Annotated in this window: 30 protein-coding genes and 2 pseudogenes (1 of these 32 running past the window's edge); 4 read left to right on the top strand and 28 right to left on the bottom strand. The window is 72.2% G+C overall.

Features of this window, described 5'->3' with window-relative positions:
- The 3 genes and pseudogenes from E1293_RS07230 to E1293_RS07240 all read left to right on the top strand — a co-directional run.
- Nucleotides 1-422: pseudogene (locus E1293_RS07230) on the top strand (DNA polymerase Y family protein); the annotation flags it as partial.
- A 9-nt stretch (nt 423-431) separates the two neighbouring features.
- On the top strand, nt 432-3,746 hold the full coding sequence (locus E1293_RS07235; RefSeq protein ID WP_132195145.1) for an error-prone DNA polymerase: 3,315 nt from the start codon (nt 432-434) through the stop codon (nt 3,744-3,746).
- 127 nt (nt 3,747-3,873) lie between these two features.
- Nucleotides 3,874-5,847 (top strand): protein kinase domain-containing protein, encoded by a 1,974-nt coding sequence (locus tag E1293_RS07240; RefSeq protein ID WP_132195147.1) that lies wholly within the window; start codon nt 3,874-3,876, stop codon nt 5,845-5,847.
- Between the two features lie 9 nt (nt 5,848-5,856).
- On the opposite strand, the gene E1293_RS07245 is transcribed toward E1293_RS07240, so the two are convergent.
- Complete coding sequence (locus E1293_RS07245) at nt 5,857-6,786, bottom strand: Ppx/GppA family phosphatase (protein WP_132195149.1); 930 nt, start codon at nt 6,784-6,786, stop codon at nt 5,857-5,859.
- A gap of 63 nt (nt 6,787-6,849) precedes the next feature.
- On the opposite strand from E1293_RS07245, the gene E1293_RS07250 reads away from it, so the two are divergent.
- Nucleotides 6,850-7,278 carry a PH domain-containing protein gene (locus E1293_RS07250; protein WP_132195151.1) on the top strand — a complete coding sequence of 143 codons (429 nt, stop codon included), beginning with the start codon at nt 6,850-6,852 and terminating at the stop codon, nt 7,276-7,278.
- 1 nt (nt 7,279) lies between these two features.
- Here E1293_RS07250 and E1293_RS07255 read toward each other — a convergent pair whose 3' ends face one another.
- From E1293_RS07255 to rhaS, 27 genes and pseudogenes are all read right to left on the bottom strand, one after another.
- Nucleotides 7,280-7,771 (bottom strand): PfkB family carbohydrate kinase, encoded by a 492-nt coding sequence (locus E1293_RS07255; protein ID WP_132195153.1) that lies wholly within the window; start codon nt 7,769-7,771, stop codon nt 7,280-7,282.
- A gap of 52 nt (nt 7,772-7,823) precedes the next feature.
- On the bottom strand, nt 7,824-8,033 hold the full coding sequence (locus tag E1293_RS07260) for a hypothetical protein (RefSeq protein WP_132195155.1): 210 nt from the start codon (nt 8,031-8,033) through the stop codon (nt 7,824-7,826).
- 55 nt (nt 8,034-8,088) lie between these two features.
- A complete protein-coding gene (locus E1293_RS07265) occupies nt 8,089-8,880 on the bottom strand; it encodes an aldo/keto reductase (RefSeq protein WP_132195204.1) in 792 nt (263 codons plus the stop codon).
- 114 nt (nt 8,881-8,994) lie between these two features.
- Nucleotides 8,995-9,543: a hypothetical protein gene (locus E1293_RS07270; RefSeq protein WP_132195157.1), complete on the bottom strand. Its 549-nt coding sequence runs from the start codon at nt 9,541-9,543 to the stop codon at nt 8,995-8,997.
- A gap of 241 nt (nt 9,544-9,784) precedes the next feature.
- A complete protein-coding gene (locus E1293_RS07275) occupies nt 9,785-11,005 on the bottom strand; it encodes an RNA-guided endonuclease InsQ/TnpB family protein (RefSeq protein ID WP_132195159.1) in 1,221 nt (406 codons plus the stop codon).
- Nucleotides 11,002-11,582 (bottom strand): annotated as a pseudogene (locus E1293_RS07280) (IS607 family transposase). The gene E1293_RS07275 and the pseudogene E1293_RS07280 overlap by 4 nt, the downstream one beginning before the upstream one ends.
- Before the next feature lie 45 nt (nt 11,583-11,627).
- Nucleotides 11,628-12,431, bottom strand: coding sequence for an alpha-L-rhamnosidase-related protein (locus tag E1293_RS07285; RefSeq protein ID WP_165978116.1), 804 nt, complete (start codon nt 12,429-12,431; stop codon nt 11,628-11,630).
- A complete protein-coding gene (locus tag E1293_RS07290; RefSeq protein WP_132195163.1) occupies nt 12,418-13,089 on the bottom strand; it encodes a hypothetical protein in 672 nt (223 codons plus the stop codon). Before E1293_RS07290 ends, E1293_RS07285 begins: the two co-directional genes overlap by 14 nt.
- 47 nt (nt 13,090-13,136) lie before the next feature.
- The gene (locus tag E1293_RS07295) at nt 13,137-16,070 is read right to left on the bottom strand and encodes a glycosyl hydrolase (RefSeq protein ID WP_132195166.1); all 2,934 of its coding nucleotides are present in this window, start codon (nt 16,068-16,070) and stop codon (nt 13,137-13,139) included.
- Nucleotides 16,071-19,238: a family 78 glycoside hydrolase catalytic domain gene (locus E1293_RS07300; RefSeq protein ID WP_132195168.1), complete on the bottom strand. Its 3,168-nt coding sequence runs from the start codon at nt 19,236-19,238 to the stop codon at nt 16,071-16,073.
- Nucleotides 19,235-22,444 carry a family 78 glycoside hydrolase catalytic domain gene (locus E1293_RS07305; protein ID WP_132195170.1) on the bottom strand — a complete coding sequence of 1,070 codons (3,210 nt, stop codon included), beginning with the start codon at nt 22,442-22,444 and terminating at the stop codon, nt 19,235-19,237. Before E1293_RS07305 ends, E1293_RS07300 begins: the two co-directional genes overlap by 4 nt.
- Before the next feature lie 10 nt (nt 22,445-22,454).
- Nucleotides 22,455-25,172, bottom strand: coding sequence for a family 78 glycoside hydrolase catalytic domain (locus tag E1293_RS07310; RefSeq protein WP_132195172.1), 2,718 nt, complete (start codon nt 25,170-25,172; stop codon nt 22,455-22,457).
- Between the two features lie 45 nt (nt 25,173-25,217).
- Entirely contained in the window at nt 25,218-28,937 is a 3,720-nt protein-coding gene (locus tag E1293_RS07315; RefSeq protein ID WP_132195174.1) for a glycosyl hydrolase, read from the bottom strand.
- Nucleotides 28,934-32,893 (bottom strand): family 78 glycoside hydrolase catalytic domain, encoded by a 3,960-nt coding sequence (locus tag E1293_RS07320; RefSeq protein WP_132195176.1) that lies wholly within the window; start codon nt 32,891-32,893, stop codon nt 28,934-28,936. The genes E1293_RS07315 and E1293_RS07320 overlap by 4 nt, the downstream gene beginning before the upstream one ends.
- 2 nt (nt 32,894-32,895) lie before the next feature.
- Entirely contained in the window at nt 32,896-34,953 is a 2,058-nt protein-coding gene (locus E1293_RS07325; RefSeq protein ID WP_132195178.1) for a family 43 glycosylhydrolase, read from the bottom strand.
- A gap of 15 nt (nt 34,954-34,968) precedes the next feature.
- Nucleotides 34,969-36,837 (bottom strand): hypothetical protein, encoded by a 1,869-nt coding sequence (locus E1293_RS07330; RefSeq protein ID WP_132195180.1) that lies wholly within the window; start codon nt 36,835-36,837, stop codon nt 34,969-34,971.
- Nucleotides 36,834-39,947, bottom strand: a complete 3,114-nt coding sequence (locus tag E1293_RS07335) for a glycoside hydrolase family 78 protein (protein WP_132195182.1) — start codon at nt 39,945-39,947, stop codon at nt 36,834-36,836. The genes E1293_RS07330 and E1293_RS07335 overlap by 4 nt, the downstream gene beginning before the upstream one ends.
- A 110-nt stretch (nt 39,948-40,057) precedes the next feature.
- Complete coding sequence (locus E1293_RS07340; RefSeq protein ID WP_132195184.1) at nt 40,058-41,470, bottom strand: L-fucose/L-arabinose isomerase family protein; 1,413 nt, start codon at nt 41,468-41,470, stop codon at nt 40,058-40,060.
- Nucleotides 41,471-41,488: 18 nt separating this feature from the next.
- Entirely contained in the window at nt 41,489-43,660 is a 2,172-nt protein-coding gene (locus tag E1293_RS07345; protein ID WP_132195186.1) for an alpha-L-rhamnosidase-related protein, read from the bottom strand.
- On the bottom strand, nt 43,657-45,879 hold the full coding sequence (locus tag E1293_RS07350; RefSeq protein ID WP_132195188.1) for an alpha-L-rhamnosidase C-terminal domain-containing protein: 2,223 nt from the start codon (nt 45,877-45,879) through the stop codon (nt 43,657-43,659). Before E1293_RS07350 ends, E1293_RS07345 begins: the two co-directional genes overlap by 4 nt.
- A gap of 9 nt (nt 45,880-45,888) precedes the next feature.
- A complete protein-coding gene (locus E1293_RS07355; protein ID WP_132195190.1) occupies nt 45,889-48,417 on the bottom strand; it encodes an alpha-L-rhamnosidase-related protein in 2,529 nt (842 codons plus the stop codon).
- 147 nt (nt 48,418-48,564) lie between these two features.
- Nucleotides 48,565-50,616 carry a bifunctional aldolase/short-chain dehydrogenase gene (locus E1293_RS07360; RefSeq protein ID WP_132195192.1) on the bottom strand — a complete coding sequence of 684 codons (2,052 nt, stop codon included), beginning with the start codon at nt 50,614-50,616 and terminating at the stop codon, nt 48,565-48,567.
- 11 nt (nt 50,617-50,627) lie between these two features.
- Entirely contained in the window at nt 50,628-53,855 is a 3,228-nt protein-coding gene (locus E1293_RS07365; protein WP_132195194.1) for a family 78 glycoside hydrolase catalytic domain, read from the bottom strand.
- 26 nt (nt 53,856-53,881) lie between these two features.
- On the bottom strand, nt 53,882-55,330 hold the full coding sequence (locus E1293_RS07370) for a BNR repeat-containing protein (protein WP_243716077.1): 1,449 nt from the start codon (nt 55,328-55,330) through the stop codon (nt 53,882-53,884).
- A gap of 32 nt (nt 55,331-55,362) precedes the next feature.
- Complete coding sequence (rhaI, locus tag E1293_RS07375) at nt 55,363-56,529, bottom strand: L-rhamnose isomerase (RefSeq protein WP_132195198.1); 1,167 nt, start codon at nt 56,527-56,529, stop codon at nt 55,363-55,365.
- 14 nt (nt 56,530-56,543) lie between these two features.
- On the bottom strand, nt 56,544-56,873 hold the full coding sequence (locus E1293_RS07380) for an L-rhamnose mutarotase (protein ID WP_132195200.1): 330 nt from the start codon (nt 56,871-56,873) through the stop codon (nt 56,544-56,546).
- Between the two features lie 4 nt (nt 56,874-56,877).
- Nucleotides 56,878-57,671: the 3' portion of a rhamnose ABC transporter substrate-binding protein gene (gene rhaS / locus E1293_RS07385; protein WP_132195202.1), read on the bottom strand. The gene runs 292 nt beyond the window's last position; the window shows 794 of its 1,086 coding nt (coding positions 293-1,086); its start codon lies beyond the right edge, outside the window; it ends in the stop codon at nt 56,878-56,880.

Consider the following 57,671-nt stretch of genomic DNA (forward strand, 5'->3'; position numbering starts at 1 on the left):
AGGGGATCACGCGGCCGGGGCGGGTGGGCGGGCGCGGGCCGGGCGAGCAGGTCGTCCGGGTGCCGGTCGGCGACCTACCGCCCGCCGGTCCGCCCGAGGGGCCGTGGCCGGGACGGGTGTCCGGGCCCGCCCCCGCGGCCGTGCCCGTGGCGCCGCCCCGGGCCGAGCTGGTCGACGCGTCCGGCGCGGCGGTGGTGGTGTCGGCGCGGTGCGAGGTGTCCGCGCCGCCCGCGAGGCTCGCGGTGCACGGGCGTCCGGCCGCCGTGACCGGCTGGACGGGCCCCTGGCCGGCGGACGAGCGCTGGTGGGACCCCGAGGCCGCCCGCCGCCGCGCCCGCTTCCAGGTCACCACCGACGACGGCGCCGCCTACCTGCTCGCCGTCGAGGGCGGCCGCTGGCACATCGAGGCCGTCTATGACTAGGGAGCGCTGATGGGCTGGCACAACCCGCCGATCTCGTGGCGCGAGTTCGAGGAGAAGCTGTCATGGCGTCCCGACGGGCCCTTGCCGGGGGGTGTGGGGGGTCGCCGCCCACCGGAGACCGAGCGGGCGGCCGAGGAGCCGCCGGAGGTGCCCGCCCTCCCGCGGCGCGCCGAGGCGGAGGTGCCGTGGGCGGAGCTGCACGCCCACTCGTCGTTCAGTTTCCTGGACGGGGCCAGCCATCCCGACTCGCTCGTCGCGGAGGCGGCGCGGCTCGGCGTGGAGACGATGGCGATCACCGACCACGACGGCATGTACGGCGCGGTGCAGTTCGCGCAGGCCGCGGGCGAGGCCGGCATCGGGACGGTGTTCGGCGCGGAGCTGAGCCTCGGCCTGCCGGGCCCGCAGACCGGCGAGCCGGACCCGGCCGGGCGGCACCTCCTCGTGCTCGCGCGGGGCGCCCCCGGATACGCGCGGCTCTGCTCGGCGATCACCTCGGCGCAGCTCGCGGGCGGGCAGAAGGGCCGTCCCGTGTACGACCTGGAGTCCCTCGCCGGCGCGCACGACGGCCACTGGGCCGTGCTCACCGGCTGCCGGAAGGGCCCGGTCCCGGCGGCACTGGAGGCGGGCGGCCCGGAGGCGGCGGACGGGGAGCTGCGCGACCTCATCGGCATGTTCGGCCGGGAGAACGTGTTCGTCGAACTGATCGACCACGACCAGCCCGACGACGACCTCCGCAACGATGCCCTCTTCGAGCTGGCGCACCGGGCCGGGGTGGACGTGGTGGCGTCCAACAACGTGCACTTCGCGGCGCCCGGGGCGGACGCGCGGCTGGCGCAGGCGATGGCCGCCGTCCGGGCCCGGCGCGGACTGGACGACATGGTCGGCTGGCTCCCGGCGGGCGGCACCGCGCACGTCCGCGGCGGCGCGGAGATGGCGAAGCGGCTGGCGCGGTTCCCCGGCGTCCAGGAGCGGACGGTCGCGTTGGGCAAGGAGTGCCTGTTCGACTTCGACGTGGTCGCGCCGCGGCTGCCCGACTGGCCCGTCCCGGACGGGCACACCGAGGCGAGCTGGCTGCGGCACCTGGTGAGGGAGGGCGCGCTCAAGCGGTACGGGCCGCCGGAGCAGGAGCGGATCACCGGCGCGTACGCGCAGATCGCCAAGGAACTGGACGTCATCGAGCAGCTCCGCTTCCCCGGCTACTTCCTGATCGTGCACGACATCGTGGAGTTCTGCCGGCGCGAGGGGATCCTGTGCCAGGGGCGCGGCTCGGCGGCCAACTCGGCGGTCTGCTACGCGCTCGGCATCACCGGCGTCGACGCCGTCCGGCACGGGCTGCTGTTCGAGCGGTTCCTGTCGCCCGGACGCGACGGCCCGCCCGACATCGACCTGGACATCGAGCACCGCCGCCGCGAGGAGGCCATCCAGTACGTCTACGGCAAGTACGGGCGGGAGTGCACGGCGCAGGTCGCGAACGTCATCAGCTACCGGCCGCGGATGGCCGTCCGGGACGCGGCCCGCGCGCTCGGTTTCTCCCCCGGCCAGCAGGACGCCTGGTCGAAGGGCATCGACCCGCGCGACCCGGTCGGGCCGGAGACCGGCATCCCGGCGCCGGTGCTGGAGCTGGCGGACCGGATGCAGAAGCTCCCCCGGCACCTCGGCATCCACTCCGGCGGCATGATCATCGCCGACCGGCCGGTCGGCGAGATCTGCCCGATCGAGTGGGCGGCGATGGCGGACCGCAGCGTCCTGCAGTGGGACAAGGACGACTGCGCGGCGGCCGGCCTGGTCAAGTTCGACCTGCTCGGCCTCGGGATGCTGGCGGCGCTGCACGACTGCTTCGACCTGGTGGACGAGCACCACGGGCGGCGCTACGACCTGCAGTCGATTCCTCCCGAGGACCCGGAGGTGTACGACATGCTGTCCGACGCCGACACGGTCGGGGTGTTCCAGGTCGAGTCGCGGGCGCAGATGGCGACGCTGCCGCGCCTCCGGCCGCGCGAGTTCTACGACCTGGTGGTCGAGGTCGCGCTGATCCGGCCGGGGCCGATCCAGGGCGGGTCCGTCCACCCGTACCTGCGCCGGCGCAAGGGGCTGGAGCCCGCCGTCTGCCCGCATCCGCTGATGGAGCCGGCGCTGTCGCGGACGCTCGGCGTGCCGCTGTTCCAGGAGCAGATGATGCAGCTCGCCGTGGACTGCGCGGGCTTCACCCCGGCGGAGTCCGACCAGCTCAGGCAGGCGATGGGCGCCAAGCGCGCGCCCGAGCGCGTGGAGCGGCTGAAGCGGCGGCTGCTGGACGGGATGGCCGAGCGCGGCATCCCGCCCGACATCGCGGAGAGCGTGTACGAGAAGATCCTGGGCTTCACCGGGTTCGGGTTCCCCGAGTCGCACGCGCAGAGCTTCGCCCACCTCGTGTATGCGAGCGCCTGGCTGAAGCGTCATCACCCTTCCGCGTTCACGGCCGCCCTGGTGCGGAACCAGCCGATGGGGTTCTACAGTCCGCAGAGCCTTCTGGGCGATGCCAAGCATCACGGTGTCGTGGTCAGGGGTGTGGACATCAACGCCAGCGGCGTCCATCCGACGCTGGAGGAGCCCATCGAGGTCGACTCCGACCATCCGCACGCGCCTGCCGCGCCTCAGCCGGCGATCCGGCTGGGGTTCTCCGGCATCCGGAACCTGGGCGACGACACGGCGGAGGCCATCGCGGCAGGACGTCCCTACACGAGCATGGAAGACCTCGCCCGGCGCGTGCCGCTGTCCGGCGGCGCCCTGGAGGCGCTCGCCACGGCGGGCGCGTTCGACCGGTTCGGCCTTGCGCGGCGTGAGGCCCTGTGGGCGGCGGGTGCGCTGGCTGGGTCCGGCCCAGGGCAGCTTGAGGGCGTCACACCGGGCGCGTCCGCTCCGGCGCTGCCGGCGATGACGCCGATCGAGGAGACGCTCGCCGACCTGTGGGCGACGGGCGTCTCGCACACCCATCCGGTCGCGCACGTCCGGGAGGCGCTGGACGAGCTGGGCGCCCTGTCGTCGGTGGGCCTCGCCGCGACGCCGGGCGAGACCAACGTGGTCGTCGCCGGGCTCGTCACCCACCGGCAGCGCCCGCCGACCGCCGGCGGGATCGTCTTCATGACGCTGGAGGACGAGACCGGGATCATCAACGTGACGTGCCCGCCGCAGGTGTTCCAGCGGCACCGCGCCCTCGCCGTCGACTCGCAGGCGCTGCTGGTCAGCGGGCGTCTGGAGCGCGTCGACGGGGTCATGAGCGTCCGCGCCACCCGCCTCCGCCGCCTCCCCGTCCCCGGCCGTGTCAAGGCGCGGAACTTCCACTGATCCGGGATCGGGCGGCGGACGCTAGAACCTTGGCGGCTCCTCTGTCATCGTAAGGAAGCGTTGGGGCCTCGTGCCGCCATGGGGCGGTCGCCAAGACGCGGCTCCATGGGGGCGGAAGGTGATCTCCATGGACGCGACCTCCCTGCGTGAGCTGCGCCCGGGCGATCCCACCCGGATCGGCCGGTACGAGATCGAGGCCAAGATCGGCGAGGGCGGGATGGGCGCCGTCTACCTCGGCCGCGACCCGGCCGGACGCGCCGTCGCGGTGAAGGTGGTGCGCCCCGAGCTGGCCGGCGACCGGACGTTCCTCGCCCGCTTCCACGACGAGGCCGCCAACGCCCAGCGGGTCGCGTCGTTCTGCACCGCGCAGGTCCTCGAACACGGCGAGGACCTCGGCCTGGCCTACCTGGTCACCGAGTACATCGACGGACCGTCGCTGCTGGACCACGTCAGCGCGAACGGCGCCCTCTCGCCGGGGATGCTGCACGGCGTCGCGGTCGGCGTCGCCGCCGCGCTCGTCGCCATCCACAGCTCCGGGCTGGTGCACCGCGACCTGAAGCCGAGCAACGTGCTGCTGTCCATCTCCGGCCCCCGCGTGATCGACTTCGGGATCGCCCGCGCGCTGGACATGGCCTCGTCCCACACCCGGACGGGCCAGGTCGTCGGCACGCCCGGCTGGATCGCGCCCGAGCAGATCACGACGCAGCAGGTCACCCCGGCCGTGGACGTGTTCGCCTGGGGCTGCCTGGTGGCCTACGCCGCGAGCGGCCGCAACCCGTTCGGGCAGGGGTCGTTCCAGCTCATGGCGGCGCGCGCCGTGCACGCCGACCCCGAGACCGGCGACCTGCCGGCGCCGCTTACCGGGCTCGTCCAGGCGGCGCTGCGCAAGGACCCCGCGCAGCGGCCGAGCGCCCGCGACCTGCTGCTCGCCCTCGTCGGGGGCGCCGGGGAGGCCGCCGTGACGACCGAACTGGGCGAGGCGTGGACGTCCCCGCCGGACGGCGACCCGCAGGTCACCTCCCGGGACGTCGCCGCACCTGAGCCGGGCAGTGCGCCCGAGCCGCAGACCGTGCCCGCCTACGAGCACCGCACCGACCCGCCCGCCGAGCGCGAGTACGCGCCCGTCCCTCCGCCTGCGCCGCGCCGGTCGGACCGCCCGTCCCGGCGGACCACGCTGATCGCGTCGACCGCGGCGGCGGTGCTGGCCGCGAGCGCCGTGGCGGGCGCCGTCTACTACTACAACCGGCCGTCCGGCAACGCGCGGAACACCGGGGCGGAGAGCGCCGCGTTCCCGTCCGCGGCCATGTTCGTCCGCGTCGACACGGCGCCGGGGTGGCCGAAGGACTGCCACGCCGACATCGGCGTCTACAAGCCCGGCGAGGCGTCCGCGAAGACGCTCCTGGGCGGGTCGCAGTGCGATATCCTGCCCGAGCGGTCGCCGGACGGGACGCTGGTCGCGTTCACCCGGACGAGTGACCAGGGCACCGACGCATGGGTGATGAACGCCGACGGCGGGGGCGCGCGGAAGATCATCGGGATCGCGCCCGGCAGCCGGGTGACCTGGTCGCCGGACGGCACGCGCCTGGCGTGCATGGGCGTGCGGGACGGCGTCCGGCAGATCTACGTGGTCGGCCTCAAGGACCGTTCGTCCACCCCGATCACCACCGACGGCTCGTTCAAGGACGACCCGATGTGGTCGTCCAAGGGGCGGCTCGCCTTCTGGAGCAGGCGGGACGGCGGCGAGCAGATCTACACCATGGACCCGGACCGGCCCGGCGGCGCGTGGACGCGGCTGACGACGGACGGCGTCCGCTCCGTCGACCCGGAGTGGTCGCCCGACGGCACCAAGATCGCGTTCACCCGGGGCCCGGACTCCACCAGCACGATCTGGACGATGAACGCCGACGGGTCCGGCCCGCGCGCGGTGACCACGGGCACCGCGGACGACATGGACCCGGCCTGGTCGCCCGACGGCCGCTGGATCGCCTACGCGCGGGGGCCGGTCGCCAAGCCCGTGCTCCACGCCGTCCGCGCCGACGGCAAGGACGACCGCGTCGTCACCCCGAAGGGCGGCACGCTGGGCCACCCGAACTGGTCGTGACCCGCGCGCTCAGCCCGTGATCATGTCGAGGCGGCGGAGGATGACGCCCTCGCGCAGCGCCCACGGGCAGATCTCCAGCTCCGGTAGCTCGAACAGGTCCATCGCCGCGTCAGCGACGATCGCGCCGGCGAGCAGCTGCGGGGCGCGCGCGTCGGACACGCCGGGCAGCTCGGCGCGCTCGGCGGCGGTCATCTTCGCCAGCTTCTCGGTCCACTCGGTGACGGACGCGGCGGTGAGGTCGCGGCGCTGGTACGGTCCATCGGCCGACGGGGCGGCACCGCCGATCCGGGCGAGCTGCCGGAACGTCTTGGACGTGGCGACGGCGTGGTCGGGCGGCCCGTAGCGGGCGACGTCGCCGACCTTGCGCGCGATCTCCGCCCGGACGTGCCGGCGCAGCTCGCGGATCTCGTCCGGGGGCGGCGGGTCGGCGGTGAACCGGTCGCGGGTGAGCCGGACCGAGCCGAGCGGCAGCGAGAACGTCGCGTCCGGCTCCTCGTCGATGCCGGACGCGACCTCCAGCGAGCCGCCGCCGATGTCGACGACCAGGAGCCGCCCCGACGACCAGCCGAACCACCGCCGGACGGCGAGGAACGTCAGCCGGGCCTCCTCCTCGCCGTGCATCACCCGGATGTCGATCCCCTTGTCGTCGCGGATCCGGGTGAGGACGTCGTCGCCGTTGGCGGCCTCGCGGACGGCGGAGGTGGCGAACGCGACCAGGTCCTCGACGCCCTTGTCCTCGGCGATCTGCAGCGCCTCGTCGACGAAGTCGCGCAGCAGCGCCTCCCCCTCCGCGGAGAGGCGGTCGCCCTCCTCCAGGTGGGCGGCGAGCCGCAGGTCCGCCTTGTGGGAGAAAGCGGGGAGGGGCCGCGCCCCCTGGTGGGCGTCGACCACCAGCAGGTGCACCGTGTTCGAGCCCACGTCCAGCACGCCGAGTCGCATGCTGCCGACGGTATCGGAGCGTCCCCGGCCCGGGCAGCCCCGGCTGCGGCTATGGTCTCGGGCATGGACGCGGGTTCGCAGCGGCGGTGGCGTGTACCGCCAGGTCACGTGGCGGTGAAGTGCGCCGGGGCGGCGGCGGTCACGGCGCTCATCGTGCTGTACTCCCACGACCCCCAGTTCCTCTTCCTGGCGGGCGCGGCGGCGCTCGGGCTGAACGTGCTGGCACTGCGCGACCTGGTCGCCCCGGTCCGGCTCGCCGCCGACGGCGACGGCATCACCGTCGTGTCGGGCTACGCCGGGCACCGCGGCATCCGGTGGGGCGAGGTGACGGGCATCCGGGTCGACGAGCGGCGCCGGCTCCTGCTGCACACCCGGATGCTGGAGATCGAGACGGTCGGCGACCTGCACCTGTTCAGCGCGTTCGACCTCGGCGAGGACGTCCACGACGTCGCCGACGAGCTGTACCGGCTGCGCGCCCGCACGACCCGCTGAGCTATCCGGGCAGCTCGTCCGGCGTGGGGAACGAGCTCTGCGCGCCCGGCCTGCGGACGGCGGGCAGCGGCACCTCCAGCTGGAACGACACCACGGACGCACCGCTGATCATCGTTCGGGCACGCTCGACGTCGTCCGGGCCGAGCCGGGCGTTGGCGCCGGGCGACACGATGATGCTGTTGTCGCCGTCCGGGCCGACCGTGATCAGCGCGACGCCGGTCGGCGCCTCCGGAGTCGTCACCAGATGGGCGAGGTCGACGCCGTCGGCGGCGAGGGCGTCGCGCAGCAGCCCGCCGTGCCCGTCGTCGCCGACCCGCCCGACGATCCCGGCCCGGCCGCCGAGCCGCGCCGCCGCGACCGCCTGGTTCGCGCCCTTCCCGCCCGGATGGGTGGCGAGGTCGGACCCGAGGACGGTCTCCCCCGGCCCGGGCCGCCGCTCGACGCCCACCACCAGGTCCGCGTTGACCGATCCGACCACGACGACATCATGCATGCGCTGTCCCACCCATCACCGACTACAGGCGCGGGGCCGGTCCGCGCAACCGCTACTCCGCGCGGAGCTCCGCGAGATCGACCACCTCGGCGAGGTCCTCGACGGACGGGAAGTAGCCCCGCCCGACGAGTCTCCCCTTCCGCGTCACCAGGAACGCGCTCGGCCCCCGCACACCGGCGAGCCCGGCCCACACCCGGTGCGTCCCCGTCAGCCGCACCGCGGTCACGCGCAGCCCGCCCGGCCCCGTCCAGCTCTCCCCCATGCACGGGACGTTACGCTCCGTGACAATCCAAGCTCAGAGCCGGGGGCGGGCTTCGCTAGGCCGTCTCGAAGGTGGCCGGATCGGGGCCGACGCGAAGGCCCTTGTCCAGCTCGCCGATGCTCTTCATGTCGTCGGGCGTCAGCTCGAAGCCGAACACGTCGATGTTCTCGGCGATCCGGGACGGCGTCACCGACTTCGGGATCACCACGTTCCCGATCTGCAGGTGCCAGCGGAGCGCGACCTGCGCCGGGGTGCGGCCGTGCGCCTGCGCGATGCGGGCGAGCGCCGGATCGTCCAGGAGGCCGTGGCCCTGCCCGAGCGGCGCCCACGCCTCGGTGCGGACGCCGTGGTCGCGGTGCAGCGCGCGCAGGCCGTCCTGCTGGAAGTACGGGTGCAGCTCGATCTGGTTGACCGCCGGGACGACGTCGGCCTCGTCGATGACCCGGTGCAGCGTCTCGACGGTGAAGTTGGAGACGCCGATCGACCGGACCCGCCCGTCCTGCCTCAGCTTCTCCAGCGCCCGCCAGGTCTCCAGGTAGGTGCCGCGGCCCGGCATCGGCCAGTGGATCAGGTACAGGTCCAGGCGGTCGAGGCCGAGGCGGGACAGGCTCGCGTCGCAGGCGCGCAGCGCGTTGTCGTACCCCTGCTCGCTGTTCCACAGCTTGCTGGTGACGAACACCTCGTCCCGCGCGAGCCCGGACGCCCGCAGCGCACGCCCGACGCCCTCCTCGTTCTGGTAGGCGCTGGCCGTGTCGATGCTGCGGTAGCCGCTCTCCAGTGCCGCCGCCACCGCGCGCTCGGCCTCGTCGTCCCCGACCTGGAACACCCCGAAGCCGAGCTGCGGCATCGCATGCCCGTCGATCAGGTCAACGTTCGGTACGGTCACTGTGTCCGTCCCCCCTCAATGGTGTGCCGTGCGCGATCGTGCCCACGAAACCGCCCCCCGAACATGCGCCCGCGGCTAGGAGGGCGGCCGGGTGACGCGCGCCGTGAAGGCCACAGTGTCCGGCCCGTGGGTCACGGTGACGCGCCAGCAGCCGAAGTCCGGGAACTCGACCACCGTCGGCCAGAACCCGTAGGGCGTACCGTCATCCGAGGTCGCCGTGGCGTAGTTGTCCTCTTCGGGGGACGTGCTCGCGGTCCCGGTCCCGTTGAGGCGTGCGGCCTTGACGTGCGGCGGACCGCCGTGTTCGCTCAGCCGCCCGCCGTACAGGGTGAACGTGCCCCACTTCACCACGGCACGCCCGTGCTGGATCGAGGCGTTAGGGCCCTGGCGGGCGAACCAGGCGTCCACCCACAGGTCACCGGATCCATAGACGCCCTCGTCGGACACCGGCTTCAGTGCGGATGGGAGCCGGTCCCCTGCGACCGGCCTCGTCTCAGCACATCCCGTCCGGCCGGGGCCGGGGCTCGGGGGCGGAGTGGCCGTCGAGGCGCCGTCCGGTTCCGAGGAGCAACTTGCAGCGGCGGCCAGCGCGGCCGTCACGACCGCCAGTGTCGTTCCCCTCATGGCAACCGATCCCCTCAGCGCGATGTGGTTCACCCAGCACTGTAGGGGCCCCCGTGGGCGCGCCGCTTCGACCCGTACTTGGCGCGGGCCAGCCTGCGCAGAGGTGGTTCAGCATGTAGCCGTTCGGAGAATCTCAGTGATCCTCGTTCCTGATTCGCTGGCGTCTGCCCCGGCAGGCCGGGGTCTTACGTCGCCTCCACAGGCGTTTAGCGTCTCCGGGGAACTGCCCGGCGACAGGCTGTCAGGCGGCCCGCCCGGCCTGCTGCATGGCGGTCAGGAGGTTGCGCGCAGCATTGGTATCGCGGTCGTGGATCGTCCCGCAGCCGCATTGCCAGGCGCGGTCGGCCAGGGTGAGCGCCGCATTGACCGTCCCGCAGTTCCCGCACAGCCGGGACGAGGGGAACCACCGGTCGGCGGCCCACACCTGAGCCCCGTACCAGTCGGCCTTGTAGCCCAACTGGCGGTAGAACTCGCCGAACCCGAGATCGGAGATCGCGCGGGACAGACGCCGGTTGCGGGTCATGCCGGCGATGTTCAAAGTCTCCACCGCGATCGCTCGTTTGGTTCTCGCGAGCGTCGTGGTGGTCTTGTGCAGGAAGTCGGCACGCTGGTGTGCGACGTCCAGGTGGAGCTTGGCGACCCGGCGGAAGGCACTGGCCCGGTTCGCCGACCCTACGGCCTTGCGGGACAGGGACTGGTTGGCACGGCGAAGCCTGCGGAGCGCAGCCTTCAGCGGCTTGGGGGCGTGGAGTTCGGTGACGGTGCCGTCGTCGTCCACGATCGTCGCGAACGTCTTCACTCCGACGTCGATCCCGCATGCCGGAGCGTCCTGCGGGACCTCCCGCGCCTGGTTGACCTCGGTGCGGTCGGTCTCGATCTGGAACGACACCCACCAGCGGCCCGCCGTCTGTTTCACTGTCGCGCCGACCACCCGTGCGGTCCCGGCGGCGATGCGGCCGGTGAGCCAGGTCATGTCTTCGCGGGTGCCGACCTTCCCGACCCCGGGCAGGTGCACCGCACGGGGGTGGGCGGGCCGCGCACGGTCGGCGTCGTAGCGGAACCGGGACCCGTGCTTGCGTTTCCGCCAGTCCGGGAATCCGACGCGGGCGCCTTTGCGGGCGCCGGAGCGGGAGTCGAAAAAGCTGGTGAACCCGGCCGCGCGGACCCGGCACGCCTCCTTGGGAACCCGAGACGACAGCCCCTCCGCAGTGAACCACGGGTACCGGTCGCGGTGCTGGACGCGCCACAGACGCTCCAGCGCGGGGGCCGTCCACGGCACCGGCGTCTGGTCCGCGATCGAAACGCCGTAGGACCGTTCGGCTTCCCGCTGGGCGAGGGCGGCCTTGACCTTCTCCAGGCAAAAGTTCTCCACCACCCGCGACAGCCCCGCATGCTGCCCCAGCCTGGCGGCCTGCGCCGGAGTCGGAGCGAGTTCGATCCGGTAGCCCTGCCGGGTGGTCACGCCGCCCCCGCCGCGTCCAGGGCCGCCGTGGCGCGTCGCTTGGCCGAGCGTCGCCCGTACAAGCGCGCGCAGAACGAGGTGAGAACCTCGGTCATGTCCCGCACCATGTCGTCCTCGACCTCGCTGTCGTCGATCTCGGTGTCGTCGATCACCACGATCCGGCGGCCGGACGCCGCGAGCGCGGCCGACAAGTGCTCCAGCCCGAACCGGCTGAGGCGATCGCGGCGCTCGACCACGATCACCCCGGCCGCCGGGTCGGCCAGAAGCCGGGCCAGCTTCGGGCGCCTGCCGTTCAGCGCGGACCCGACCTCGGTCACCACCTCGGCGACGGCAAGGCCCATCCCGGTCGCCGCGGCCACGACCCGGCCCGCCTGCCGTGCAGGTCGGCTTCCTGGTCGGCCGAGAACACCCGGCAGTACGCGGCCGTGCGGGGCTCCTCGACCGGGGCGGGTTCCAGGACCAGGTACCGGCCGGTGGCGGTCTTCACCACCGGGACCGGCATCTGCTCGTCCCTCGCCCATTTCCAGGCGGTCTGGTAGTGCACCCCGTTCCGCCGCACCCACTCCGAAAGCTTCACCCGCTGACCATCCCAGACGGAAACTGAGAAACACTGATGATTCAGCTAACAACTAAGAACCCTTGGTCGCGGCGGATGATGTCCACGCCCGCCTGGTCGGCGGTCCGGCCGCCGGCGGCGACGTGGGCGTTGACCTCCATCGAACCGGAGAAGACCCCAGGGTTGCCCTTGTTCTCGGGCGCGGTGGAGGTGACCTCGCTCCAGTTGCCCTTGAGGGACACGCTGATGCGGCGGGCCCGCTCCTGGCCAGCGAGGCCGTACCAGGCGGCGAGGGAGTTGCCGGCCTGCGGGTGGATCGTCGAGTCCGGGTAGAACTTGTACACGCGCCGTCTCGTCCCAGAAGTTGGCGTTGACGGCCTTGCGGAGGGCCTCGGCCCGTTCGGCGTACGTGGCGGCGAGTGCGGCGTCGCCTTGCGCCTTCGCCAGCCGCGAGCCGGTGTCGAGGACGCGCCACAGTACGTTCGCGATGAGGTTCTCGCCCTTGGCCAGTATCCGGACGGAGTCGAACGTGTTGGTGATCGACACCAGGCCCTTGCCGTCCACCTTCCCGGCGATGAGGCCGACACCCTTCTTGTACCGGTCCCAGACACCCGACAGCCAGCGGGTGTCGCCGGTATAGCGGTAGTAGTCCCAGGTCGCGGCGAGGTTCCACAGGTGATAGGTGTCGGAGCCGTACTTGTTCAGCTGGGGGCCGGAGCAGGGCAGCTCGCCGGTGTCGCGCTGGTGGTCGTACACGGTGGTGAGCGCGTTGCGGGCGGACTCGGTGTCGTCGAACGCGGCGTAGGCGCTCGGAATCTCGATGCCGAGGTCGCCGGGCCAGACCGTCCGGTCGCGCTTAGCGCCGTCCACGAGGATCATGTCGCCGGCGCCGACGTCGCCGGTGTTGTCCCACAGCGCCGCCGGCGCCTCCCAGACCCGCCCGGTCTTCGGGGAGACGGTGTTGAGCTGGATCGTGTAGGCCCGCGTACCAGATGCGATTCAGCAGGTCGTCGCTCGAATAGAAGTAGTTGGCGTACTTGGACGGGTCCTTCATCTGGGGCGCGGCGGTGTAATGCAGGGACACCTGCTCCGCGGGCGTGGTGTAGGACGTGCGCCCGTCGACGTCGACGGAGAGCGCGCCGTCCTGGCTGGGCGGTCCGCCGGTGGAAGCGTCGCTCCTGATGTCCACGTAGGTGGACGATCCGGCGAACGCGGCGCCGACCTTCTGCGGGCCGTCGGACCCGGCGAAGTGCAGCGTAGCGAGCCCGCTGACCTCCTTGCCGAAGTCGAGCGTGATGGACGCCCCGGCGCCGTCGAGACGCGTCTTGCGGCCCCCGAGCAAGGCGTTGGCGTCGGTCACCGCCCCTTCTGTCTTGTAAACAGAAGCGGGATGGAGCGTCCGGGATGACGGGGACAGGTTGTAGCGCTCCCAGGGCGCAGGGTGGCGGCCCGGCTTCGCCTGGGCGGCGCCGAGCGGTGCGTCCTGGGCCTCGACCAAGGCGGACAGGCTCAGCGCGATGGCAGCCACGCCGTGCCTTCTGACCACTCTGCGATACATGGATTCCTCGCGAGGGTTCAATGGGTGCGGACGGGCGCCTCGCCGTAGGGGACGAGGCGGACGGGGCCGATCAGGCCGTAGTTCTGGCGGGACGCGTTGCCGTAGACGTCCGGGTCGCAGACGCGGAGCCGGTTGTTCAGCGTCGTGGCGACCTCGACCTCGATGGTGTTGCGGCCGCGCCGCAGGTGGGGGCCGATGTCCACGGTCGGAACGACCACGCTGACCGGGAGGCGGTGGCCGTTGACGGTGACGCGGCAGGTGTCGAGGACCTCGCCGAGCTCCAGCAGGGCGCCTGCGCCGCCCGTCCAGTGCACGGTGGTGGTATAGGTGCCGATGCCGGAGACGTCCGCGAGTTCGGGGATGTCCGGCCACGCCTTCAGGCCGTCGAGTCGCAGGTCGTGGCGTTTCGTGCCGTCCGGTGTCATGTCCTCGACGCGGAGCCGCCAGGACGTGAGGGTCTGCGCGGCCGGGACGGCGCCGATCGTGGTCGTGACGGTGCGGCCGCCGGGCAGGGTGGTGGTGTACCTGCCTGCGGCGGTCGCGCGGGCGATCAGGCGCTGCCGGTCGACGCGGAGCTGCGCCTCCGAGGCGGTGGCGGACGGCGCACGGCCGCCGCGCGCCAGCATGATCACGGTCGCCTCGGACGGCTGGAGCGCCACCCGGAGCGTGATCGTGTCGCCGTCCGCGCGGTGGACGGCGATCCGCTCGGTCTCGCCCGTCCACAGGTCGAGCCGGTACGGGACGGCCCGCCGGTCGGAGCGGGTCAATGTGACCTCGTGGTCGATCGCGGCGACGGGCGGCTTGGGCGTCTCGGCGTCCTTGCCGTTGCACAGGTAGTAATAGTCGGTGCGGCCGTCCTGCCGGTGCGCGGTGAGGAGCGTGGACGCCTCCGCGTAGCGGACCGCCGGGCGCAACCCCAGGTCGTCGAGCGCACCGGGCACGTCCGCCTCTTCTAGGACGTTGCGGACGCGCGGCTGTGCGAACAACTGCTTGAGCAGCGCACGCAGTCGCTCGTTCTCGCCGTCGTGCGCCAGGCCCGTGAGTGTGGCGGCCGACCAGTCGCCCAGGAAGACCAGCGGCAGACCGGCCTTCGTCAGTTTCAGCATGGTGCGGGCCGTGTCGAGCGGCAGCGTGCACTCCTTGCCGGAGAAGCGGTCGCCTTCGACGAACAGGACCTTGTAAGCGGGGCCGTCCGGGGCGAGGCGGCCGTCCGACACCGTCGCTGACGGCAGGTCGAGCACAGGTGCGCTGACGAACTGATGCGTCCAGCCCACCGGGACACCGCTCTTGGTGAACCATGCGGCGCCGATTCCGGTCTTGGAGTAGCCCTTCTGGCGGAACACGGCGACGTCGATGCGGCTCTCGCCCGCCTGCATGGCCTGGTGGACGCGGGACATGTACGCGGCCACGTCCGGGACGTGCCTCCACGTCGGCTGGCGCGGCCCCCACGATTCGGAGTAGCCGATCCCCCCGTTGTAGGGGGTGAACGCCGCGAAGCCCGGCCAGGCCGCGCCGGGGACGTGAGCGTAAGAGAAGCCGTGCAGGACGGTCTGGTTCAGCCCTGCCGCGTACGCGCCGCCCATGGTGCGCAGGACCTTGCCCCAGGTGGTGTTGTAGGCGCCGCCCGGGTAGGCGCCCGCCTCGCTGGAGAGGATCTTCCGTCCGCCCATGTCGCGGCCCCCGGCGAGCACGCGGTAGTCGTCCAGGTTCTTGAAACCGAGCGACTCCCCTTCCGGAACGTCCAGGATGGCGGCGGACTGGATCGCGTCGGTCTCCAGCCCGTACGGCTGTGCGCGGTACCGCAGGCCGATCGAGTGCGCCCACGTTGCGACCGCCGCGAAGTGGTACTCGTTGAGCAGGTCGGAGATCGTCAGCCAGAAGTCGTGCCGGACATGGGACGTGGTCGCCGCGTCGTAGGCGAACTGGGTGTCCTCGTCGTTGCGGACGACCACCGGCAGGTACGGCATCAGGTCGTAGCCGCGCCGCCGCTCGAACTCGGCGGGCAGGCCGGGCGTCCAGTTGAGGGCGTCGGTCTCCAGCTCGATCGAGTCCTCGAAAAGCGTCGCGCCGGCCCGTCTGATCAGCCTGCGGATGTCGCGGGTGAGCAGCCGCGCCTCCCAGAACGCGGTGACGGCGCGGGTTCCGGCCCTGCTGAAGTGGTCGACGACGCAGCTGTCCGGGGACGAGTGCGGGCCGGACTCGGGCCGCTGCCCGCTGCCGCGCCGCCAGTAGGCGAACAGCAGCCAGTCGCCGCCGGCGGGGACCGTCCAGGTGATCCGCTCCCCCGCGGCCGTCCCGGTCAGGTCCGTGAGGGACGCCGGGTCGAGGCCGGTCTCCTTCCGGGTCGCGTTCGCGGTGTCGATCTTGACGGCGTGGACGGCGACGAGGTGCCGCTTCGTCACGCCGTCGCCGGCCGCGGTGACCGGTCCGGGGACCGGGCCGTCGTGGGTGCCGCCGCCCGCGACGGCCACCGTCCCGTAGGCGAGCTCCTGGACGGCCGCCTCGTCGTCCGGAGTGATCGTCGGGACGGCGGCGGGCCAGGCCGGGCCGATCGTCAGGTCGACGGTGATGCGGCGGCGGGCGGCCTGGTCGAGCGCCGCCTCGACGCCCGCGGTCCAGGCCGGGGTGCCCCAGCCGTGCCCCTCCGGGTCCAGGACGGACTTGTCGTCGATGCTGTGGTGCACCGCGGCGATCTCCGCACCGCCGAACCCGGCGGCGGCGATCTGGTCGATCTCCCGCCGGATCTCCCCTGGGTCGACCAGGCCGTCCGGCCACCACCAGCGGAACCGGGGCCGCACCGCCGGGCCGGGGCGGGTGAACCCGCCCGGTTTCGGTGCGGCCTGTGCGGTCTCGCCCCCGAGAGCGGGGGCCGCGGCCACCGCAGCCGCGGCGGCGCCGCCGATCTGCAGCACGCGCCGCCGCGTGACTCCCCCGTTGCGGTCGTCGTTCACTTACTTCCTCCTGCTGACTGTCGTGCGGCCGGAGCCGACCGGGCCGATGGCGAGGAGCCGGCCGGTGGCGTCCTGGCCCGTGGAGCGGGGGGCGCGGGCGTGGGGTCCGGTGACGTGGAAGGCGCGCGGGTCGTCGTCGCCCAGCTCGACGACGATGCGGGCGGACGTGTTGGGCGGCACGTCCACGTCCAGGCGGTACTTCGTGTCGCGGTTCAGCGCGACGGCGACCGGTCCGCGGATCGTGGGGACGCGCCCGGAGACGCGGTCCAGGCCGCCGGGGCGGGGCCGCACCTCGATCTCGGCCGCACCCGGTTTCGTGATCCGCACGCCGAGGACGTGCCGCGGGAGCGCGTTCGCGGGAGCCGAGCCCCAGGCGTGCGAGAACGTCATGTTCGACTTGAGGGACGGGTCCCACGCCTCGGTCACGATGGTCGCGCCGAGGTCGTCCAGCATGTGCAGCCAGGAACTCATGCCGGTGGACGTCATCAGCCCGATCGCGGCTTCGGCCTGACCGGTGGCGAACAGGGCGTCCAAGAGGAACTGCGCGCCGTAGACGCTGACCTTCATTCCGCCGTCCGCGAGCGTCTTGCCGAGGGCGCGGACGACGGAATCGGGCAGCGGGTCGGCGACACCGAGCGCGACGGGGAACGCGGTCGCGTGCTGCGCGCTGTGCGTGGTGCCTATGCCGTCGACGAATCGCCCGTTGGACGCGTTGAGGAGCTTCGCGCGCATTGCGCCGGCCAGCTTGTCGGCGGACGCCCGCCACTTCTTCGCATCGGCGGTCTTGCCCAGGGCTGCCGCGATGTCGGCCATCGCGGTGAACGCGGCGTACTGGCATGCGTTCACGACCGTGTTCACGTCGGTGAACACGTAGCCGTCGCGGTTGGACGCCGGCCAGTCGACCAGGTCACCGAGGTCGTGGCTGGACGATCCGGGGTCCTTGTGGACGAGCCCGTCGTCGCCCAGGTACGACGTCAGGTGCTTGGTCGCGAGAATGTCGTAGTCGGCGGCGAGCTGCTCCGGGTCGCCGGTGTGCAGGTAGTCCTGCCAGGCCGACATGACGTTCATCAGCCGGTACTCGGTCGGCCAGGTGTGGTTGCGCGCCAGGTACACGTCGGACGCGCGGGCCAGAGCGAACGAGCGCTGCACCCCGTACTCGGACGCCTGGTTGATGAGCGCGTCGCCCTCGTAGGGGCCGCGTTCGCGGGTCGGGGTGTCGATGTAGAGGTCGCCGCGGGTCGCCTCGATCGAGTAGCGGGACAGCTCGTACACGCGGTCGAGGTCGCGGCTGGAGCTTGCGAACGATGCGTCGGAGTCGCGCCACGCGGCCCGCCAGGCGCGCCCGGTGACGGCCTTCGAAAGGTCGAGGTCGTCGTCGCAGATCAGTTGCGCGTAGCGGAATCCGCGGTAGCCCCAGTGCTCGATGGTCTGCCGGCCGTCGCGGAGGGTCCAGGTCTCCTTGTAGGTGACGCCGGCGCGGAGCGCGTACTTGACCGTGCCGTCGTCGTTCAGCTCCTCGCCGAGCCGGACCTCGACGGTCTGCCCGGCCCTGCCGCGCACCGACAGGCGCAGCCCGCCGGCGATCTCCCGTCCGAGGTCGACGAGCCAGGTCCCGGACGAGACCTTCCGGACGGACGCGGGCTCGACGTCGTACAGCCCGACCGGCTCGACCAGCGCGGGCTCCAGCCCGTCGATGGCCGCCTTAACCGCCGCCGTTTCCCAGCCGGAGTCGTCGAAGCCGGGGCTCGTCCAGCCGGCCGGCTCCTGCCGCATGTCCCAGTACTCCTGGGGGCCGGTGTAGAAGCCGGAGCCGATGGTCCCGCCGTCGCGCAGCATCCCGGCCTGGCGGCGCGCCTTCCACGATGCGCCGCTGTCGACGGTGGTGGTCGTCCCGTCGGCGTAGGTGATGACGAGCTGGGCGAGGAATCGCTTGTCGTCGGTGGTGAACGCCAGGGCGGCCAGCGCGTTGCGCCGTCCCGGACGCAGCGCCTTCGTCACGTCGAACGAGTGGTAGCGCGGCGCTCCGGCCCCACTGCGCATGGACGCGAAACCGGCCACGTCACCGTTGACCCAGATCTTCGCCGGGTACTGCCGGATCGGCGACGGCGACTGCGCGGCGACATGCAGGATCGCCGCCGCGATCGGCTTGCGCGCCGGTGTGAACTCGGTGCGCAGCAGCGCCCAGTCGTCGTCCGCCAAGCCCGCCGACGACAGCGTCGACTGGCCCTTGCCCAGGGTCAAGGCACCGTCGGCGACGGTCCCGGCGCCGAACGTGCCCCGGCCGTCGGTGAAATCCTCGTCGACCACGGCCTTGCCGTCGACGGTGGTGAAGGTGACGCGGTCCCACACGTTCGCCTCGCTGGAACCGTTGCGGATGCCGACCGTGCCCGTCCGGTACGTGCCGTCTGTGGTGCTGTCGACCTCGGTGCCGTCGATGGACGTCGTGAACGTGGAGCCCGCCATCTCGACGGTCACGTCGTACCAGCGGCCCGTCTCGACCGGGATCGAGAGCCGCTTCTCCTCCAGCACCTGGTAGGTGCCTTTGACGCACACGTGCTTCTTCAGCACACCGGGGGTCCCGGCACGCAGCTGCCACAGGTAGTTGGCGCTCGTCCCGGACGCGCGGAACCACAGGCTCGCCGCGACCGAGGTGATCTGCACGCGGGCCTTGAGGACGCCGTCGCCCGGCGCCTGCACGGCCGGTGCCCAGATCGGTTCGGCCGTCCAGTCGGCGACGCCCGTGGCCAGCAGGGCGGGCTCCGACCAGCGGGACGACCCGTGGCCGTCGAACATCCGGACGCGCCACCAGTAGACGGTCCGCGGCGACAGAGCGGGGCCGCCGTACGGGACGGCCACGGAGTCGGCGGACGCGACCCGGCCGCTGTCCCAGACGTGCCGCCCGCCCAGCCGCGAGGGCGTCGTGGCGAACTGGACCTGGTAGTGCGTCTGCTTCGTGCCGTGGCCGAGGTCGGCGACCTGCCAGCTCAGCCTCGGCCTGGCCGCGGTGACGCCGAGCCCGTCCGGCAGCAGCGAGGTCAGCAGCCCGGACGGCGTGCGGGCGGCCGGGGGCGCCGCCGACGCGGTGCCCCCGGCCGGGCCGAGGACGACCGCGCCCGCCGCCCCGGCCGCCGACGCCCCCAGGAAGTGCCGCCTGCTGATGCCGCTCACGAGGCGGTCCCGTCGAACTTCCAGTCGCCGGAGCCGACCTCGAAGACGGCGCGGCCGTTCTGCACGCCGATCCAGCGGGCGTCCCGGGGCGCCTTCGGCTTGGCGGTCCCGCCGAGCAGCGGGAACTCCACGCGGGCCTTGGTGCCGGGCGGGACGGTGACGTCCAGCCGGACCTTCTTGCCGGTGCGGCGCCACGACGCCGCGGCGTGCCCGCGCGGCGTCTCGTAGGTGGCGGCGGCACGCGTGATGTCGCCGACGACGGCCGGGCGGAGGAGGAGGGTCTCGAAGGCGATCGAGTCGTCGGCCTGGCCGAGGCCCGCGAGCCCGGCGTGGAACCATTCGTCGATCGCGCCGAGCATGAAGTGGTTCTGCGAGGCGCCGGACGTGGGGCCGTCCCAGTTCTCGGTCAGCGACGTCGCGCCGTGCACGACCTGGTACCCGTAGCTGGGGTTTCCGGTCTGCGTCGCGAACGCGTGGATCACGTCGTCGCGCCCCTCCGCGGACAGGACGTGGAACACCGACGGCAGCGCGATCTCGCCGACCGTGAGGTGGTAGCCCTTCGCCTTGATGCTGTTCACGAGGTGGCCGAGAACGGCGTCCTTCTTGTCGGCCGGGACGACGCCCATGTCCAGCGCCAGCGCGTCGCACGCCTGGCTCCCGGAGCCGTAGGTGTCTCCGGTGGCGTGCTCGGCGTTGAACGCCGCCCCGATGTCGTCGGCGAGGGTCTCGTACTTCGCCGCGTCGGCGTCCTGACCGATGACCTTCGCGATGCGGGCGAGGGCGGACACGGCGCGGTGGTAGCCGAACGTGGCGGTGACGCCCTTCGGGGTGCTGTTGTCGAACGTGATCCAGTCGCCGAGGCCGTAGTCGAGGAGATGCCCGTCCGCCTTGGCCGACAGGTAGTCGACGTAACGCACCATGTTCGGGTAGTAGGTGCGCAGCGTGGCCACGTCCCCGTAGGCGCGGTACATCTGCCAGGGCGCGAACACGATGACGTTGCCCCAGTTGGGGTCGTCCCTGAACCCGCCGGAGAACACGGTGAACTCGGGTGCGATGTCCGGCACGAGACCGTCCTGCGTCTGGGCCTCGGCGATGTCGCGGACGATCGAGCCGTAGTAGGCGTTCACGTCGTAGTTGCGTGCGACGGCGGGGAACACGAGGTTGGCCTGCTCCAGCCAGCCGAGCTTCTCCCGGTGCGGGCAGTCGGTGAGGACGGAGTACATGTTGCTCTGCACGGCCCGGTCGATGATCTTGTGGATGTCGTTGAGGAGCCCGTGCGAGCTGGTGAACGACCCCGCCTTCGCGTTGCCGGCGCGCAGCACGATCCCGGTGACCGTGCCGTCGTCCGGGGCGGACGGCAGCCCTTCGAGCTGCAGGTAGCGGAAGCCGTGGTAGACGAACCGGGGATGCCACGTCTCGGTGCCCTTGCCCGAGAGCGTGTAGGTGTCCCAGATGGGCGAGCCGGTGGTGTGCTGGCTGACCGTCCCGTCGTCGGCGAGGAGCTCGCCGGGGCGCATCGTGACCTTCGTCCCGGCCGGTCCACTGACGCGCAGTTCCGGCCAGCCCGCGAAGTTCGTGCCGAGGTCGACGACGTAGACGCCGTCCTTCGGCTGCGTGATCTTCTTGGTGCGGAACGTGCCGGCGGGGACGATCGGCGGCGCGGTCCGGGCGGCGAGCCGGGCCGTGGGCGAGGCGACCTTCACCGCGTCCGACCAGTCCTCCGGGGTGCGGCGCGCGTCGTGGTCCTCGCCGCCGTACCAGTTCGTGAAGGTGGTCGCGCCGAGGGCGGTGCGCCAGGACGTGTCGGACGCGACGACCTCGCGCGACCCGTCGGTGTAGGCGATCTCGAGCTGGCCGAGGAACGTGGGCTTCCCGTCCGAGCGGGTCAGCTTCTCGTAGCGGCCGGGCGTCGGCGGAACATGCGCCATGCCCGTGCCCAGTTCCACCTGCACGCGGTTGCCGCCGCGACGCAGCAGCCTGGTCACGTCGTAGGTGGAGTAGACGAGCCGCTCCTTGAACGCGCTGTAGGGCGGTTCTAGGACGGCGTCACTGACCGGGCGTCCGTTCACGGTGATGTCCAGGACGCCGAGTGCCGTCGCATAGAGGCGTGCCGAACGGACGCGTTTGTGCAGCTTGAACTCGCGCTGGAAGACCGGGAGCGCCTCGGGCTGCCGGTGCAGCGGCGGCGGCGCCTCCTGTCCCTCGACCGTGGCGGCGGTTTCGAACGTCTTGCCGTCGCCGGACGTCTGGACGGTGAAGTCCTCCGGGAAGTTGGCCGTCTTCCCGTCGTCGGTCGTCGCGTCCGTGCGCGGGTAGAGCAGGACCCGGTCGAACCGCTGCTCCTTGCCGAGGTCGATCTGGATCCAGATGGGGTCAGTGAGGTCCTGTTCCTTACGCTCCATGCTCGTGTAACCGAAGGGGGCGGCGTCGCTGGTGAGGGACCCGTCCGTGACGGCCTTCGGTTCCCATTGGCCGCCGACCGTGTAGCTCTCGGACGCGGTCACGGGCGCCTTCGACGCCACGTTCGTTCCGGACGCCCCGTCCAGCACCTGGATCTCGGCGAGTTGCAGCCGCGACACCTTGTACGGCCAGCCCTCCTTGAGCGGGAGCCCGAGCCGGGTCACGTTCAGCCGGACGTACCGGGCGGATCGGGCGGGGAACGCGACCGTCGCGGCGGCGGGTACCGGGTCCGCGGACCACGCCTCGTTCCCGATCCACTGGGCCGTCCAGTCGGCGGCGGCGAGCAGGCCCATCTCGAAATGCGACGGGTCGCTCCACGCGGACGCGTGGCCATGACCGTCCCACACCCTGACCTGCCAGGACGCCCGCTCGCGGGACTTCAGCGCACGTCCGGCGTACACGGCCGACACCGCCCCGCCGCCGACCTTGCCGGAGTCCCACAGGTCGGGGTGGGCGAGGCGCGCCTGCGAGGTGGCGGCCCGCACCTGGTACGCGGACTGGACGGCGTTGCGCGGCCCTGCGGCGAACCGCCAGCTCAGCGTCGGCTTCGTGGCGTCGATGCCGAGCGGCGACGGCAGGTGGTCGACCTGAAGATCGACCGGGCGCAGCGTCCGGGCCCTGCCCGTCGCGGGTGCGCCTGTCGCGGGCGCGGCCGAGGCGGGCGCCACGATCGTGCCGCTCGCCGTGACCGCCGCCGCGGCGACCCCGCCGGCCTGCACGAACCTTCTTCTGGACAACTCGTTCATCGCAGGCTCCTCAGCTGTGGTTCGAACGGAAGGAGAGTCGGCCGGAGCCGGCTTCGAAGACGGCGTAGCCGTCCCTCATCCCGGTGAAGCGGGCGCCGCCCGCCCCTGCCACGTGCACGTCCCGCACCGAACGCGCCGGGACGTGGATCTCCGCGCGGACGTTCACGGGCACGTCCACGGAGAGGGAGAAGCCGTGGCCGGCCCGCTTCCAGGTGACGCCGACGTCGCCGCGCTGCAGCGGGACGGTCCCGGACGCGCGGTCCAGCCCGGTCAGCGGCGGCTTGATCCGGACGGCGGACGAGCCCGGGGCGGTCACGGTGACGCCGAGAAGCGTGCGCTGCACTTCGACCAGCGACGTCGCGCCCCACGGGTGGGACGAGCTCTGCCCGGTCTCCGGGGCGTCCCACGACTCCCACGTGAACGTGCCGCCGCGCGCGAGGATGTTGCCCCAGCCCGGCCCTTCGGTGGCGGTGAGGCGGGTGACGACGTCGTCGGGACGGTCGCCGAGCGCCTGGAGGAGCCGGTGCGCGGTCATCGGCCCCATCTGCAGGCCGAGCCCGGCGATGTAGGACTCGACCTTGCCGCGGGTGCCGGCGGGGGCGACGCCGAAGGCGAGCGCGTAGGCGTTGGCGATCTGGGAGGCGTGCGTGCTCTGGGCGCCGTCGTCCTTGAGGCCGTCGATGTAGACGCCGTCCGGACGGCGAAGCTTGGCGTTGATGTTGCCGGCGAGCGTTCCTGCGTCCTTGCGCAGCGCGGCGGCGTCGCCGGTCCTGCCGAGCGCCTCGGCGGCGCGGGCGGTGGCGTTCAGGACGTCCACGCCGAGGACGTTGATGACCGTCCGGGCGGCGGTGTCCATGTCGTGGCCGTAGCGCATGGTCGCGGGCCAGTCGATGATGCCGTACTTGTACTGCCCGGAGCCGCCCTCCAGGTTGGTGACCAGCCCGGTCCCGTCCGCGATGTAGCGGCGGACGTAGTCGGCGGCGGCGCTCATCACCGGGTAGGCGTCCGCGAGCGTGGACGTGTCGCCGGACTGCTCGAAGTACTCCCACACCCAGCCGGGGAACATCTCGGTGTAGTCGGGGATGTCGCGTTTGCCGTCGCCGTTGGGGTAGACGGCGTTGAGGCGGCCGTCCGGCCAGTACCGGGCCTGCGAGGCGATGAACTCGCGGATCGCCTGCCGGGTCAGCCGGCGTTCGCCGAAGGCGCCCATCACCGCGGTCGACACGTCCACCGAGTCGCCGAGGAACTGGCCCTTCTCGCGGGTCGGCGTGTCGACGAACTGCGTCTGCGACCCGTACAGCGCCGACCTCGCCATCAGGTCGTACGCCGCGTTCACCCCCGCGTTGGACGTGTGCACACCGCCCTTGCGCGTGACCTCGTTGTGCTGGACGACGGCGGAGATGTCGCCCGGCTTCGCACCCGAGCCTGGCGCGATCTCCAGGTAGCGGAAGCCGACGTAGGTCAGCGGCCGGAACGTCTGGTCGCCGTCCCGCTGGGTGTAGCCGTAGCTGAGGTCGGTGGACTGGTTGTCGTCCTTGGAGCGGGAGACCGTCCCGTCGTCGTTGAGGACGTAGGAGGCGTGCATGTCGACGTGCCGTCCGGCGGTGCCGTCCCGGAACCGGACGACCGGCACGGCGGGGATCACCGTGCCGAAGTCGGCGACGAGCGCACCCGAGTCCAGCCGCGTGACCTTCACCGGCCGGACGTTCCGGTACGCAAGCGCGGTCTCCTGGCCGTGCAGGTGCGTGAACCCGGACGCCGGATGGGCTCCCACGACCTGGGGGTCCTGCCAGGAGGAGGCGTCGTAGTCAGGCTCGTCCCAGCCGAGCGGGGCGGCGGTGCCGTCGATGTCCTCGATGTAGTCGCCCGCGTCGCCGTTGCGCTTGGGCGCGTTCTTCCAAGGGCCGCGCGTCACCTTCCACGACCCGTCAGTGACGACGACCTGGCGCGTCCCGTCGGCGTGGTCGATGACCAGCCGCACGAGCAGCCCCGGCTCGCCCTTCGGCCGCCCCTGCCCCGACCCGTACCAGTGGTAGAGCGCACCGATCGTGGCGGGCTTACCTGCCTGCAGCTTGGACGTGACGTCGACGGTCTTGTAGAACCCGTCGTCGGTGTACTCGAACGCGGGCCCGTGGTCGACGGTCTGGCCGTTCAGGTGCAGCGCGTACTGCTGACCGGCGGCGATGTGAGCGCGGGCCCGCACGACCCTCGACCTCCCGACCGTGAAGTCCTTGCGGGCGAGGGTGTAGTCGTCGGCCTCGCCGGTCGTCCGCCTGATCCAGGTGGCCTGCCAGTCCTTGTCGGCGAGCCCGGTGTCGAACGCGGCGGGCCGCGCCCACGGAGAGCGCTTACCCGTCTTGTCCCAGGTACGGACCGTCCACGTGTAGGACGTCTCCGGAGCGAGTGGCGGCCCGGCGTACTTCACGTACTCCTGGCTGCCGGACCGCACACGCCGGCTGTCCCAGACCGTCTGGCCCGACGCGTCCCGCACGACGATCTCGTACGCGGTCTGCACCTCGCCGGGGTCGCGGTCGCGGGGCGTCCAGCCGAACAGCGGCGCCCCCTCCACGTTCAGCGGACGGGCCTGGTCCCCCACGGTGAGCCCGGCCGGGGTGCCGGGCGCGTGCCCGGCCTTCAGCGCGGCCTGCGCGGTCCCCGGCGGACCGGCGACGGCCGCCGCCGCCACGGTCGCGACGAGGACGGCGCGGAAACCGGTGGAACGAGTCATGTCACGGCGGATCATGAGGATTGACCTCCAGTTCGTCGATGGGGCCTACGGGCGGACGGAGAACCCGCTCATCTGCACGTTCGCGCCGATGCCGTCCCAGCTCCTGGTGATGTCGAGGCGCACGTAGCGGGCGCTGACCCTGGCGAAGGCCGTCGTCCCGCCCTCCTTAGGGGTGTCGGTGGCGGTGGCGACGGTGCGCCAGGTGCGGCCGTCCGAGGAGACCTGGACGCCGTAGTCGCGCGGCCCGTAACTGGAGCGGCCGCCGACGACGACCGAGCCGAACTCGACGGGCGCCCCGAAGTCGACCCCGTAGCGCACCGGGTCGGCGGGGGTCGGCCCCTGGCCGGCGGCGCGTCCCCACGACACCCAGAACGTGCTCGGCGATCCGTCCACGGCGAGCTTGGCCGGATACCGGTCCTGGCCGGCGTCGGCGACCACCCGGGGGAACGGCGTGCCGCCCGGGTTGAGGGCGAGGTCGCCGGAGTGCCGCAGGGTCACCGCCGTGGTGGCGGACGGCCCGGCGTCGCTGCTCGCTGTCACCTTCACGGTGCTCGTGCCGGACGCGACGCCCTTGTCGCGCAGGTCGACGGGCACCGTCACCGAGCCGCGGGCGGGCACCCTGACGCGGCCCCGCTCCGGCTTCGCGCTGATCCCGTCGGCGGCGGCCGCGGCGACCGCCACGTTCGCCGCGCGGCCGGACGCGTTCGTGACCAGCACGGTCGCGCGGTTGTAGCCGCCGTCCGCCAGCGGCAGCTCCGGTTCCAGGGCCTCGGCGGTCAGCACCGGCCGGTCGCCGCCGGCCGCGGTGAGGGTGGCGGGGCCGAACAGCCCGTAGTCCATCGGCGTCCGCGACGCGGCTCCGGTGCCGGGCGCGACGCGGACCGCGTTGAGCAGCGTGGACGCGACCCGCACGGTGATCGTGTTGGCCCCCGGCCGCAGGTACCGGCCCACCTGGACGTGCCGCGGATCGGACTGGTTCAGCGACGGCAGGTCGCGCCCGTTGACGTTCACGCGGACGGTGTCGACCGGTGTCCCGAGGTCGAGTTCGGCCGCGTCGATGCCCTTCCAGCCGCCGTCGAGGGTGACGTGCGCGGTGTAGGTGCCCACGCCGGAGACGTCCTTGAGGTCCACCGGGTAGCCGTTGGCCGGGGTGATCGCCGACCAGGCGGGCAGCGCGCCGTCCGTCCCGGCCTTGACCGTGACCGGGCCGAGCGTCTTGTGCGCGGTGTCACCGGGCAGGCCGGAGGCCCCGGGTCCCCAGGAGTCGACCGACAGCGACCACTCGTCGAGCTTCACCGCCTGCGGGACGGTCTTGCCGTGCTCGCGCGGTCGGCCCGGGTGCCCCGGGTGGCCGGTGAAGGTGCCGTCGTGCCGGGGCGTGACCGTGATGACCGTCGCATCGTTCGCGGCCAGCCGGACCGGGACGGTGACGGCGCCGTGCCCCGGCGTGTAGTCCGTGATCGGCGTGATCTTGCCGGTCCAGGTGTCCAGCTTGTAGGGGACGCCGTCGCCGGTCAGGGTGACCTTCTGCGCGGTCGCGGTGTTCGTCTGGTTGTAGAGGTAGTAGTAGTCGGTGGAGCCCGCCTTGCGGCGCACGTCGAGGATCGCGCCGGAGCCGTCGTGCGGCGTGGCCGCCGGTGCGACGTGGAGGCGCTGCAATGCCCGCGGGGCGTCCGCTTCGCTCGCGACCCGCACCACGCCGCGCTGCCGGAGGAGGGTGGAGACCACCGACTTCAGGCGGGCGTCCTGGCGCGCCGCGTCGCCCGCGCCGGGCACCGCGCTCGGCACGTCCCCGACGATGACGACGGGCAGCCCCTGCCGGGCCAGCCGCAGCAGCTTCTCGGCAGCGGCGACCGGCATCGTCTTCTGGTCGTTCAGCAGCACCGCGTGGTAGGCGGAGCCGTCGCCGAACAGGGCGCCGCGGGAGTAGGAGGCGTCCTTGCGCTTGAGGTGCGCCGGGCTGAGGTACTCGTAGGTGTATCCGGCCGACGCCAGCGCCGAGGAGCTCTGGATCAGCTTGTTGGACCCGCTCCCGGTGGTGCCGGTGCCGTTCATGCCGAAGTCCTGCCAGTACACGGCCAGGTCGAAGCGGGGCTTGCCCTGCCGCAGCACGAGCTGCATCCGGGCCAGGTTGTCGTTGACCGCGCGGTAGTCGGCCCAGTTCGGGCCGCCCTTGTCGCCCCACGCCTCCGAGTAGGAGGTGTTGCCGCCGTAGGTCATGCCGGGCCAGGCCGACTGCGGTCCGGCGCCGGCGGGCCCCCTGCTCAGGTAGGGGAGGCCGTGCCAGACGACCTGGTTCACGCCGCCGGCAAAGCCTCGGTAGACCGCCTGCAGGTTCGAGGCGTCCGATCCGGCGCCGGCCGTCGAGCCCCACACCGAGCCGGAGAAGGCGCAGCACTCGTCGGACACCACCGGCCGCCCTGACATGTGCGCGCCCGTGGCGACGACGCGGTAGTCCTGCACGTTGCTGTAGGCCCCGACCGACTGCCCGAACGCCAGCGACTCGCCCTCGGGCACGTCGATGTGGGAGGCGGCCTCGGAGACGTCCACCGGGACGCCGTAGGGCTGGATGCGGGTGCTGATGTGGTGCCGGTGGCCCCACTCCCGCAGCACGTCGAGCCGGTTGCGGATGTAGAGGTCACTGAGGGTCTGCCGGTAGTCGGTGCGGACCCGGGCGCCGACGCCGCCGCCGAAGTCGAAGAACGGCCGGTCGGTGATGCCCTGGTCGCCGGCCCCGGCGAGGGCGGGCAGCACCTCGACCGGGGAGTAGCCGCGCCGCTTCGTCCACTGCCCGACCAGCTCGGACGTCCACTTCTGCGTCTTGCCGAGTTCGAGGGAGTCCTCGAACAGGTCGCTCTCGCCCAGCTGGGCGAGCAGCTTCCGCACGTCGGGGGTGAGGATGTGCTCGTCGTAGAAGTCCGTGGTCGCCTTCGCCCCGGCCTCGCTGAACGGGTCGAGGGCGTAGTTCGTGCCGGTCGCGGTGTAGCCGGACAGGGACTGCCCGCTGGGCGTCTGGTAGAACGCGATCAGCGCGTAGGTGCTCTTGTCGTCGCCCGGGAAGTCGACCCTGAGGGCGCCTTGCGCGTCCACCTTGGAGGTGACGTCGGTGACGCTGGCGCGATCCAGCATCCGCGGCCCGCTGGACGAGGCGCAGCCCGCGTCGGAGCACTTGGCGACGAGCGCGGCGATGAGCGTCCGCTTCGCACCGGCGGGCGGTGCGGTGTCGAAGTTCACCGGCAGCTCACCGGACCTGCTGGTGCCGCCCTTGTGGAACTCGTGGGAGAAGACGACCTGCTGCTGGGCGCTCGGATCGTTGACGTCGTCGACCGTGGGAACGGTCGCGGGCCAGCGCGGGCCGATGGTGAAGTCCAGGCCGAGCCCCTTGGCCTTGGCCTCGGCCAGCATCGTCCGGGTCTTCTGGGCCCACAGCGGGGTGCCCCAGCCGTAGGTCTTCAGGAACTCCGGGGTGTTGTTGCCGGTGCCCTCCACGCTGAACGGGGCGACCTCGGCCCCGCCGCCGCCCGCCCTCTTGATCTGGTCGAGCTCGCGGCCGAGCTCCTTGTCGTCGGTGTAGGCGAGCGGCTGCCACCACCGGTACTTGGGCCGCACGGACGCCGGCGGGTCGGCGAAGGTCCCGCGGGTCAGGGCCGGGACGGCGGGCCCGAACGACGGCGCGTCCGCGGCCGCCTCGACGACCGCGAGCCCTGTCAGCGCCATGAGCGCGGCCACCGGCACGGCGAGCAGCCGGGTCTTGGAACGGATCACGAGGCGTACCCCTCAAGCTCGATGACGCGGCTGTAGTTGTGGTCGTTGGAGTCGTGGACGACCAGCCGCAGCGCGGACGCGGAGACGGGCGCGAAGGTCTTCTCGACCGTCCCGGCGGTGCTGCCGGCGACGGTCGCGACCGTCGTCCAGGTGCCGTCGGCCTGCGCCTGGACGTCGAAGTCGCGCACACCGGTCTTGGCGGCCGGATACTTCGGCGAGTCCAGCGTGAAGACCTTCACCCGGCCGATGCGCTGCGGCTCGTCCCAGGTGGCGGTGAGGGTGTCGGGGAACGTCCCGGCGGTGTCGTCGTTCCAGCCGCCGGTGCCGTTCAGCCAGACGCCGGAGTCGGTGCCGCCGTCGTTGGTCCAGGCGGGCGACGAACCGCTGTGCGTGCTGGACGCCGACATCCCTGCGGTGCGGACGATGTTGGACGTGACGTGCAGCGGGGCCCGCACGGTCTCGTCGTCGACCGTCACCGTGGCCGTCCCGTCCTTCCCGGCGCCGGTGTTCTTGAGCGTGATCGGGACCTCGGCGGAGCCGCCCGCCGGGATCCTGACCCGGTCGCCGGCCGTGGCGGTGAAGCCGTCCGACGGGGCGGCCTTCACCGGGACCGTGACGGCACGGCGCTCCAGGTTGGTGACGCGGAACCGCGCCTGCGTGGGGCTGCCGTCGATCACCGGGATGTCCACGCCGAACGGCGGCTCGATGGTGAGCTGCGTCCGGTCCTGCTTCACGGCGTCGGCCGTGCGGACGGTGAACGTCCAGGAGCCCGACCCGACCTCGTACACGGCCCGGCCGTCCTGCACGCCGAGCGGTTTCGCCCCGGACGGCGCCTTCGCGCCCGACGCCCCGAGCAGCGGCACCTCGACGCGTGCGGGCGCCCCCGGCGGGACGGTGACGTCCAGCCGCAGGTCGTGCCCGGAGCGGCGCCACGAGCTGGACACCTTGCCGCGCGGCGTCTCGTAGCCGGACTCGGCGCCGGTCAGGTCGCCGACGACGGCGGGCCTGATGACGAGCTTCCCGAAGGCGGCCGAGTCATCGGCCTGCCGGATCCCGGCGAGCCCGGCGCCGAACCACTCGTCGATCGCGCCGAGCATGAAGTGGTTCTGCGAGCCGTAACCGGTCGGGCCGTCCCAGTACTCGGTGAGCGCGGTCGCGCCGTGCACCACCTGGTAGCCGTAGCTGGGGCTGGTGACCTGCTGCGCGACCGCGAGGATCACGTCGTCGCGGCCCGCCGCCGACAGCGTCCGGAACACCGCCGGCAGCGCGATCTCACCGACGGTCAGGTGGTGTCCGCCGGCCTCGATGGACGCGACGAGGTGGTCGAGGACGGCCTGCTTCTGGTCGTCCGGGACGATGCCGAGGTCCAGCGCGAACGCGCCACCGGCCTGGCTGCCCGAGCCGTAGGTGTGCTTCGCCTCGTCCAGGTACTTCGCGTTGAAGGCGGTCGCGATGTCGCCCGCCAGCTCGGTGTAGCGGGCGGCGTCGTCGCTCTTGCCGAGCAGCCTGGCGATGCCGGCGAGCGTGGCGGCGCTGCGCTGGTAGCCGTAGGTCGCGGCGATCCCGCGCGGCGTGGTCTGGTCGACGGCGGCCCAGTCGCCGAGGCCGTAGTCGAGCAGGTTCCCGTCCGCCTTGGACGTCAGGTAGTCGAGGTAGCGCTGCATGTTCGGGTAGAAGTCGCGCAGCGGGGCGGCGTCGCCGTAGGTCCGGTAGTGCTGCCAGGCGGCCATGATGATCGCGCTGCCCCAGTTGGGGTCGTCGCGGACCCCGCCGGAGAACTGGACGTACTCGGGCGCGATGTCGGGGACGAGCCCGTCCGCCGTCTGCGCCTCGGCCATGTTCCGCAGCAGCGCCGGGTAGTAGGCGGCCACGTCGTAGTTGCGGGTGACCGATCCCTGGACGAGCTGGGTCTCCTCCAGCCAGCCGAGCTTCTCCCGGTCCGGGCAGTCGGTGAGGATGCTGAACATGTTGCCCTGGATCGACCGGTCGATGATCGTGTGGATGCCGTTCAGCAGCAGGTCGGAGCTCTCGAACGTCCCTGCGGAGGCGTTGCCCGCGCGCAGCACGACCGCGGAGACGGCCTGCCCGGACGGCTCCGCGGGCAGGCCCGTCACCTGGAGATACCGGAACCCGTGGTAGACGAACCGGGGATGCCAGGTCTCGGTGCCCGTCCCCGCGAGGGTGTAGTGGTCCTCGATCGGCGGGTTCTGCGCCCCGCCGGCGATCATCGTGCCCTGCTCGACGAGGCCGTCCGCGCCGAGCCGCTCCCCCGGCTTGAGCGTCAGTTCCGTGCCGCGCGACCCGCGGGCGCGGATCTGCGGCCATCCGGAGATGTTCTCGCCGAGGTCGAAGACGTAGGTGCCCTTCTTCGGCTCCGTCACCTCGACCGTCTTGCGGCGGCCGACGGGCACGATCGCCGGGGACATGCGCGAGGTCAGCGCGATGCCCGGGTCCGGCGGCTCGGCCGCGGCGTGCCAGGAGCCCAGGTCCGCGGACGGCTCGTCCCAGCCCTTCTGCGCGAGGCGGGCGTCCTCGTCCTCGCCGCCGTACCAGTGCGTGAACGTGGTCGGGCCGAGGTCGGTCCGCCAGGACGAGTCGGTCGCGATCCGCTTCGTCGTGCCGTCGTCGAGGGTGACCTCAAGCTGGGCGAGCAGCTTCGGCGGCCCCTGCGCGCCGACGTACTTGGTGTACCGGTCGTTGGTCGCGGTGACGTTGTAGGCCCCGTTGCCGAGCCGGACGCCGATCGCGTTCCCGCCGCGCCGCAGCAGTTTCGTGACGTCGTAGGCGGAGTACTCGACCCGCTTGCGGTAGTCGGTGTTCGGCGGTTCGAGGACGGCGTCGCTCACCGGACGGCCGTTGATCGTCGCGTCGTAAATGCCGAGCGCGGTGATGTAGAGCCGCGCCGACCGCACCTTGCTCCCCAGGGAGAACTGCCGGGCGAGCAGCGGTAGCCGGGGCAAATCCGTCTGGTAGGCGGGCGGCGGTTCCTGGCCGGTGACGGTCTTGGCGGTGGCGAACGGACCGTCCGCCGAGTCGGACGTCTGCAGGGTGTAGTCGACGGGGAAGTTGGGCGTCTTCCCCTCGCTCGTCATCAGGTCGGTGCGCGGATACAGCTTCACAGACGCGATGTCCCTGGCCGCGCCCAGGTCGAGTTGCAGCCAGATGTGGTGGCCAGGGTCCTGGGTGCCGTAGGCCGGGCTGGTGTAACCGAACGGCGCCTTCTGCGTGGTGGGCGACCCGTCGGTGACGAATTCGGGCATCCACTTGCCGGGGTACTCGCGGACCTCGGACGCGGTCACCTTCGCGCCCTTCGCGACGTTCGTGCCGGACGGGTCGAGCGCCTCGATCTCGGCGAGCTGGAGCCGGGACGGCAGCGAGCTTCCCTCCTTGACCGGCAGGCCCAGCTTCGTCACGTCCAGCCGCAGGTAGCGGGCCTTGGTCCCGGCGGGGAGAGCGACCGTGACCGGGGTCGGCGCGCGGTTCAGCCAGCGGTCGTCGCCGATCCACTTGGCGGACCAGTCGCCCTTGGCGAGCAGGCCCGTCTCGAACCGGGCCGGCCGGCTCCAGCCGGAGGCGTGCCCGGAGCCGTCCCAGACCCGGACCCGCCACCACACCTGGCGGCGCGAGGAGAGCGCCGTGCCCCGGTAGACGGCGTTCGCGGTGCCGGAGGAGACCTTGCCCGAGTCCCACAGATCGGCGCGGCCGAGCCGGTCGCGGGACGTCGCCGCGACCACCTGGTAGGCGGCCTGCGCGGCGCCGTGCCCGGCCGCCGACAGGCGCCAGCTCAGCGTGGGCGTCGTGTCGTCGATGCCGATGGGGGCGTCGAGCGCGTCGGTGCGCAGCCCGGTGGCCCGCAGCCCGGCGGCGTCCGCACGTGCGGGCACGGCGCCGAACGCGAGGACGAGGGGAAGGAGCGCGACGGCGGCGGCGCCGCGCGCCGGACGGTTTCGGCGCATGGTCAGGCCCTCCGCACGGTGGTGAAGAACTTCAGGTCGCGGGCGGGTTCCGGTGTGAACGTGGCGCCGCCGTCGTGGCTGACGGCCGACGTCCCGCCGCGGTAGGGGTCGTGGTCGTTGTAGGCGACGCCGTAACAGCCCTGGGTAGCCGTCGAGCCGAGCCGGACCGTGTACCGGTGGCCGCGCTCGATCCGGATCCCCGGGTGGACGGTGAGGTTGCGCGCCGACCAGCCGATCCGGCCGGCCGGGACCGACTCCGACCACAGCGTCCGGGACCCGTCGGTGATCTCGACGGTCAGCGGCTCGGACGGCGGCGTCCGCTCGACACGGCCCTCCTCGGTTCCGTCCTTGAAGGCGGTCACGGCGAGTGAGGCGAGGCGGCCGCCGCGTCCGGCGGTGAAGGACTGCTCGCGGCGGACGTCGCCCGCGATGTCGCAGCCGGTGCGGAACCCGGTCACGCCGCTGCCCTGGTCGAGGCCGGGGACGGGCCGCTGATGCCCCGGGTGCCCCGGGTTCAGCCGGACCGTCGCGTTGCCGCACTCGATCGGCGCGATCGAACCGTCGTCGGCGAACTTGAGCGGCTGCCAGTAGTAGTTGGCCAGCGCCTCGTTGGTGTGGAAGTTCCACAGGTCGCTGAAGTACAGGTACAGCGGCTCACCATGGCGCTGTCTCAGCGTCGCGATCTGCGCGGGCTGGCCGCCGCACGAGTCCTCGGTGATCTTGACGCCTGATGTCGGGACCACCCACCGGGACAGGTCACCGGAGAAGTCGTCGGCGAGCAGTTCCTGACCCGAGGGCGAGGTGACGCGGACGTTGTCGAACTTCGCCGACTCCAGGTTGGCGCCGTTCCACTCGCGGACGCCGACCTTGCCCGCCGGGTACGTCGCGTCGGTGAAGGAGTCGACCTGGACGCCGTCGATCGAGGTGGTGATGGTGGAACCGGAGGCGGTGACCGACACGTGGTGCCACTCCCCCGCGACGATCGGCTTGTCGAGGGCGACGGTGTGGCTGGCGGTCGTCTTCCCGGCGCGCCGCAACACGGTCAGCTTCCCGTCGGACGTGCCGGTGCCGTTCAGCAGGAACAGGTAGCCGTAGTCGTCGCGGTTCATCCGGACGGAGAACCCGGCCTGCGCGAACGTCCCCGACGTGGCCGGGAGGGGTGCGACATCGAAGGAGTAGGTGTAGTCCGTCCAATCGTCGCCCTGCTGGGACAGGCCGTAGAGGCCGCCCTTCACGGTGAGGGCGCCGCCCTCGGCCGTCCAGGCGTCGCGGCCGCTCCACGGGCCGAGCGGGCTGCGGGCGGTGAGGTAGGACGTCCCGGTCCCGGTGCAGTAGCCGCAGTTCGGGTCGGACATCGCGAGGTAGTAGACGCCGTCCCGCTTGAACAGCGCCGGCGCCTCGACCCGGGTCACGCCCGTCACGTCGTAGGGCCCGGCGGCGCGCAGGTAGTCGGGGGTGAGCTTGATGACCGCGATGTGCCAGCCGGCGTTGCTGCACGCCAGGTAGCCGGTGCCGTCGTCGTCGACGAACACGTCGAGGTCGGCGGTGCAGTGCGTCCCCTCGGGCAGGTCCGGTACCGGCTGCTCGGTGAACGGTCCGGTCGGACGAGGCGCGGTGTAGACGCGGAATTTGTCCGCCGCCTCCTGGTCGTTCACCCACAGGACGTACTTGTGCGTCGTCTCGTTGTAGACGGCGTGCGGGCGGAAGCAGAACTTGCAGTCGCGGGGCTTGACCACGTATCCGCGGTCGGTCCAGTGCGCGAGGTCGGGCGAGGAGTAGACCTTGAACCCGCAGAACGAGGTGTTGACCTGCCACTGGTAGCCGCAGTCGTAGCTCGTCCCGTACAGGTAGTACATGTCGCCGAACCGCTGGATGGCGCCGTCGTGGGCGTCGACCGCGTTGCCGTCGGTGTCGTAGCGGGTCACCTGCTCGCCGCCGGGCCCGAAGTTGGTGAGGCCGGTGGTGACCGCCGCCCGCGCGGGGACGGCGGTGAGCGCGGTGAGCAGGAGGCAGGAGAGCACCGCCAGGACGACGGCGCGGCTCGGGGGGATTCTGCGCATGGGGACGGGACTTCCTCACTCGGCGTAGCGGTAGCGGAAGCGCCCGCTGGGTGCGGCATCGCCGCTGGTCAGGGTGTCGAGGACGTCGCCGTCGCGCTGCATGTTGTCGATCCACTTGAAGTCGATCCGCAGCGGCCGGCGAGGGCCGGCGCCGATGAGGCGCCTCGGGATCGCGAGCTCCAGCTCGTTGCCGCGGGCGGCGTAGGAGAGGTCGGCGACGTGCCGCCAGGACCAGCCGCCGCGGCTGGCCTCCAGGCAGGTGCGGCGGCCGTTGCGGACGCGCCGGTTCACGGCGAACCGGAACCCCTCCCAGCCCCCGTCGTCGTCATCGCCGACGGAGAGGAGGAGCATCATCCAGTTGCGGCCGTCCCACGAGGTCAGGGGCTCGCCGGTGCGGGCGTAGAAGAAGACGTGGTGGTCGTCGCGGGCGACCTTGGCGGCGACGATGTCGTTGCGTCCGGTCGTGTTCACATAGGGCCCGGCGCCGCCCCAGCCGGGATGGTCGCGGTGGCCGGTGTCGCCGATGTGGTCGCGGAACTCGGGGCCGACGTCGCGCCAGTCGCCGAACCTCCCGTTGATCTGGATCGTGCGGGGCGCCGACGCCCGCGGTGCCGCCCGGACGCCCTTGTAGCGGCGGACGTTGGCGACGAGCTGGTAGTAGTAGGCGTCCTGGTAGGCGTTGCCGCCGGGGAACCCGCCCTCGGCGCCGCCCCGCAGCGGCTCGATGTCGCGGCTGTGCTCCCAGTCGAACTGGTCGACGAACACGACCGGGGCCTCGACGCCGTTGAAGGACGTCATCCGCTGCGCCACCCACTCGTTCCACCCGGTCACGAAGACGAACTCCGGGTCCGTGGCGAGCGCGCGGTCCCACTGCTCCTGGAAGTTGAGGCCCTCCGGGGCGCGGGAGTCGTCGGCGGGAAGCGTTCCGTCGTGGTAGCTGCGGCCGAGCGCGCGGGGTTCGCTCATGGCGCCGAGCCGTCCGTCGACGGCGTTCTGCGCGACACCGGCCGTCATCTGCTCGGCGTTGCCGTCTCCGTCCCGGAAGACGTGCTGCGGCGCGACCTCCAGCCAGCCCCACTGGTCGGGTTTGACGGGGCCGTCGAAGTACGTCGGCTGGGTGGAGCGGAAGGTGAAGAAGCCGCGGATCTCGTCCGTGCCGTCCCCGAGCAGGGCCGGGTCGGCGAGGATGAGCGGCTTGCCGTCCCACTGGAACCACAGGTCGGAGTGGATGCCGGGCTTGTAGAGGTCGTCGTAGAGGTCGGTGACGACCTGCCGCGGGGTGCCGAACGGCGCGAGGAACGCCACCTGCGGGGTGGTACCACCGGCGGCCCGCACCTCGGCGAACGTGTCGAGCAGCGTGTGGTAGTTCGCCTTGTAGGTGAACCCGTTGGTCACGTCGAACACGACCGTGTCGACGCCCGCGTCGGCGAGCATCGTGGCGTGCCTGCGGATCACCCACGCGTCGTCGGACAGGTAGTACCCGAAGTACGGCTCGGCCCAGTGGTGGAAGTGCCCCATCGGGCCCCAGGCCGGGTCGTCGGTGTCATGGACCGCGTCCGGGTTCGCGGTGAGGATGCGGCTGATGTCATGCGGGCCGCTGGTCGAGTGCTGCCCCAGCCACAGGAAGTAGAAGACGCCGACGAAGCGGTCGGTTCGCGGGCCGCCGACCTCGGCGTGCGTCGGCAGGGTGCGTCCGAGGCCGTCGGTGGCGACCCACGTGTCACTCATCGTGTCCCATCGCGTGGAGGGCGCGGCGGGGCGTGGGCCGGCGGCGGCGCGGGACGGTCCGGCGAGCACGGCGGGGAGGGCCAGGGCCGCGGCCCCGGCGCCCGCGGCGCGCAGGACCTCGCGCCGCGGGACACCTCCGGAGACGGGTCCGGTCATGGGGTCCGCCCCACGAACCGGTAGGAGCCGGAGCCGACCTCGAAGACGGCGGCGCCGTCCTGCATGCGCAGGAACTTCGCGCCCCGCTGGGTGACGTCCCCGGCCTTCGCCGCCGGCACCCACACCTCGGCGGTGGTGTTGACGGGGACGGAGACGTCGAGGGTGAACCGGTCGCCGCGCAGGCTCCAGCGACTGGAGATCGGCCCGTACACCGAGTCGTAGGTGGCGTCGGCCTGGTGGACGTCGCCGCCGGGCCGGGGCCGGATCACGGTGCGGTGGTAGCCGGGCTCGGCCGCCGCGATGCCGGCGATGTTCTCGTACATCCACTCGCCGACGGCGCCGTAGGCGTAGTGGTTGAAGGAGTTCATCGCGGCGTCCTGGAAGGAGCCGTCCGGCTTGATGGAGTCCCAGCGCTCCCACATCGTGGTGGCGCCCTTCCCGATCTGGTAGCCCCAGGACGGGAAGGTCTTCTGCTGGAGCAGCCGGTAGGCGACGTCGCCGTGCCCGGTCGCGGTGAGGACGGGCAGGAGCCGCGGGGTGCCGAGGAACCCGGTGGACAGGTGCCAGTCCCGCGCCTCGACCAGCTCGACGAGCCGGTCGGCGGCGGGCTTGCGGGCGCCGGCGGGCAGCAGGTCCATCGACAGCGCCAGGACGTAGGCGGTCTGGGTGTCGCCCTTCAGCCGTCCGTCCTTGAGGTACGCGGCGGTGAACGCCTCCTTGACCCGTTTCGCCAGGTCCTCGTACTCCGCCGCGTCGCCGGGCCGGCCGAGGACGCGGGCGGCCTGGGCGACGAGGCCGGCGACGTGCGCGAAGTAGGCGGTGCCGATGACGTCCTTGGGCGTCTCGGCGTCGACGTTCAGCCAGTCCCCGTACCCGGACGCGGGCCGCAGCAGCCCGTCGCTGTGGCTCTCCAGGTAGGAGATCCACTTCCGCATCGCCGGGTAGTTCCGCTCGAGCACCTGCCGGTCCCCGTACGCCTGGTACAGGTTCCACGGGACGGTGACGCCCGCGTCGCCCCACCCGGCCGAGCCGCCGCCGAGGCCGCCGACGACGGGCGCGATGTCGGCGAAGGCGCCGTCCGCGGTCTGGGAGTCGCGCATGTCGCGCATCCACTTGGCGAGGAACCGGGCCGAGTCCATGTTGTAAGTGGCGGTGCGGGAGAACACGTTGATGTCGCCGGACCAGCCGAGCCGCTCGTCCCGCGCCGGAGTGTCGGTCGGGATCGACAGGAAGTTGCCGCGCTGCCCCCACGTGATGTTGCGGTGCAGCTGGTCGAGCATCGGCACGTCGGTGTCGAACGACATCGTCATCGGCTCGGCGGTGTGCTCCACCCGTCCCGTGACGGCGTCCTTGCCGGGCGTGCCGGGGTAGCCGGTGACCTCGACGTAGCGGAAGCCGTGGAAGGTGTAGCGGGGCTCGTAGGTCTCGGTGCCGCCGCCCTTGAGCGTGTAGGTGTCGGTGGCCTTGGCTGTGCGAAGGTTCGCGGTGTAGAGGGTGCCGTCCTTGTTCAGGACCTCGCCGTGCCGCAGCGTGATCTTCGTCCCGGCCTGGCCGGCGACCCGCAGCCGGACGGTCCCGACCATGTTCTGGCCGAGGTCGAAGATGTGGACGCCCTTCTTGGGGCTGGTCACCGCGATCGGCTTGATCTCACGCTCGATCCGCGTGGGCGCGGCGGACTGCGCCACGGGCTTCGCCGTCGCCTTGTCGTTGACGATGACGGGCTTCCACGCCTGCGCGTCGAAGCGGGGACGGCTCCAGCCGGGCGTCTCCTCGCGGGCGTCGTACTGCTCCCCCATCAGCAGGTCGGAGCTGAGGACGGGCCCGGTGGCGCTGCGCCAGGTCGGGTCGGTGACGATCCGCTGCGACGTGCCGTCGGTGAAGTCGATCTGAAGCTGGGCGCGCAGCCAGGGGCGCGGCCCGTACTGGCCGGGGCCGAAGCTCGCGACGTGCCCCGCGTACCAGCCGGGGGCGAGGGTGGCGCCGATCGCGTTGCCGCCCCCGCGCAGCATCTTCGTCACGTCGTAGGTCTGGTACTGGACGCGGGTCTTGTAGTCGGTCCAGCCGGGCGTCAGCTCGTCGTGCCCGACGCGCCTGCCGTTGATCTCGGCGGTGTAGACGCCGAGCGCGGTCGAGTACAGCCGGGCCCGCGCGACCTTCTTCCCCACGGTGAAGTCCTTGCGGAGCCGGGAGGTCAGGCCGTCAGGCCCGGAGGTCACGGTCTCGAACGAGAACCGGCGGTCGCCGGGGGCGGGCTCGCCGTCCTTGTACGCCTGCCCGTGGTCGTAGCCGCCTTCGGTGTGGCTCCACCAGCCGATCTGCCCGGACGGGTCGGACTGCTCGACGTAGTACGTCCCGGCGGGCGCGGGCGTGTCGAGGGTGAGCGCGGCCTCGGCGTTGTCGGAGTGGTCGACGACGCGGCGCTGGGCGAGGACCTCCCCGCCGGGACCGTCCTCGTGGAGCGCGATCGTCACGTCCGCGTCGGCGGTGTTCCAGGTCGGCATCGGGATCGACACCTTCGTCACCGGCTTGTCGGAGGTGAACGTCTGCCCCTGCGTGGTGCCCGCCTTCAGCTGGGACGGGTCGTTCTGCCCGGTGAAGGAGGTGGGCAGCGGCAGTGGCGAGTCGTGCCCGATCCACTGCCCGGCGAGGGTGGCGCCGTCCATCAGGCCGGTCTCCCACCAGGTGGCCTTGCTCCACTTGGACGGCCGCCCGGTCCCGTCCCACACCCGGACCGACCAGTAGTAGCGGGTGCGGGCCTTGAGGTCCGGCCCGCCATAGGCGACGAGCACGGACTGCGCGGAGCCCACCTTCCCGCTGTCCCACACGTCCGGCGAGGACAGGCGGCCGGACGAGGACGCCACCCGCACCTCGTACGCGGACTGCACCTGCCCGCGCCCGGACGACCCGAGCCGCCAGGTCAGGCGCGGATGTGCGGCGTCGAGGCCGAGCGGGCGGTCGGCGTACTCGGTGCGGGTCTGCACGACCTTCACGGCACCGCCCGGCGAGGCGGCGGCGGGGACCGCACCGGCGGCGGTGACAACGAGGAGGAGGGACGTCGGTAGGACGAGGAGTGGGGACGTGGGACGCAGCGCGCTGGGTGTTCGCCGCATGATCTTCCTCCGTTTTTCGGGCGCGGCGAACAGAGCCCGCGGCCCGGTGGGGCACGGGCGCGACGCGCCGTCACCTCAGTTGTGGATCCCCCGATCCTGCGCGGTGGCGTTCAGGGCCTCACCTCGATGAGTTCGATCTCCAGGAGGCCGGCCAGGGCCTTCAGGTCGGCGATGCGGTGGCCGGTGCCGAGCGCCCAGTGGTGCGAGATCCCGGTGCCGGACCAGGCGTCCACCCACTCGCCGGGGTCGCAGCCGAAGTCGACGCGGGACGTGGTGTTGCCGATCCGCAGCAGCGGGCCGTCCACGGTCTCGCCCTCGGACGCGGCGAACGCGAACCGGCCGTCGCGGCGCTGGATGATGCCGAACGCGGTGACGGGCCCGTGCTTGACGTCGAACTCCACGGACACGCCGTAGCCGCGCTTGCCGTGGTAGACGCCGAGGCCGCGCAGCAGCGGGCGGCGGGCGCTGATCGCCAGGTGCGCGGGCCCGTCGTGGCCCATCTCGACGTGGCCGCGGCGGAAGTCCAGGGCCTGCAGCTCGGTGAACGAGCCGCCCGCGCCGAGCCGGTCGGCGATCAGCATGGCGAGGGACGTGCGCAGCTCGTACTCCCCCGCCGCCGGGACGCCGCGGGCGGTGAGCAGCGAGGCGCCGAGGATCATCCCGGCGCCGAGCCGCTCGTGGACCTCGCCGTCCAGGCCGCGGTGGTAGTAGGCGAGGCTGTCCAGCTCGAAGTCCTCGGCGAGCCGGTCCAGGCCGACCGCGACGCGGGCCGCCCAGGCGAGGTCGTCGTCGTTGACGGAGCCGTCCAGCTCGAAGATCTTCTCCGCCTCGGCCTTCTTCGCGGCCGTCTCGGCGCCCGTGACCTGCTCCACCCGGACCCGCAGGTCGTCGAACTCCAGCACCTCGACGTGCCCGCCGAAGTTGGCGCTGACCAGCGTCAGGTCGGTGGACACGTCCAGCATGCCCGGGTAGAGGTGGCCCATCAGCCCGTGCCGGCCCCGGCGCAGCGCGGCCCGCACCCCGGCGGCGCGCACCCAGCGGCCGATCTTCGTCCAGGCCCGCTCGTCCTCCAGGTACCCCGAGACCGAGCGGAACGGGACGCCGCAGCGCGCGAACGCGTTCGCCATCTCCGGCAGCGGGCAGGCGCCGCAGTAGGCGAGCCACTGCCCGGTGTCGAAGGCGGCGTGGTCCATCGACTCGGTCGGCTGCAGGTTGATCAGCAGGACCGGCGCGTCCGCCCGCTGCGCGACCGGGACCAGCATCGTCGCGGTCATGTAGGTGGTGAGGAAGCCGACGATGATGTCGCAGCCGGCGGCGCGCAGCTTCTCGGCCGCTGCCGCGCCCTCCTGCGCGTCGGAGATGAACCCGACGTCGACCACCTCGGCGCCGAGCCCCCGCATCCGCTCCGAGACGCGCTCGGCGGACCGCTTGAGCTGCGGCAGCAGATCCGGGAACTGCGGCCAGTAGGCGCCGAGTCCGCCGGCGACCAGGCCGACCTTCACTGCCGGTGGTGCTGTATCCATTCCTCTCCTCCTGTCGGGCTAATGGGCTGTGAGCGTGTGGCGCCCGGCGGACGCCCCGTCCACGTAGACGAAGCTGCCGTCGGTGGACACGCCGCGTGCGGTGGGCTTGCCCGCGGCCCAGACCGTCCGTCCGTCCAGGGTGACCCTGCGGGTGGACGAGTCGACCGGGACGGCGAGCCGGCCGTGGGTGCCGCGCGGCGCGGTGACCTTCAGCTGGAAGCCGTGCCCGGTCCTGCGCCAGGACGCCACGATGTCACCGTGCGGGGTCGGGACGGTCCCCTGTGCCCAGGGCAGGCCGGACGGGTGCGGCCGCACGTCGAACCTGGTGTACCCGGCGCCGGTCGGGGTGACGCCGAGGACGCGGTTGGTCAGGGTCACCGTCGGCTGGCTCGCCCAGCCGTGCGCGAGGCTGGTGAACGAGCCGATGCCGGGCGTGCCGTCGGGGTTCGCCTTCTCCCAGAAGGTGTTCCCCGGGTCCCGCTTCAGCTGGTAGCCCCATCCGCGCCGGATCAGTTCGAGGCCGCTCGCGTCGTCCACGCCGAAGCGCGCGTCGGCCTCGACGCCCTGCGGCAGCGGCTCGTAGCGGGGGTCGATGGCCGCGCCGGTCGTGCCCTCCGGGACGGTCAGCGACCCGTACGGCCCCCAGTTGCGGGTCTTCAGGTAGGCCATCGCCCGCCGCGCCTGCGCCGGGGCGGCGATGCCCGCCGACACGGCGAAGGCGTTGGCGTCCTGCGGGTACACGTCCGGCTTCTCGGTGCTCTGCCGGTAGGCGCCGGCCTCCTCGTCCCACAGCTTGGCCTGGATCGCCTTGGCGAGGCCGCCGGCCTTGCTCTCGTAGGACGCGGCCAGATCGTCCTGGCCCTTGGCCCTCGCCATCTGCGCGACCTCCCGCAGGGCCTGGTAGAGGCCGGCGTTGAAGAAGGTGAGGTGCTCGCAGTTGTTGTAGCCGTAGGTGCCGCAGCCCCCGTCGTCGCCGTAGGCCGCGTAGCTGACCAGCCCGCTGTCGTCGATCTGCTTGGCGGCCCAGTCGGTGGCGCCGGTGACGGCCGTCCACCAGTCGCCGAGCGCCTTGGGATCGGCGGTGTAGAGCCAGTGCAAGTAGACGTCGTGGACGAACCAGACGTTGTAGTCACCCAGGACATGGCCGTTGCTCTCCGGGCAGATCTGGCCGTTGCCGGGGACGAACCCGTCCGCGACCTGCTGCTTGGCGAACGCGTCGAGCGTGTTGCGCAGCGTCGCGGTGTCGCCGGTCGACAGGTAGGCCACCGGGCCCTGGACGGCGAGGTCGCCGGTGAACGGGTCGCGGTCGCGCTTGCCGCCGTCCAGCATCACCGGGATGTTCGGATCGGCGACGGCGAGGGTGTTGTGCGACGTGTCCGGCTCGCCGGGCGTGTTCGGCCAGCAGACGGCCGCGGGGTCGGCGGCGATGTTGCCCTTGAGCCGCGTCGGCAGGTCGGTGTCGAGCTGGACGGTGTAGGCGCCCGCGTACCAGATCTTGTTCAGCTCCGGGTCGGCGGACCGGAACGACCCCCGGTAGGCGCGCAGGTCGCGCTGGTTCGGCGCCGCCGTGAAGCCGACGGTCATCGCGTCGAGGTCGACCCAGCCGGGGCCGTCCAGGAAGACCGTCGCGTACCGGAAACCGCCGCGCAGCTCGTCGTCCTTGACGGTGGCGGGGAGGCGGGCCTTGTCCAGCGGCAGCGCGTGGCTGTCGGAGTCCCAGGTGTAGGGCTGGCCGGGGTAGCCGTTGAAGACGTTGGCGGTGTCGCAGCCGGGCGCGTGCTCGGTCTCGCCGCCGTTCTGACCGGGCTTGAGCGCCATGTGCATGCGGGACTCGGAGAAGCACACATGCAGTCCGGGCCGGTTCTGGGACGCGCTCAGGACCCGCAGTGCGGCCTTGCCGGCGATGTCGCCGCCGAAGTCGAGCGTGATGATCGGGGACGTGGCGCGTCCGCCCGTGCTGGTCAGCCGCACGGCCTTCCCGTCCCTGCGCAGCAGCGCGTCGGGACGGCCGTCGATCGAGCCGCCGCGCGCGTCCGACAGCGTGACGGCGCGCGGCTTCACGGTGCGGCTCGCCGGGGCGAGGACCTGGTCGGCCGGCTGCGTCCCCGCCGGCTGCGCGGACGCGGCGGGGACCGAGCCGAGCAGGACGGCGGGCACGGCGATCGCCGCGGCGACGCTCTTGCGGATCATCGCGTCACCGTCCGCATCGTGTGCGCCGATCCCCTCGCGCCGTCCACGTAGACGTACCTGCCGTCGCTGGACACGCCGCGTGCGGTGGGCTTGCCGGCGGCCCAGACCGTCCGTCCGTCGAGGGTGACCCTGCGGGTGGACGAGTCGACCGGGACGGCGAGCCGGCCGTGGGTGCCATGCGGCGCGGTGACCTTCAGCTGGAAGCCGTGCCGGGTCCTGCGCCAGGACGCGGCGATGTCACCGTGCGGCGTCGGGACGCTCCCCTCGGCCCACTTCAGCTCGCCGGTGAACGGGACCACGGCCCAGGACGAGTACCCGGGAGCGGCCGGGCGCACGCCCAGCACCTTCGAGCTCAGGGTGACGGTGGGCTGCGCCGCCCAGCCGTGCGCGAGGCTGGAGAACTGCTTCAGGTTGGGCGTGCCGTCCGGCTGGATGTGCTCCCAGAACGTGGAGCCGGGGTCCTGCTTGAGCTGGTGGCCCCAGAACTTGCGGATCAGCTCCAGGCCGGACGAGTCGCCGGTCTCCAGGCGGGCGTCGGCCTCGAACCCGCTCGGCAGCGGCGCGTAGAACGGCGGGAGGCTCGCGTTCGGGGTGGACTGGGAGACCGTCAGCGACCCGATGTCCGTCCAGTTCTTGGCGCGGAGGTAGGCGAGGGCGCGCTCGGCGCGGTCGCCGCCGGCGATGCCGGTGAGGACGGCGGTGACGTTGCCGTCCTGCGGGTAGGCGCCGGGGATCTCGCGGGACAGCCGGTAGGCGCCGGTCTTCTCATCCCAGAGCTGGTCGTTGACGGCCTTCTTCACGGCGGCGGACCGGCCGCCGTAGGTCTTGGCGGCGGACGCGTCGCCGCGCGCCTTGGCCATCGCGGCCATCTGCTCCAGATTGCGGGCGTAGAGCGCGTTGACGTAGGTCTCATGGCCGCAGTCGGAGTAGCCGTAGTGGCCGCACGACCCGGAGTTCTTGAAGCCGATCAGGCCCTGGTCGTCCTCGGCGCGGACCGACTCCAGCCAGGCGGTCGCCCGGGTGAGCTGCGGCCACCACGTGTCGAGGTAGGCGCGGTCGCCGGTGTACCACCAGTGCTCGTACATGTTGGACACGAACCAGGTGACGTACTCGCCGTAGGTGCGCAGCTCGTCCTGGTTGTGCTGCCCGACGAGGCTCGCGGCGGGCATGTAGCCGTCCGGGAGTTGCTGGGCGGCGAGCGACGACAGCGAGTTGTCGACCGAGCCCATGTCGTAGGTGCTGACGTAGGTGACGGGCGCCTGGACGGCGAGGTCGCCCTGCCAGACGATCCGGTCGCGCTTGCCGCCGTCGTAGATGACGGACGTCTTCGGGTCGGCGTGCGGGACGGGGTCGTCGGCGTGGTCGCCCTCGCCCGGCTGGTACGGCCAGTTCTTGGCGGTGTCGGACGCGCCGGTGTTGATCTGGACGGTGTAGGCGCCCGCGTACCAGATCTTGTTGAGCAGGTTGTCGCTGGACAGGAAGTGGCCGCGGTAGCCGTCCAGGTCGCGCTGGTCGGGCGCGGCGGTGAAGTCGAGCGAGATCGCGTCGACGTCGACGCTGCCGGGGCCGTCCAGGAAGAGCGTCGCGTACCGGAATCCGCCGCGCAGCTCCTTGTCGCGAACGGTGCCGGGCAGCTTCACACCGTCCAGGGAGAGGGCGTGGCTGTCGGTGTCCTCGGTGTAGGGCTGGCCGGGGAAGCCGTTCCAGATGTTGGCGGTGTCGCAGCCGGGCGCGATCTTGCCCTGGCCGTCGTTGGCGTCCGGGGCCAGCGCCATGTACTGCACCGACTCGGAGAAGCAGGCGCGCAGCTTCGGCGACCCGGAGGCGCCCTTCACGCGGACGTTGAGATGCCCGGCGACCTCCTTGCCGAAGTCGACGATCAGCAGCGGGGAGCCCGCCAGGTCGGCGGCGCCGCCGAGCCGCACGGAGCCGCCGCCCTTCTTGAGCGCGCCGTCCGGAGAGCCGTCGATCCTCCCTTGCCGCGGGTCGGCCTTGAACACCTTGACGGGCTTGACGTCGCGGCTGGACGGGGCCAGGACGTAGGGCCGCCACTGGCCTGGGTGCGGGCTGTAGGAGGCGTCCTGCCAGGGGCCCTTCGGGTGCGGCGCGGCGACGGCGGGCAGCGCGAGCGCGGCGGTGCTGCCGATCGTGAGAGCGGCGGCGACGGCGGCCCGTGCCAGCGAACGGCGTGCCGTGGTGGTGGGGGGAACCATCATCATCACTCCAGGTCAGCGGGTGGCGGTCAGGGTGGAGGTGCCGGTCAGTCCGGGGACCTGGACGAGGCCGTCCCGGACCGTGACGCCTGGTTTCACGGCCGCGCCGTCGTGCCAGACGACCCTTCCGTCGACCCGGACCTCCGAGGCGCCCTGTGCCGGGACGCCGGCCGTGGCGGTGGTGCCGTCGGGCGCGGCGACGCGGAGCGTGAACGTCCTGCCGCGCTGCTTCCAGGCGGCGATGATGTCGCCGTGCGGTGTCGGCACGCGCCCCTCGGCCCAGCGGAGGCCGCTCGCCGGGTGCGGCAGGACGGTGAACGTCCCGAACCCGCCGGAGGTCGGCGTGACGCCGAGGACCTGGTTGGTGAGGAACGAGGTCGGCGCGGCGGCCCACCCGTGCGACAGGCTCGTGTAGGAGCCCAGTTGAGGCGCACCGGCCGGGCTGACGTTCTCCCAAAGCGTGCCGGGCTGCGCCTTGCCGAGCATCGGGTACCAGGTGCGGCGCAGCAGCGACATCGCGCCCGTCATGTCGTCCTGGGAGGAGTGCGCGAGCAGCGACTGGGCGGATACGAACGGGCTGATGTACTGCGGGACGACACCGCCCGGCTTGTCGACGGTGAGGTCGCCGTGCGGGTTGGCGAGCGCGCCGCCGAAGAACTTGAGGACCGACTCGGCCCGCTCTCCGGTGGCAACGCCCGCGACGACCGCCATGGCGTTGCCGTCCTGCGGGTGGCGGCCGTCGGACGCGCTGACCTTGTACGCGCCGGCGTCCGGGTCCCACAGGTGGTCGTTGACCGCCTTGGCGGTGCGGGCGGCGTGCTCGCGGTAGGTCTTGGCGAGGTCGGTGTCGCCCTTGGCCTCGGCCGCACCCGCCGCCTGCCCGAGCACCTTGACGTACAGCGACGAGACGTAGGTGCCGCCGGCGTCGTTGCCGTAGCCCCAGGTGCCGCCGGCGCCCTTCATGGTGAGGAGCCCGTCGTCCCCGGCGTTCGACTCCAGCCAGGCGACGTTCTTCTTCATCGCGTCGTACCACTTGTCGAAGAACGCCTGGTCGCCGGTGTAGAGGTAGTGGGTCCAGTAGTTGTTGACCCACCAGGCCGCGTACTCGCCCCAGCCCATGTTGTAGCCGAGCTTGTCGGTCAGGTAGAGGCCGGGGATCTGGCCGCTGGCCGCCTGCCCCTTGGCCATGAACCCGACCGCGTTGGCGGACGGCCCCGGCAGCCCCGTCGACAGGTACGAGACCGCGTCGGCGACGGCGTTGTCGCCGCCCCAGATCATGCGGTCGCGCTTGGCGCCGTCGCTGATGACGCTGTCGCCCTCGCCGACGATGGCGTCGTTGCGGACCGGTCCCTCCTGACCCGGGTAGGGGCGCCCGGTCGTCGGGTCGATCGTCGCCATCTGGACGGTGTAGGCGCCCGCGTACCAGAGCCGGTTCAGGGTGTCGTCGCTGGACAGGAACGCGCCCTTGTAGCCGTCCAGGTCGGGGTTGGCCGGGTCGGCGGTGAACTTCAGCCGCAGGTCGGACAGCTTCACCTCGCCGGGGCCGTCCAGGAAGACCATGAGGTAGCGGAACCCGCCCCGGATCACCGGGTCGGTCATGGCGGAACGTCCCGCCTCGGTGTCGAGGTAGTGGGTCTCGGTGGCGAGGCCCACGGGGTCCTGGCTGTAGTCGGACGCGGTGGTGAGGTACTGGTCGCTCTCGCTGAACGCCAGGCCGAGCTTGGGCGTGCCCTTGCGGACGTCGGCGGTCACCTGGATCTGGCCGCCGACCTCCTGCCCGAAGTCGTAGACGACGTAGGGGCGGCCGTACTCGTTGGACGTCAGCCTGGTGCCGCCGTGGCGGAACGCGCCGGACGGGTTCTCGACCGTCCCGCCGTAGGGCGCGGCAGGGGCGCGCCCGCCCTTGTAAAGCGTCCAGACGGCGTGGATGCGGGCGCCGGGCCCGGGCTCGCCGGTGTTGCGGAAGGTGACCGCGATCTCCTTGGCGGAGCCGACGAGCCGCGCCGGAACGTCCACGTCGTAGTGGACGAGACCCGCCTTGTCGCCGCTCCACACCCCGGCCTGCGCGGGGTCGGGCTTGCGTTCATGGACGACCTTGCCGTTCACCAGCACCTCGTAATGGGCGGTGGCGCTGCCCGCCTCCTCCACCCGGAGCGTGACCGGACGTCCGGGCGTGACGTGCATGCGGTAGCCGAAGCCCGCCCCCGCCTTGTCGCCCGTCTGGCGGGTCATGACGCCGTCCGCCTTGGCGGTGGTGGACGTCCCGGCGTCCAGGCCGTGCCCTTCCTTCTCGGACTTCTCGGACGCGGCGGTCACGTAGTCGCCGTTCAGCCCGTGCGACTCCGCCACCTTCGCCGGGCGGACCGTCCGGCCGGAGGGGGCGAGCACGTAGCGGCCGGCGTGGGACAGGGACGGCAGCCCCAGCGGATCTCGGGGCGCCGCGGAGGCGACACCGGACGGGACGGCTACCAGGGCGGCTGCGCCCAGGCTCAAGGACGTGATGACGGACACGTGGGAACGCGTGAACTTCTTCGCCGGAGACATCGTTATCCCTTCGGGTTCCTTTTGGTCGAGCGGGCCCAGTAAGGACGGCCGGCGGCCCGGGTGGGGACGGCGCCGCCGCGGTGATGTGAGCACCGCGGCCGCGCGGTCCGGGCCGCCGGCCGGCCTTCTCTTCGCTGCGTGGCCTCCTCAGCGCAGGAACGCGGCGGCGACGCCGGCGTCCACGGGGATGTGCAGTCCGGTGGTGTGGGTCAGGTCTCCACCGGTGAGGGCGAAGACGGCGGCGGCGACGTGCTCGGGCAGCACCTCGCGCTTGAGGAGCGTCCGCTGGGCGTAGAACTCGCCGAGCCTCTCCTCCTCCACGCCGTAGACGGCGGCGCGCTTGGCGCCCCAGCCGCCGGCGAAGATCCCCGAGCCGCGGACGACCCCGTCGGGGTTGATGCCGTTGACGCGGACGCCGTGCCCGCCGAGTTCGGCGGCCAGCAGCCGGACCTGGTGCGCCTGGTCGGCCTTGGTCGCGCCGTAGGCGATGTTGTTCGGCCCGGCGAAGACGCCGTTCTTGGACGAGACGTAGACGATGTCGCCGCCCATCCCCTGCTCGATCATCACGCGGGCGGTCTCCCGGGAGACCAGGAACGAGCCCCGCGCCATGACGTCGTGCTGGAGGTCCCAGTCGGCGGCGGTCGTGTCCAGCAGCGGCTTGGAGATGGACAGGCCGGCGTTGTTGACGACGAGGTCGACGCCTCCGAACGCCAGGACCGCGGCGCGGACGGCCGCGGCGATCTCCTCCTCAGAGGTGACGTCGGCGCCGGCCGCGATCGCGACGTCGGATTCGCGCGGCGCCTTCGCGCCGATCTCGGCGGCGACCTTCTCGGCCGCGGCGACGTCCATGTCGGCGACGACGACGCAGGCGCCCTCGGCGGCGAGGCGGCGGGCGGTGGCCGCGCCGATGCCCGAGCCGCCGCCGGTGACCAGCGCGACCCGGGTGGCGAGCGGCTTCGGCTCCGGCATCCGGCGGAGCTTGGCCTCCTCCAGCTCCCAGTACTCGATGCGGAACTTCTCCGCCTCGTCGATCGGCGCGTACGACGACAGCGCCTCGGCGCCGCGCATCACGTTGATCGCGTTGACGTAGAACTCGCCCGCGACCCGCGCGGTCTGCTTGTCGGCGCCGAAGGAGAACATGCCGACGCCGGGGACCAGCACGATCGCGGGGTCCGCGCCGCGCATGGCGGGCGACCCGGGGACGGCGTTCCGGTCGTAGTAGGCCGCGTACTCCTCGCGGTAGGCGGCGTGCAGCTCCTTCAGGCGGGCCTTGGCGTCGTCGAGCGGGGCGTCCGGCGGCAGGTCCAGGACCATCGGCGCGACCTTGGTGCGCAGGAAGTGGTCCGGGCAGGACGTGCCGAGCGCCGCGAGCCGCGGGTGCTCGGCGCGGGACACGAAGTCGAGCACGGCCTCGCCGTCGGTGAAGTGCCCGACCTGCGGCCGGTCGGTGGACGCCAGCCCCCGGACCAGCGGGAGCAGGGCGGCGGCGCGGGCGTGCCGCTCGTCCTGCGGCAGCGTGGCGTGGACGACCTCGCCGAACGGGTCGGCCTTGCCGTGCTCGGCGATGTAGGTCTCCGCGGTGCGGATGATGTCGAGCGAGTTGGCCTTGCACTCCTCGCTGGTCTCGCCCCAGGCGGTGATGCCGTGCCCGCCGAGGACCACGCCGATGGCCTGCGGGTTGGCGCGCTTGATCGCGGCGATGTCGAGGCCGAGCTGGAAGCCGGGGCGCCGCCACGGCACCCACGCCACCCGGTCGCCGAAGATCCGCCGGGTCAGCTCCGCGCCGTCCGCGGCCGTCGCGATCGCGATGCCGGAGTCGGGGTGCAGGTGGTCGACGTGCGCGGCCTCCACGAGGCCGTGCATGGCGGTGTCGATGGACGGCGCGGCGCCGCCCTTGCCGTGCAGGCAGTAGTCGAACGCGGCGACCATCTCGTCCTCGCGCTCGACGCCCGGGTAGACGTCCGCGAGGGCGCGCATGCGGTCCAAGCGCAGGACGGCCAGGCCCTTCTCGGTGAGGGTGCCGAGGTCGCCGCCGGAGCCCTTCACCCACATCAGCTCGACGTCGCGGGCCGTCACGGGGTCGGTGACCGTGCCCTTCGCGGACGCGTTGCCGCCCGCGTAGTTGGTGTTGCGCGGGTCCGAGCCGAGGGTGTTGGCCCGGTCGAGCAGCTGCTCCACCTCGGGTGGAGTGGCGGTCATCGGATATCTCCTCATCTGCGTGCGTGGAATCGGTACGTCCCGGAGACGGCCGCGAGGCGGACGGTGCCGTCCCCGGCGCCCAGGACGCGGACGCCGTCGGCCGAGCCGGCCGGCCGTCCGCTCTCGGTGACCCGCTCCGCCGCGGCGGCGGGCAGGTGGATCTCGGCGGTCGCGCCCACCGGGACGCCGACCTCCAGGTCGAACCCGGCGCCGGACCGCTTCCAGCGGACCGTCACCGGGCCGTGCGGGGTGGGCACCGCCGAGTTCACCGAGGTCAGGTCGCCGAGCGGCTTGGGCGCGACCGTGATCCGGTCGAACCCGGGCGCGGCGGGCTCGATCCCGGCGAGGTCCTCGGTGAACCACTCGCCGATGGCGCCGCCGAGGAACACGTGGTCGCGGGACCGGGCGTCCAGGTCCCAGCGCTCCCACAGCGTCGTCGCGCCGTTGTCGACCCAGTACCCCCAGCTGGGATAGGTGCGCTGGGTGGCGACCTTGTAGGCCAGCTCGCCGTGGCCGCGCGCGGTCAGCTCGGTCAGCAGGTACTTGGTGCCGAGCGCCCCGGTGTTGAGGTGATCGCCGCGCTCCTCGATGTCGCGGACGAGCCGGTCGGTGACCGCCTTCTGCGACTCCTCCGGCACCAGCCCGAGGGCCAGCGCGATCAGCGCCGACGCCTGCCGGTAGCCGGGGTCTGTGTCGGTGACGTAGGCGTCGCCGCGCAGGAACGCCCTGTTGAACGCGGTCTTCATCTTCGCGGCGGCCGCCCGGTAGCGGGCCGCGTCGGCGCCCTGGCCGAGGACCCCGGCGATGTCGGCCATGATCAGCGAGTTGGAGTAGGTGTAGGCGGTGCCGTGCAGCCGCTTGTCCTCGGGCGTGTTGCCGCCGTACCCGGGCGCCAGGTAGTCGTTCAGCTGGCTGGGGTAGAGGCCCTCGTCGTCGGCGCGGGTGAGCCAGCCGTCCAGGTAGCGGCGCATCGCCGCGTAGTTGTCGGACAGGACGTCGCGGTCGCCGTACCGCTCGTACATCTGCCACGGGATGACGGTGAAGGAGGCGTGCCACGGCGGCGACGGCCATCCGGCGCCGAGGCCCCAGCCGTCGTCGGGGACGATCGCGGGGACGAGCCCGTCCGGGCCCTGGCTGTCGCGGTGGTCGGTCATCCACTTGGTGAACGGCCGCCGCAGGTCGAACCGGCCCATCTCCATCTCGGCCATGAGCTGGGCGTCGCCGGTCCACCCGTTCTTCTCGTACATCGGGGTGTCGGTCGGGATGCCGTGCCAGTTGTTGACGACGGTCTGCCGGGTGATCTTCTCGATCGTGTTGAACAGGTCGTTGGAGCTGCGGAACGTCCCGTCGGAACGCAGGTCGGTGTGGACTTCGCGGCCGTCCAGGTCGGCGGCGGTGGGCGGCTCGCCTGGCCAGCCGGTCACCTCCACGTACTGGAAGCCCTTGTAGCTGTAGCGGGCCTCCCAGCTCTCCTCGCCGCGCCCGGACAGGATGTACTCGTCGGTCTGGAAGCGGCCGGTGACGTTCCCGTTCTCGGCCTGGACGGTGCCGTCGCCGTTGAGCCGCTCGCCGTACTTGAGGCTGATCTTCGTGCCCGCCGGGCCGCTCGGGCGGACGCGGGCCCAGCCGGCGATGTTGTGCGGCAGCTTGAAGACGTACGTCCCCTTCTTGGGGCTGGTGACGGCGACCGGGCGGAGGGTGCCCGTGACCCGGATCGGCTCGTGCTCCTCGGGGACGACGTTGTCCGTCGGCGCGGAGAGTTCCGCCGCCTGCGTCCAGGCGGAGGCGTCGAAGCCGGGACGGTCCCAGCCGGGCTTCTCCTCGCGGGCGTCGTAGGTCTCGCCGCCGTACAGGGAGTCGTAGCGGACCGGGCCCTCGGCGTAGCGCCACGACCCGTCGGACGCGATGGTCTGGGAGCTGCCGTCGCGGTAGGTGACGACGAGCTGGGCCATCAGCCGCGGCTCGGCGGTCCACGGCGCCTTGTGCCAGTTCCAGACGTTCTGCTGGGTCATCCCGTAGAAGCCGCGGCCGAGCCGCGCCCCGATCACGTTGCCGCCGCGCCGCAGCATCCGGGTGACGTCGTGGGTGGTGTACTCGACGCGCTTGTCGTAGCGGACGAAGCCCGGCTCCAGCACCTCGTCGCCGACGCGCCTGCCGTTCAGGCTCAGCTCGGCGTAGCCGCCCGCCGCCGCGTACAGCCGGGCCTTGGCGATCTTCTTGCCGGGGACGGTGAAGTCGCGGCGCAGGAGCGGCTCGGGACGGGTCGGCTTCTCAGGCGTCACCTCGCCCCACGGCGACCCGCCCCAGGCGGTCAGCACCTTCGCGTTGGCCCAGCCCGCGTCGTCGTAGTCCGCCGCCCGCCAGTCGCCGGACGGCTCCTCGTTCGCGGACCGCCAGGCCGCGCCGGTGTCGAACCGCCCCGGTTCCCGGCCGGGCAGTTCGAGCCTCCCGAGGAGCCCGGCCGGGCTGACCCTGCCGTTGGTGGCCTTGACGGCGATGACGTTGCGGCCCGTCCGGAGCTTCGACGCCACGTCGACGACGATGGGGCGCTTCCAGTTCTCCGCCGCCGGGTCGGGGTCGCGGGCGCCGGCCTCGGCGCCGTTCACCCACGCGGTGAAGCCGTCGTCGCCGGTCACGACCAGGCGGGCGCCCGCCGGTACGGAGGCGAGGTCGAACGCCCCCCGGAAGTAGCGCGAACCGGCGGGCGCCTCCGTGGCCGGGTCGCCTTCGGGATACCAGATCCAGCTGGTGCCGCCGAGGTCCGGCGTGGAGCCCGCGTCGCCTGGGGCGCCGATCCAGGAGCCGCGCCAGCCGTCCTCGGCGAGCGCGGTCTCGAACCATGTCCGCCTGCTCCAGTCCGTCCAGTCCCCTTCGGCGTCGGCGACCCTGACCCGCCAGGTGTAGCGGGTCGCGGGCTTGAGCGCCGGGCCGCCGTAGCGGACGTCGTAGGCGCGGGCCCCGGACACGGCGCCCGAGTCCCAGACCGCGTTGCCGCCGTCGGCGGTGGCGACCGAGATCCGGTAGGCGGTCTGCCGCTGGCCCCGCTCACGCGAGTTCAGCAGCCAGCCGAAGCGCGGCTTGGGGTCGGAGACGGCGATCGGGGTGGTGGCGTGCTCGGTCTCCAGCCCGGCGACGCCCAGCGCCGCCTTCTCCCGCGCGTGGGCGGGGACGGCGCAGGCGAGGACGAGCCCGGCGGTGACGGCGGCGGCGGTCCAGCGGCGTGGTGGGGTGGGGGGCATCCTCGGGTGCTCCTTGTCGACCTTGTCTAGCCGAGCTTGAAGTCGATGACGCGGATCGGGGACGGGGTCGTTCCGGTGGACTTCTGCTGGTACATCACGGACAGGACGCCGTCGGAGGCGACCCGGGAGTCGTCGACGAGGACCTCGCCGAAGGCGTTGAGCGTGCGGCCGTCGCCGTAGTGGGTGCCGTCGAAGAGCAGCTTCCAGTCGGTCCAGCCGCCGGCCTTGCTCGCGGCGGCGACCCGGCCGAACGGCATGATCACGTAGGCGTTGTCCGCCTTGTCGAACACGATCCGGGAGCGGCCGAACGCCTCGTTCGGCACCGGGATCTCGACCTTGTGCCATTTCCCGGCGGCGTCGCGGGTCAGGTGGAACGTGCGCGAGTACGCCTTGCGCTGGGCGGTGAAGTCGGTGACGCACTGGGTGAACCGGCCCGGCACATAACTGATGATCACGTGCGGGCGGCCCGCCGCGTCCACCGCCTGGCTCTCCTGGTTCATCAGCGCGTGGTTCGGGTCGAGCGGGTCGACGACCAGGCCCGGGTCGTCCAGCGCCACCTGGTCGGCGGTGCCAGTGGTGCCCACGACCTGGCCGGCGTCGTTGCGCCACGTGCGGCCGCGGTCGTCGGAGTACACGTAGCCGGTGTCGTGGTTGGACAGGCCGCCCGGATGGCACAGGACGCCGAAGTTCTGCTCGCGCCAGGTGAACGCGGCGTGCAGGCGGCCGTCCTTGCCGTAGGTGATGCCGTGCACGTACATGTTCCGGGCGCTGCTGGTCTGCCCGTTGCCGGCGTAGGTGCCGGCTGCGCTGGACCACTTGCCGAGCTTGGCCCAGCTGCCGCCGCCCGCCGCGTCGTACTCGGCGATCTCGTTGGTGCCGTTGCCGGAGCCGCCCGTCCGGTACACGAGCTGGAGCCTGCGCTCGGGCGTGACGGCGAACTGGGGATAGGTGATCCCGCCCAGGTCGGTGCCGTCGAGCGTGCGCTGGACCGGTCCGAAACGGGACGCGTCCCAGCGGCTCGGGGAGGGGTCGGACGCGAGCCCCGGCTCGGACCTGGTGTAGTACACCTGGTTGCCGTGGGTGTCCATCGCCACGTGCAGGCGGCCGTCCTGCGGCGACACGCCCATGGAGATCACGTTGTGCGAGTCGTCGGTGCTGAGCTTGTGCGGCAGCGTCACGCTCTTCCACGGGCCGTTCGGCAGATGCCGCCGCGCGATGACCGCGCTCCGGTCGGCGGTGTACCACCCGGCGTACTGGTAGCCCGCGTAGGTGAGGATGCCGCTCTGCTGGAACGAGCCGTTGTTGACCAGGCCGTCATAGGACACGAAGTACAGCGCCTTCGCGTCCAGCCGCGTGTCGCTCAGCCTGTGCACGGCCGGGCCCTCGGCCCGTTTCGCGGCGGGCGCGGCGGCGGCCTGGCCGGCACCCGCCAGTGCCGTGCCGAGCAAGGCGGCGGTGGCCAGGGCCACGGTCACGGTGTCGCTCCTGCGGAGCGTCCCGGCCATGGTCAGGCGCCCCAGCCCGCGGCCTGGCCGCCCTGGCGTTCCTCGACGACCCGCTCGTAGTAGCCGGACGCCCTGTAGGCGGCGACCGGGTCCGGGTCCAGGCCCATCTCCTCGCGCAGCTCGGCGAGCAGCGGGCGGACGTCGGTGTTGTAGGCGTCCATGAACACCCCGTTCGCGCCGAGGACGTCACCGGAGTCCTGCGCGGACCGCAGCGCGTCCACGTCCACGAGCAGCGCCTTCGCGGTCGCCTCCTGGACGTTCATCACCGAGCGGATCTGGCCCTGGATCTTGGGCTCGATGTTGTGGCACTGGTCGAGCATGAACGCCACGCCCGTCTCGGCGTCGTAGCCGCCGCCCCGCATCACCTCGTGCATGATCCGGAACAGCTGGAACGGGTCGGCCGCGCCCACCATCAGGTCGTCGTCGGCGTAGAAGCGGGAGTTGAAGTCGAACCCGCCGAGCTTCCCCTCGCGCAGCAGGAACGCCACGATGAACTCGATGTTGGTGCCGGGCGCGTGGTGCCCGGTGTCGACGACGACCTGCGCCTTCGGGCCGAGCTTCAGGCAGTGCGCGTAGGAGGTGCCCCAGTCCGGCACGTCGGTCATGTAGAACGCCGGCTCGAACAGCTTGTACTCCAGCAGGAACCGCTGGTCGGCGCCGAGCCGCTCGTAGACGGCCGCGAGGGCCTCGGCCATCCTGTCCTGGCGGGTGCGGATGTCGTCCTGCCCGGGATAGTTCGTCCCGTCGGAGAACCAGAGCTTCAGGTCGCGCGACCCCGTCAGGTCCATGATGTCGACCGCTTCGAGGAGGTGGTCGAGGGCCTTGCGGCGGACGGCGGCGTCGGGGTTGGTGACGCTGCCGAGCATGTAGTCGTCGTCCTGGAAGACGTTGGTGTTCACCGCCCCGATCCGCACCCCCCTCTCCTTGGCGTGCGCGGACAGCGCGGCGTAGTCGTCGACCTTGTCCCAAGGGATGTGCACGGCGACGCTCGGCGCGACGCCGGTGAACCGGTGCACCTGCGCGGCGTCGTCGATCTTCTCCTGCGGGGTGCGCGGCACGCCCCGCTGGGCGAAGACCTTGAACCGGGTCCCCGAGTTCCCGTACGCCCACGAGGGAGTCTCGATCTGCTGGCGGCGCAGGGCGTCCTTCACCGCGCTGGTGTCCGTCACGGTTACCTCTTTCCTCAATCCAGGTGGAAGACCTCGGTGAGCGGCCGCATCCCCTCGTCGGGACGGCCGTCGAGGTCCTCGAAGAACTGCGCCATCTCCGCCTGCCACCGGGCGTTGACCTCGGTGCGGTCCATGGCCTGCCGGGCGGCCTCGAAGTCGTCGGTCTCCAGGTAGCCGACGAGGAGGCCGTCCGGCCGCAGGAACAGCGAGTAGTTGTGCCAGCCGGAGTCGCGCAGAGCGCTGCGCATGTCGGGCCAGACCGCCTGGTGGCGCAGCTTGTACTCCTCCAGGCGGTCCTGCCTGACCTTCAGCAGGAAGCAGACGCGCTTCTTGCTTCCGGACACGTGACTAGAAGTGGTACTGGTCGATGTTCTTGGAGTCGAAGACCGTCGGCGGGCCGAGGATCACCTCGCCGTTGGCGCCGATCGAGCGCTCGCCGAGCTTGCCGGCCTTGAACTTCTCACCCTGCGCACCGGTGATCTGGCCGGACGACAGCGCCGCCGCCGCGTACGAGGCGAGGTAGCCGAGGTTCTTCGGGTCCCACAGCTCGAACTCCTTGACGGTCCCGTCCTTGACGAACTTGCGCATCTGGTCGGGGGTACCGAGACCGGTCAGCGCGACCTTGCCCTTGTACTTGGAGCCGGAGATGTAGCGGGCCGCGGCGGCGATGCCGACCGTGGTGGGCGAGATGATGCCCTTCAGGTTCGGGTACGCCTGCAGCAGGCCCTGCGTCTGCTGGAACGACTTCTGGTCGTCGTCGTCGCCGTAGGCCACCTTGACGAGCTTCAGGCCGGAGTGCTCCGGCTTCTTCAACTCGTCCTGCATGAACTTGATCCAGGTGTTCTGGTTGGTGGCGTTCGCGGTCGCCGACAGGATCGCGATCTCGCCCTTGCCGCCGATCTGCTCCGACAGCAGCTTGACCTCGCTGCGGCCGATCTCCTCGGAGCTGGCCTGGTTGATGAACACGTCCCGGCACTCGGGGTTGGTGTCGGAGTCGTAGGCGACGATCTTGATGTTCTTGGACATCGCCTGCTTCAGCGGCCCGCACACCGCGTTGGCGTCGTTGGCGGCGATGAGGATCGCGTCGTGCCGCTGCTGGATGAGGGTGTTGATGTAGGAGACCTGCGAGGACGCGGACGCGT

It is taken from the genome of Actinomadura darangshiensis (assembly GCF_004349235.1).
Lineage (GTDB): Bacteria > Actinomycetota > Actinomycetes > Streptosporangiales > Streptosporangiaceae > Spirillospora > Spirillospora darangshiensis.

Excerpts from the sequence above, each read along its gene's own strand:
- E1293_RS07235 (WP_132195145.1), top strand. The coding sequence starts at position 432 with ATGGGCTGGCACAACCCGCCGATCTCGTGGCGCGAGTTCGAGGAGAAG.
- E1293_RS07240 (WP_132195147.1), top strand. The coding sequence starts at position 3,874 with ATGGACGCGACCTCCCTGCGTGAGCTGCGCCCGGGCGATCCCACCCGG.
- E1293_RS07245 (WP_132195149.1), bottom strand. The coding sequence starts at position 6,786 with ATGCGACTCGGCGTGCTGGACGTGGGCTCGAACACGGTGCACCTGCTG.
- E1293_RS07250 (WP_132195151.1), top strand. The coding sequence starts at position 6,850 with ATGGACGCGGGTTCGCAGCGGCGGTGGCGTGTACCGCCAGGTCACGTG.
- E1293_RS07255 (WP_132195153.1), bottom strand. The coding sequence starts at position 7,771 with ATGCATGATGTCGTCGTGGTCGGATCGGTCAACGCGGACCTGGTGGTG.
- E1293_RS07260 (WP_132195155.1), bottom strand. The coding sequence starts at position 8,033 with ATGGGGGAGAGCTGGACGGGGCCGGGCGGGCTGCGCGTGACCGCGGTG.
- E1293_RS07265 (WP_132195204.1), bottom strand. The coding sequence starts at position 8,880 with ATGCCGCAGCTCGGCTTCGGGGTGTTCCAGGTCGGGGACGACGAGGCC.
- E1293_RS07270 (WP_132195157.1), bottom strand. The coding sequence starts at position 9,543 with ATGAGGGGAACGACACTGGCGGTCGTGACGGCCGCGCTGGCCGCCGCT.
- E1293_RS07305 (WP_132195170.1), bottom strand. The coding sequence starts at position 22,444 with ATGAACGAGTTGTCCAGAAGAAGGTTCGTGCAGGCCGGCGGGGTCGCC.
- E1293_RS07310 (WP_132195172.1), bottom strand. The coding sequence starts at position 25,172 with ATGACTCGTTCCACCGGTTTCCGCGCCGTCCTCGTCGCGACCGTGGCG.
- E1293_RS07320 (WP_132195176.1), bottom strand. The coding sequence starts at position 32,893 with ATGCGCCGAAACCGTCCGGCGCGCGGCGCCGCCGCCGTCGCGCTCCTT.
- E1293_RS07325 (WP_132195178.1), bottom strand. The coding sequence starts at position 34,953 with ATGCGCAGAATCCCCCCGAGCCGCGCCGTCGTCCTGGCGGTGCTCTCC.
- E1293_RS07330 (WP_132195180.1), bottom strand. The coding sequence starts at position 36,837 with ATGACCGGACCCGTCTCCGGAGGTGTCCCGCGGCGCGAGGTCCTGCGC.
- E1293_RS07335 (WP_132195182.1), bottom strand. The coding sequence starts at position 39,947 with ATGCGGCGAACACCCAGCGCGCTGCGTCCCACGTCCCCACTCCTCGTC.
- E1293_RS07340 (WP_132195184.1), bottom strand. The coding sequence starts at position 41,470 with ATGGATACAGCACCACCGGCAGTGAAGGTCGGCCTGGTCGCCGGCGGA.
- E1293_RS07345 (WP_132195186.1), bottom strand. The coding sequence starts at position 43,660 with ATGATCCGCAAGAGCGTCGCCGCGGCGATCGCCGTGCCCGCCGTCCTG.
- E1293_RS07350 (WP_132195188.1), bottom strand. The coding sequence starts at position 45,879 with ATGATGATGGTTCCCCCCACCACCACGGCACGCCGTTCGCTGGCACGG.
- E1293_RS07355 (WP_132195190.1), bottom strand. The coding sequence starts at position 48,417 with ATGTCTCCGGCGAAGAAGTTCACGCGTTCCCACGTGTCCGTCATCACG.
- E1293_RS07360 (WP_132195192.1), bottom strand. The coding sequence starts at position 50,616 with ATGACCGCCACTCCACCCGAGGTGGAGCAGCTGCTCGACCGGGCCAAC.
- E1293_RS07365 (WP_132195194.1), bottom strand. The coding sequence starts at position 53,855 with ATGCCCCCCACCCCACCACGCCGCTGGACCGCCGCCGCCGTCACCGCC.